We start from the raw sequence: 42015 nt of genomic DNA, 5'->3' as shown, positions 1-42015 counted from the left end.
TGTAAGCGCTGTGAGGCGTTGAGCTAACCAATACTAATTGCCCGTGAGGCTTGACCATATAACACCCAAGCAATTTGCTTGCTCTAACGAGCACCAGATTGCGGTGTGTGAAGACGAAATGAACCGAAAGTTCGACGCTTGCAAACACCGAAAGCTATCACATACCCAATTTGCTGAAGCGAGGCCAGCTGGCCACGACTCAGTACCCGAATTTCTTGACGACCATAGAGCATTGGAACCACCTGATCCCATCCCGAACTCAGCAGTGAAACGATGCATCGCCGATGGTAGTGTGGGGTTTCCCCATGTGAGAGTAGGTCATCGTCAAGATTAAATTCCGAAACCCCTATCTGCGTATGCAGGTAGGGGTTTTGTTTTTGTCCGCGAGAAAATTCCCGCATCAACACCGGGCCGCTCCCGGCTGCCACAGTCTGCCGACAATGCTAAGGTTCGCCCTGGCGTTTGTATTTTTCCAAGGAAGCCTTTATGCCGGACGCGACGTCCCTCAGTGCTGGTTTTATGGTGGTTCACGGCAACCGCCTGGACGAGTTGCGCAGCCTGGTAGTCAGCTGGATGCGGCGGTACCCGCTGGCCCCCCTGGAAAACGAAATCGCCCTGGTCCAGAGCAACGGCATTGCCCAATGGCTCAAGCTGGCACTGGCAGAAGACCCTGAAGAGGACGATACGGGCGGCTGCGGAATTGCCGCTGCCATAGACGTGCAGCTGCCCGGCAGTTTCATGTGGCAGCTGTATCGCATGGTCCTTGGTCGCGAGGAAATTCCGGTCAAATCCTTGCTCGATAAAGCGCCCTTGACCTGGCGCCTGATGCGCCTGCTGCCGCAGGTGATCGATCAGCCTCACTTCGAGCCCCTGCAACGCTTCCTCACCAACGACACCGACTTGCGCAAGCGTTATCAGCTGTCCGAACGCCTGGCCGACCTGTTTGACCAATACCAGGTCTACCGCGCCGACTGGCTTGAAGACTGGGCGGAAGGTCGACACCAGTTACGCAATGGACGCGGCGAAGCCAAGCCGCTGACGCCGGCCAACGCCTGGCAAGCGGAGTTGTGGCGCGCACTGTTGCTGGATGTGGGTGAGCAGGGCATGGCGCAAAGCCGTGCGGGCGTGCACCAACGGTTTATCGAGCGCATCAATAGCCTGGACGAAGCGCCTGCGGGGCTGCCTTCGCGGGTGATCGTATTCGGGATTTCCTCGCTGCCTGCCCAGGCCCTGGAAGCGCTGGCCGGGTTGGCCCGTTTCAGCCAGGTCCTGCTGTGCGTGCACAACCCATGTCGTCACCATTGGGCAGACATCGTCGCCGATAAAGACCTGTTACGGCACCAATACAAGCGCCAGGCGCGCAAGAACGGAATGCCCGTTGTACTCGACCCGCATACCCTCCATCAGCATGCGCATCCATTGCTGGCGGCATGGGGTAAGCAAGGTCGTGACTACATCAACCTGCTCGACAGCTACGACGATCCCAACAGCTATCGCTCGGCGTTTCGCGACGGTCGCATCGACCTGTTCAGCGACAGCACGCCGCTGAACATGCTCAATCAACTGCAGGACGACATCCTCGAACTGCGCCCCCTGGGTGAAACCCGCGAGCTCTGGCCGGCTGTTGATCTTGAGCATGATCAGTCGATCCGTTTTCACATCGCCCACAGCGCCCAGCGGGAAGTGGAAATTCTCCACGACCAGTTGCTCGCGCGCTTCAGTGCTAATCCTGATCTGAGACCCCGTGACGTCATCGTCATGGTGCCGGACATCGACAGCTATGCCCCGCATATTCGCGCAGTATTCGGCCAGCTGGAGCACAGGGACCAGCGCTTCATACCGTTCACACTCGCCGATCAGGGGCAACGCGGTCGCGATCCATTGCTGATCGCCGTCGAGCATTTGCTGAAACTGCCTGACAGTCGTTTCCCCGTCAGCGAGATCCTCGATCTGCTGGACGTTCCTGCATTGCGGTCGCGATTCGGAGTTGAGGAGCGGGACCTGCCGACCCTGCATCGCTGGATCGAAGGTGCGGGCATCCGCTGGGGCATGGATGCCGAGCAGCGCGCCAGTCTCGGCTTGCCCGCCGAGCTTGAGCAAAACAGCTGGCGTTTCGGCCTGCGCAGGATGTTACTCGGTTACGCGGTAGGCAGCTCTGGTGCCTACGGCGGCATCGAGCCCTATGACGAGATCGGCGGCCTGGATGCCGCGCTGATCGGGCCGCTGGTAGCGCTGCTCGATGCGCTGGACATTGCTCACCATGAACTGGCCTCTCCTGCAGCTCCCGGGCAATGGGGCATGCGCCTGCAAGCGTTGATCCAGTTGTTTTTCCAGGCCAGCAACGAACACGACGACTACTTGCTCGCCCAGCTGGAAGAGTTGCGCGAAACCTGGCTGGAAACCTGTGAGTCGGTTGGGCTGCATGACCAGTTGCCCCTGACCGTGGTTCGCGAAGCCTGGCTCGCGGGCCTCGATCAGGGGCGTTTATCCCAGCGGTTCCTGGCCGGGGCAGTCAACTTCTGCACCTTGATGCCCATGCGGGCTATCCCGTTCAAACTGGTGTGCCTGCTGGGCATGAACGACGGCGACTACCCTCGCGCGCAACCGCCGCTGGACTTCGACTTGATGGGCAGCGATTACCGCCCCGGCGATCGATCCCGGCGCGAAGACGACCGTTATCTCCTGCTCGAAGCCCTGCTCTCGGCCCGTGATCAGCTTTATATCAGCTGGGTAGGCCGCAGCATTCGCGACAACAGCGAACGTCCGGCCTCGGTACTGATCGGCCAGCTTCGCGATCACCTGGCCAGCGGTTGGCACTCGGCCGATGAGTCCCAGGACCTGCTTGAAGCCATGACCCAGGAACACCCGCTACAGCCTTTCAGCGCCCGCTATTTCCATGAGGGCGATGGGCTGTTCAGCTATGCCAGCGAATGGCAGACCCTCCATCAAGCCAGTGCCGTGGATGCCGCGTTCGAGACCCTTGAACCCTACGTCCAGGAAGAGCCATTGAGCCTGGGGCAACTTCAGGATTTCCTGCGCAATCCGGTGCGCCACTTCTTCAGCCAACGCTTGAAGATATTCTTTGAAGCGGCCGAAGCCCCCCTGGCCAATGAAGAGCCTTTTGTCCTCGATGCCCTGCAACGCTACAGCCTCAGCGACAGTTTGCTGGAGGCGGCACTGGGGCAACCCGATTTCGTGGATCAGACACTGGCTGCACACGCCATCCGCCTGCAGAACAGTGGCCTGCTGCCCATGGCCGGCTTTGGCGAATACCTGCAACGGGAACTGATCGAACCGCTGCCGGACCTGCTGCAGCGTTATCAACAACTGCTGACGTTGTGGCCGACCCCGCTCGCCAGCGCGTTGCCGTTGAACCTGGAGTCCCAAGGCCTGCGCCTGGAGGGCTGGCTAAGCGGCCTGCATCAGCGTGCCGATGGCGGCTTGTTGTCGGTGACAACTATCCCCAACAGCATTGGTGCGATCAAGGCGCGTAAATGGCATCGGCTCACGCGCCCCTGGGTCAACCATCTGGTGGCTTGCGCCAGCGGTTGGCCAATGACCACCGCGCTGGTGGCCAGTGACGACAGTCTGCTGCTGGCCCCAATGGAGCAGGCACAGGCTTTGGGCATTCTGGGCGATCTGCTGCTGGCCTGGAAAACCGGCATGTGCCAGCCGCTGCCGATTGCCGTGAAAACGGCCTTTGCCTGGCTGGGTCAGACCGACCCGCTGAAGGCCGAAGCCGCCGCTCGCAAAGCCTATGAAGGCGATGGCCTGACCACTGACGGCGAACGGCGTGAAAGTGCTGCGCTGGCCCGGCAGTTCAAGGACTACGACGCGCTCACGGCGGATGAATCATTCCCCGGGTGGTGCGATGCATTGTATCGACCGCTGCTGCAAGCTCCCTGGCGTTCGTTGAACAGCGAGGACTCGCGCGCATGACCGACAAGACGCCACTGGCCCTGGCTTTTCCGCTTCGCGGCAGCCAGCTGATCGAAGCCAGCGCCGGCACCGGCAAGACTTTTACCATCTCCGCATTGTATGTGCGCCTGGTCCTGGGCCACGGTGGCGAGTCCACCGGTTTCGGCCGTGAACTGCTGCCGCCGCAGATCCTCGTCGTGACCTTCACCGACGCGGCGACCAAGGAGCTGCGCGAACGCATCCGCACGCGCCTGGCTGAAGCGGCGCGCTTTTTCCGCGATGAAATAACTGCACCAGACGCCCTGATTGCCGACCTGCGTGATCAATACCCGGGGGAACAGTGGGCCGGATGTGCCAACCGCCTGGACATCGCGGCGCAGTGGATGGACGAAGCCGCTGTCTCGACCATCCACAGCTGGTGCCAGCGCATGTTGCGCGAGCACGCGTTCGACAGTGGCAGCCTGTTTACCCAGAGCCTGGAAACTGACCACAGCGACTTGCTGGGTGAAGTCCTGCGCGATTACTGGCGGTTGTTCTGCTACCCCATGCAAGGCGATGCACTGAGCTGGGTGCGTGGAAACTGGGGGGGGCCGGCGGCGTTGTTGCCGCGTGTGCGTGGGCTGTTCGCCAGTGAGCGTGGCACCACTGCCGGCAAAGAGCCTGCGCAACTGATTACCGAATGCCTGCAGGAACGGCGGGCGGCATTGCTTGAGCTGAAGATGCCCTGGACTCAATGGGCACAGGAGCTGCTCGCCATCTGCCACCAGGGCGTCGCAAGCAAGAGCGTCGACGGGCGCAAGATGCAGGCGCGTTATTTCGAACCCTGGTTTGAAAAGATCCAGGCCTGGGCCGCGGACGAATCGCTGGAGCAACTGGACATCGGCACCGGCTTCACCCGCCTGACCCCGGACGGCATGGCCGAAGCCTGGAAGGGCGAAGTGCCAAGTCACCCGGGGCTGGATGCGATGCCGGGGCTGAAGGCCAGTCTGGATAACCTGCCGACTCCCGATGCGGCCGTACTGCAACACGCGGCCCAATGGGTGGGTACCCGGTTCGAAGAAGAGAAGCGGCGCCGTGCGGAGATGGGCTTCGATGACATGCTGCTGCGCCTCGATGCCGCCCTGCAAGCCGAAGGTGGCGAGCGCCTCGCCACGCTGATTCGCGAACAGTTTCCGGTGGCATTGATCGATGAGTTCCAGGACACCGACCCGGTGCAGTACCGGATTTTCGAAACCATCTATCGCATCGAAGACAACAACCCCGACTGCGGCCTGTTCCTGATCGGCGACCCCAAGCAGGCCATCTACGCCTTCCGTGGCGCCGATATTCATACTTATCTGCGGGCGCGCCAGGCCACCACTGGCCGGCTGCATACCCTGGGGACCAACTTCCGTTCCAGCCATGGCATGGTCGAGGCGGTCAATCATGTGTTCGAACGTGCCGAGAGGCGTGAACTGGGGCGCGGGGCGTTCCTGTTCCGTGAACGCAACGGCGTAAATCCCGTGCCATTCCTGCCGGTCCAATCCCAGGGCCGCAAGGAAGTGCTGCAGATAGAGGGCAGCACGGTGCCTGCACTGAACATCTGGCACCTGCCTGGCGAGCAACCGCTGTCGGGCGCGGTCTACCGCAAACAATTGGCCGCCGCCTGCGCCAGTGAAATCACCGCCCTGCTCAACAGCGGGCAACAGCGACAGTCGGGATTCCATCAGGACGGCAAGGATTTCAGAGGCCTGCTGCCGGCGGATATCGCCATCCTGGTGCGCGACGGCAAGGAAGCCCAGGCCGTACGCGCCGAGCTGTCGGCCCGTGGCGTGCGCAGTGTCTACCTGTCAGACAAGGACTCAGTGTTCGCCGCGCAGGAGGCCCATGACCTGCTGTCCTGGCTCAAGGCCTGCGCCGAGCCGGATGTCGAGCGGCCGTTGCGCGCTGCATTGGCCTGCATCACGTTGAACCTGTCTCTGGCCGAACTTGAACGGCTCAATCAGGATGAGCTGGCATGGGAAGCGCGGGTCATGCAGTTCCGCAGCTACCGTGAGCTCTGGCGCAAGCAGGGCGTATTGCCGATGCTGCGACGCCTGCTGCACGACTTCAAGTTGCCGCAGACATTGATCGCCCGCAGCGATGGCGAACGAATTCTCACCAATCTTTTGCACCTGTCCGAACTGCTGCAGCAGGCTGCCGCCGAACTCGATGGCGAGCAGGCGCTGATTCGGCACCTGTCCGAGCACCTGGCGCTATCCGGCCAGGCGGGGGAAGAGCAGATACTGCGTCTGGAGAGCGACGAGCAACTGGTCAAGGTCGTGACCATTCACAAGTCCAAGGGCCTGGAATATCCCCTGGTGTTCCTGCCGTTCATTTGCTCGGCCAAGCCGGTGGACGGCAGTCGGCTGCCGTTGCACTACCACGATGCCAACGGCAAGGCGCAGATGAGCCTGAAGCCGACGGCCGAATTGATCGCACTGGCCGATCACGAGCGCCTGGCCGAGGACTTGCGCTTGCTGTATGTCGCCCTGACCCGGGCGCAGCACGCCTGCTGGCTCGGTGTCACGGATCTCAAGCGAGGCAATCACAACAGCTCGGTGCTGCATCTGTCGGCACTGGGTTATCTATTGGGTGGCGGTGCCATGCTGGCGGAATCTGCCGGTTTAAAACGCTGGCTGGAAGACCTTCAGCAAGATTGCCCGGCCCTGCGTTATTGCGAAGTCCCGCCCGCTAACGCCGAGCACTACCAGCCACCGCAGAACGACGCGCGCCTGCTCGCGCCGCTGATGCCCAAACGCCGTGCCAGTGAAAACTGGTGGATCGCCTCCTACAGCGCCTTGCGTATCGGCGACAGCTTGAGTATCGGCAGCGACGAAGCACCGGAAAACCCTCAGGCACAGAAACTGTTCGACGACGAACGCCTCGACCCCAATGCTCCGCGTGAAGTGGCGGCCGGCGGCGCGGACATCCATCGATTCCCTCGCGGCCCAGGCCCCGGCACCTTTCTCCATGGGCTGCTGGAATGGGCCGGTGGTGAAGGCTTTTGCGCCAACCCACAAGCGGTTGAAGACGCCATTGCGCGTCGCTGTAATCGGCGCGGCTGGGAAGGCTGGATTACCACCTTGAGTGACTGGCTGCAGCACTTGCTCAAATCGCCGCTGCACCTGGGGGCAGGGCCGGCCCCGGTCGTGTTCGAGCACCTGACCCAGTACCGGGTCGAGATGGAATTCTGGTTCGCCAGCCACAAGGTGGACGTGCTGAAACTCGATGAGCTGGTGCGCCAATACACCCACAAAGGCGTCGCGCGGGTTGCGGCAGAACCGGTATTGCTTAACGGCATGTTCAAGGGCTTCATCGACCTGACGTTCGAACACGAAGGTCGGTATTACGTGGCGGATTACAAATCCAACTGGCTGGGTGTCGATGACTCGGCGTATACCGGGCAAGCGATGGAGCAATCGATCCTCGACAACCGCTATGACCTGCAGTACGTGCTGTACCTGCTGGCCCTGCATCGCCAGCTAAAAGCACGTTTGGCCGATTACGACTATGACCGTCACGTGGGCGGTGCGTTGTACCTGTTCCTGCGCGGCACCCGTGCAGCCAGCCAGGGGGTTTATTTCGCCCGTCCGCCAAGGGAGTTGATCGAACAGCTTGATCGCCTGTTCCAGGGCAAGCCGCAGCCCAAGGCCGAACCCGCCTGGGAACAGGGAGAACTGCTATGAGTCGCACCTTCGCCGATTTGCTGCCCACCTCACTGGCGGCTGAAAGCCTGGCCGACCTCGCACCCTTGAGCCGCGCCGAAGACTTGCTGCTGTTGCTCACACGCTGGGTTGAGCGCGGCTGGTTGCGTGCATTGGACAAGGCGTTCGTGGCCTTCCTGCATGAGCTGGCGCCCGATGACGATCCCCTGGTATTGCTGGCGGCCGCGCTGACCAGCCACCAGCTGGGTCACGGGCATGTGTGCCTGGATCTGTACGAGACTCTCAAGGAACCGGACTTTGCCCTGTCCCTGCCACCCGAAGGCGATGTGCAAGGCGGCTCAATGGTGTTGCCCTCGCAATTGCTTGAGGCCCTCGACGGCGCTCACTGGTGCAAGGCGCTGGCGGTCAGCCCCTTGGTCGCATTGGCAGCCGACGGACGCGAGAATGCGCAGCAAAGGCCTTTGGTGCTGTCGGGTAAACGCCTGTATCTGCGGCGCTACTGGGCGTACGAACGACGCATCGACCTGTCATTGCGCCAGCGCCTGGCTGAGCACGAAGTGACCCCTGCGGATTTGAGCCAGCGCCTCACCGGCCTGTTCGGTCCCGCCAGGCCGGGTGAAGTGATCGACTGGCAAAAACTCGCCTGCGCCCTGGCGACCCGCAGTGCATTCAGTATCGTCACCGGTGGTCCCGGGACCGGCAAGACCACCACCGTCGTGCGTTTGCTGGCGTTGCTCCAGGCGCCCGCAGTGGAGGCTGGCCAGCCGCTGCGCATCCGTCTTGCCGCACCCACGGGCAAGGCGGCGGCGCGCTTGACCGAGTCCATCAGCCAGCAGGTCAGGACGCTGGAAGTCAGCGAAGCGGTCCGGGCGAAAATTCCTTCGGACGTCACCACGGTTCACCGCCTGCTCGGCAGCCGGCCCGGGACGCGGCACTTCCGGCATCACGCGGGCAATCGCCTGCCACTGGATGTGCTGGTGGTGGATGAAGCGTCGATGATCGACCTGGAGATGATGGCCAATCTGCTCGATGCCCTGCCAGCCCATGCGCGACTGGTGCTGCTGGGTGACAAGGATCAGCTGGCGTCGGTTGAAGCGGGCGCCGTGCTGGGCGATCTGTGCCGTGACGCGGAAGCCGGCTGGTACAGCCCGCAGACTCGCCAGTGGCTGGAGCAGGTCAGTGGCGAAAGCCTGGCAAACAGCGACCTGCACGAGGATACCCAAGGCGTTCACCCGCTGGCGCAACAAGTGGTGATGCTGCGCCATTCTCGCCGCTTCGGGGAGGGCAGCGGCATTGGTCAGCTGGCTCGCCGGGTCAATCAGCAGCAGCCTGAAGAGGCGCGCAAACTGCTGGCCACCCGCAGCCACGACGACGTGTTCAGCCTGTCGCTCAAGGGCGAACAGGACCGGGCGCTGGAGCGTTTGCTGCTTGAAGGTCACGGCGATGGGCCGCAGGGTTATCGGCATTACCTCGGCCTGCTGCGCCAGCAGCGCCCGGCGCCTGGCCGAGCCCTTGAGGATCCTTGCTGGGCCGACTGGGCTCGCCAGGTGCTGCAGGCGTTCGACGCCTTCCAGTTGCTCTGCGCCGTACGCAAGGGCCCCTGGGGCGTGGAAGGCCTGAATCAGCGAGTGACCGCCGCGCTGCTCAAGGCCCGATTGATCGATAACGATCAGCAGTGGTACGAAGGACGCCCGGTATTGATGACGCGTAACGACTACGGTCTGGGGCTGATGAACGGTGACATCGGCATCGCGCTCAAGCTACCGGAACGCGAGGGGCCTGAAGCCGGAAAGCAGGTGTTGCGCGTGGCATTCCCGCGCAACGATGGTCAAGGTGGTGTGCGTTTTGTACTGCCGAGCCGGCTCAATGACGTCGAAACCGTGTACGCGATGACGGTGCACAAATCCCAGGGCTCAGAGTTTGCCCACACCGCACTGATCCTCCCGGACGCCCTCAACCCGGTCCTCACCAAGGAGCTGATCTACACCGGAATCACCCGGGCAAAAAACTGGTTCACCCTGATAGAACCCCGGGCCGGCGTCTTCGAAGAGGCCGTGCGGCGCAAGGTCAAGCGCCTGAGTGGGCTGATGCTTGAACTGGATGAGGCCCCCGGCCAGTAACGCAAACTGGCCGACTTGCCGGCCGCACCGAGAACCGCCGTGTGTCGATGTGGTATCCGCCGGCTAATCGGCGAACAGCATCTCGCGGCTCTCACCCATCAACAGGGCCTGATTCTGCTCGGTCACCCCGCGGACGTAGTCCCACAACAGGGTGATCCGCTTGAGCTTCCTCAAATCCTCCCGGCAGTACATCCAGAACTGCCGGGTGATGTTGATCTCGCTCGGCAGCACCGGCAGCAGCCGTGGATCCTGGGCCGCCAGGAAGCACGGCAGGATGGCGAGCGACCGGCCCTGTTGCGCGGCGACGAACTGCGCGATGACGCTGGTGCTGCGCAGGTTGGCGCTGGCGCCGGGCAGTACGTTGGCCAGGTACAGCAGCTCCGAGCTGAACGCCAGGTCATCCACATAACTGATGAACGCATGTTTGGCCAGGTCGCTGGGGCGACGGATGGGCGGGTGCTGGTCGAGGTAGTCCTGGGTCGCGTACAGCTGCAAGCGGTAGTCGCACAATTTGCAGCACACGTACGGGCCATGCTCCGGGCGCTCCAGGGCGATGACGATGTCGGCCTCGCGCTTGGACAGGCTGATGAAGTGCGGCAGCGGCAGGATATCCACCGAGATCGCCGGGTAGGCGTCGACGAAATGGCTCAGCTGCGGGGTGATGAAAAAGCTGCCGAACCCTTCGGTGCAGCCCATGCGCACATGCCCGGATAACGCCACCCCGGAGCCAGACACCTGCTCGCAGGCCATGTGCAGGGTGCTCTCGATCGATTCGGCATAACCCAGCAGTCGTTGGCCTTCGGCCGTCAGCACAAAACCGCTGGTGCGGGATTTTTCGAACAACAGTGTGCCCAGCGCCGTTTCCAGCGAACTGATGCGCCGCGACACCGTGGTGTAGTCCACTGCCAGGCGCTTGGCGGCGGTGCTGGCCTTGCGGGTGCGGGCGACTTCGAGGAAAAACTTGAGGTCATCCCAGTTCAGCGAGCCTAGAGACGTGATGTTTTTTTGCATGATGGACCGGCTTTTATGTGCGTTCTTATTAGAAGTTTGCACATCTATACTCCAAAAACCGTCCGACAACCAATTCGCGACACACGCCTCATCTCAAGGCGACTTTCTCGCCTTGGCTCCCTGATAACAACAAGTCCAGGAGACCCAACATGAACGCATCGCTCACGCCCAACGAAACCACCGTGCAGAAGGTCAAGCTGTTGATCGACGGCGAGTGGGTCGAGTCGCAATCCACCGAGTGGCACGACATCGTCAACCCGGCGACTCAGCAAGTGCTCGCCAAGGTTCCGTTTGCCACCGCCTCGGAAGTCGACGCAGCCATTGCCGCTGCCCATCGCGCCTTCCAGACCTGGAAGCTGACGCCGATCGGCGCGCGCATGCGCATCATGCTCAAGCTCCAGGCGTTGATTCGCGAGCACTCCAAGCGCATTGCCGTGGTGCTGAGCAACGAGCAGGGCAAAACCATTGCCGATGCTGAAGGCGATATTTTCCGTGGCCTGGAAGTGGTCGAGCATGCCTGTTCCATCGGCACCCTGCAGATGGGCGAGTTCGCCGAGAACGTCGCCAGCGGCGTCGACACCTACACCCTGCGCCAGCCGATCGGCGTGTGCGCCGGTATCACTCCGTTCAACTTCCCGGCGATGATTCCGCTGTGGATGTTCCCGATGGCCATTGCCTGCGGCAATACCTTCGTGTTGAAACCTTCCGAACAGGATCCGCTGTCGACCCTGCTGCTGGTGGAGCTGGCGATCGAAGCGGGCGTTCCGGCGGGCGTGCTCAACGTGGTGCACGGCGGCAAGGATGTGGTGGATGCGCTCTGCACCCACAAGGACATCAAGGCGGTGTCCTTCGTCGGGTCGACTGCGGTCGGCACTCACGTGTACGACCTGGCGGGCAAACATGGCAAGCGCGTGCAATCGATGATGGGCGCGAAAAACCATGCCGTGGTGCTGCCGGACGCCAACCGCGAACAGGCGCTGAATGCGCTGGTCGGTGCCGGTTTTGGCGCAGCGGGTCAACGCTGCATGGCCACGTCTGTGGTGGTGCTGGTGGGCGCGGCCAAGCAATGGCTGCCTGATTTGAAAGCACTGGCGCAGAAACTCAAGGTCAATGCCGGCAGTGAGCCGGGTACCGACGTTGGGCCGGTGATTTCGAAGCGCGCCAAGGCGCGCATCCTCGACCTGATCGAAAGCGGCATCAAGGAAGGTGCGAAGCTGGAGCTGGACGGGCGCGACATCAGTGTGGCCGGCTACGAGCAGGGCAACTTCGTTGGCCCAACCCTGTTTTCCGGGGTGACCACCGACATGCAGATCTACACCCAGGAAATCTTCGGCCCGGTGCTGGTGGTGCTGGAGGTCAATACGCTGGACGAGGCCATCACCCTGGTCAACGCCAACCCCTTTGGCAACGGCACTGGCCTGTTCACCCAGAGCGGTGCGGCGGCACGTAAATTCCAGAATGAAATCGACGTCGGCCAGGTCGGCATCAACATCCCGATCCCGGTGCCGGTCCCGTTCTTCAGCTTTACCGGCTCGCGCGGTTCCAAGCTTGGCGATCTCGGCCCGTATGGCAAGCAAGTGGTGCAGTTCTACACTCAGACCAAGACGGTCACCAGTCGCTGGTTCGATGACAACAGCGTCAACGACGGTGTGAACACCACCATCAACTTGCGCTAAGGAGTGGTCCATGAAAATCGCATTTATCGGTCTGGGCAACATGGGCGCGCCGATGGCGCGCAACCTGATCAAGGCTGGTCATGACCTCAAGCTGGTCGACCTGAATACCACCGTGCTGGCGGAGCTGGAGCAACTGGGCGGCAGCATCAGCGCCTCCGCCCGTGAGGCGGCCCAAGGTGCGGAGCTGGTGATTACCATGCTGCCGGCCGCCGTGCATGTGCGCAGTGTGTGGCTGGGTGAAAACGGCGTGCTCGCGGGGATTGGCGAAGGCGTTCCGGCAGTGGATTGCAGCACCATTGACCCACAGACGGCGCGTGAAGTAGCAAGCGCTGCTGCCAAACAAGGCGTGGCCATGGCCGATGCGCCGGTGTCTGGCGGCACGGGCGGCGCAGCTGCCGGCACCCTGACATTCATGGTCGGTGCCACGCCCGAGCTGTTTGCCACGCTGCAACCGGTGCTGGCGCAGATGGGCCGCAATATCGTGCATTGCGGCGAAGTCGGCACCGGGCAGATCGCCAAGATCTGCAACAACCTGCTGCTGGGAATTTCCATGGTCGGCGTCAGCGAAGCCATGGCCCTGGGTGATGCCCTGGGCATCGACACCGGAGTGCTGGCCGGGATCATCAACAGCTCCACCGGGCGCTGCTGGAGTTCGGAGATGTACAACCCGTGGCCGGGCATCGTCGAGACCGCTCCGGCGTCGCGCGGCTATACCGGCGGCTTCGGTGCCGAACTGATGCTCAAGGACTTGGGGCTGGCGACTGAGGCGGCCCGTCAGGCGCACCAGCCTGTGGTGCTGGGCGCCGTGGCGCAGCAGTTGTATCAGGCAATGAGCCTGCGCGGGGAGGGTGGCCAAGACTTCTCGGCGATCATCAACAGCTATCGCAAACCCCAGTAAAAGCGGGTAATTCGCAAAAGCAAAAGATCGCAGCCTGCGGCAGCTCCTACACGGGAATGCCGCAGGCTGCGATCTTTTCTATGCATCAGGCAAACACAAAGTACTTGCGCACAGTCTCGACCACTTCCCACGTGCCTTTCATCCCTGGCTCAACGACAAAGATATCCCCTGCCCGCAGATGGATCGGCGCCATGCCTTCCGGCGTGATCACGCAGTAGCCTTCCTGGAAATGGCAGTACTCCCACTTCACGTATTCCACATACCATTTGCCCGGCGTGCAGATCCAGGTGCCCATGATCTTGCTGCCGTCTTCGCTGGTGTAGGCGTTGAGATTGACGGTGTGCGGATCGCCTTCGAGTTTTTCCCATTTGCAGGCGTCGAGTACCGGCAGGGGATGGGTGTCGCGAAGAACGGTAATAGGTGCGGTCATGTGGACTCCGGGCAGTGGATGCAAGAACGAAGTCGCACCCTATAGCGCCCGCCCGCTGGCGAGTTGTCTGTGCTCGACATCGGGGTGTCCAGAAACGCGCAGGCGCCTAAAGCGTCTCCAGCGGACAAGCGGCCCGGGCCTGTTCGAGACCCAGTTCAAACTCCACCAGTTGGGCGTGTTGCCGCGCCAGGGCAGCCATCCGCTCGCTGATCTCCTGCTTCTTCGCCGCGATGGCCTGATGGGCCAATGCCCAGGGCACCTGGGTTCCCTGATGGCCGGCGAAAATCGCCTGCAGCTCTTTGAGGCGGAACCCCAGTTGCTGAGCACATTTGATGAAGGCCAGCAGTTCGACGCTCTGCTGGTCGTACACGCGATATTTACCCTGACGCTCGGCCACCGGCAGCAGCCCGATCGCCTCGTAATGGCGGATGCTTTTGATCGTGGTTCCGGAGCGCTGCGCAGCCTGGCCGATGTACATCAATAATTCCCTTTAATGAGTCCCGGGCATTATCGGCGCACTCAGCGACTGGCGATAGCTTCGGCTTGCTGCAACCACCGCTCTCGCTGCGCGTGACTGGAGTCGAGAATCGGGCCGAAGGTCAGCGTCCGGGTGGGCTTGATGCCGCAGAACTGCAGCATGGTCCTGCGCATTTGATGCAAGCCGGGCATGCGGTAGAACCAGCGGTAGTACCAGGGCGGCGTATCCATGGTCACCAGCAGGTGCGCGCTGCGACCGTGCAGGAGTTTGTCGGGGAAGGCTTTGCCTTTGCGGTACTTGAAGGCGAAACCGGGGAGGAACACCCGGTCGAAAAAGCCCTTGAGCAAGGCTGGAATCCCGCCCCACCAGATCGGGAACACCAGCGTCAGTTGCTCGGCCCACAAGACATCCGCCTGGGCTTGCAGCAGGTCGGCTTCCAGTGGTTGAACCTGTTGGTAGCCTTCACGCAATACGGGGTCGAACGCCAGCTGGCCGAGGAACAGTTGGCGCACTTCATGCCCGGCACGCAGGGCTGACTGGGTGTAGCGCTCGGCCACGGCGGCGCAAAAACTGCTGCTCGAGGGGTGACCGAGAATCACCAGAATCCGTTTGCCCATCGTGGCTGTCCTTGAAGAGGAAAACCCAAGGGTAAAGTCTGCCCCTCAGGGGAGAGTCAAGGCATGCAGCAAGGCCTTGGCGTAACCGGGCAGTTGCGCGAAGTCGCGGGCACACAACAGCAGTTGGCGCTGCGCCCAGTCTTCGGCCAGCGCGATGCTGTGCAACGCTGGCGCGCCGGGCCAGCGTGCCACTGCCGCCTGCGGCACGATGGCCAGCCCGGCCCCGCGGGCGACCATGCGCATGGCGCCATCGAAGCCATCGGCCCTGATGCGAATCTGCAGGCGGGAACCGATATGCAGCGCCTGTTCTTCCAGGTAAATCGCCAGGGCGCTGTTGCTGTTCAGGCCAACGTAGTCGTGCGCCAGGGTGTCGCTGAAGCTCAGGGCGCCGAGCCTGGCCAGGGGGTGGTCGGGCGGCATGATCAATACCAGCGGGTCGTCGCGAAACGGGCGGGTTTGCAGGTCGCTGCTGTCCACGGCATCCGAGACAATGCCCAGATCCGCCGCGCCCTGGCGTAGCGCATGGGTGATGCGCGCACTGGGCAATTCCTGCAGGTCGATGTCCAGGTTGGGATGGCTGAGCAGAAAGTCGGCGAGCAGTTCGGGCAGGTATTCACTCATCGCCGTGGTGTTGCACAGCAACCGGACTTGTCCTTTGACGCCCTGGGCATATTCGGCCAGGTCCTGTTGCAGGCGGTCGGCCTGTTGCAGCAGCAACCGGGCGTGTTGCGCCAAGGCTTTGCCGGCAGCGGTGGGGGTGACTCCGCGTCTGCCGCGCACCAGGAAATCCACTCCCAGGGACGATTCCATCGCCCGGATGCGTGCGCTCGCTGCCGCCAGGGATAAATGACTGCGGATTGCGCCGGCGGTGATGTTGCCGCTGTCGAGGATGTTCAAGTAGAGGCGCAGGTCGGTGAGGTCGAAGTGCATGGTGGGTCCATAGAGGTGTGTTGTTCGGGTTGCCCCCTTCGCGGGCAAGCCCGCTCCCACAGTGATTGAGGTGCTGCGCAATCTTGAGCACGACACCCGCACCCTGTGGGAGCGGGCTTGCCCGCGAAAGCGCCGGCTGGCACAACTAGGAACCTAGCCTCAGGCACAGCAAGAGGCACCCTCAGTATAAGCCAGCTTTTCAAACCCCCCTGCCCAGCACCACGATAGACCCATGAATACTCTGACTGCGTTCTATCAAAACCTCGGCCTCGCCCTGTCAATACTGGTGATCGCCACCTTCCTGCTGGCCGGCATGATCAAGGGCGTGATCGGCCTTGGCCTGCCAACTATCGCCATGGGTCTGCTTGGCTTGGCTATGGCGCCAGCGCAGGCTGCCGCGCTGCTGATCATTCCCGCGACGTTGACCAACCTCTGGCAGCTGGCATTCGGCGGGCATTTGCGGCAGTTGGTCAAACGTTTGTGGCCGATGCTCCTGGCCATTTTCCTCGGCACAGGAGCGGGCACGCTGTGGATTGGTATGGCCGGCGGGCACTGGGTCGTGCGGGGGTTGGGCGCGGCATTGCTGCTTTACGCCTTGAGCGGGTTGTTCCTGCCTACCCTGCAGGTCGGCAGCCGTGCTGAACGCTGGCTCGCCCCATTGTGCGGCATGCTGACCGGCGTCATCACCTCGGCCACGGGCGTGTTCGTGATTCCGGCAGTGCCCTATCTGCAGGCGCTGGGCTTGAACAGGGACCAGCTGGTGCAGGCACTGGGCCTGTCATTCACCGTCTCGACCCTGGCCCTGGCCGCCGGCCTGTTCTGGCGTGGCGCTCTGGGCGGGGGCGAGCTGGGCGCATCGTTGCTGGCGCTGATCCCGGCGGTGGCGGGCATGTTGCTGGGGCAATGGCTGCGCCAGCGCATCAGCGCCACCTTGTTCAAACGGGTATTTTTCATTGGCCTTGGCGTGCTGGGCGGCCACTTGCTGATCAGCGGCTAGCGGAGGAGGGCCTGAGCATATCGGATCGCAGTCTAAGGCAACAATAGGTGCTGGATTCGTGCTTGTGGGTCAAATGAGTTTTGTCACATCAGGGCTTATTCCGCGCGAGGCGGGCCGATACCCTGCCGCCATCGAATTCAGACCTTCCGAGACCTTTCATGAAAAAAGTCCTGTTGCTCAATGGCGGTAAAAAGTTTGCCCACTCCGAGGGTCGCTACAACACCACTCTGCACGAAACTGCACTGAGCGTTCTGGACCGAGGCGGCATGGACGTGAAAACCACGTTCATCGACGAGGGTTATGACGTCGCTGAAGAAGTGGCCAAATTTCTCTGGGCCGATGTGATCATTTACCAAATGCCCGGCTGGTGGATGGGCGCCCCCTGGACCGTCAAGAAGTACATCGACGAAGTGTTCACTGAAGGCCACGGCAGCCTCTACGCCAGCGACGGCCGCACCCGCTCCGATGCCTCGCAGAAGTACGGCAGCGGCGGCCTGGTGCAGGGCAAGCAATACATGTTGTCGCTGACCTGGAATGCTCCGCAGCAGGCATTCGATGATCCGACGGACTTCTTTGAAGCCAAGGGCGTAGACGCGGTGTACTTCCCGTTCCACAAGGCCAACGAGTTCCTCGGCATGACCAGCCTGCCCACCTTCCTGTGCGTTGACGTCATGAAGCGCCCGAACATTGAAGCCGACATTGCCCGTTATGAGCAGCATCTGAGCGAGGTGTTTGGCCTGTCTGCATAAGGTTTCAGGCTACTATCGGATGCGACGGCCTGAAAGATCGCAGCCTGCGCCAGCTCCTACAGTGGACTGCGAGCGTCGCAGGCTGTGATCCTGGCGACAGATGCCACGGCGATTGTGAAAAGAGGACACCCTTGAAAGCCAGATCCGATGAACTGCAGATTTTCGTCTGCGTGATTGAATGCGGATCGATCTCCGCTGCGGCCGAGCAGGTGGGGCAAACGCCTTCGGCGGTCAGTCGCACGTTGTCGCGGCTGGAGGCCAAGCTCGAGACCACGTTGATCAACCGCACCACCCGGCGCATGGACCTGACAGAAGAGGGCAAGTATTTCTTCGAGCAGGCCAAGCTGATCCTCGACCAGATGGATCAACTCGAAGAGCGCCTGAGCTCCCGCCAGCAGACGCCGTCCGGGCGCCTGCGGATCAACGCGGCAGCGCCTTTCATGCTGCACGCCATCGTGCCGTATATCGACGAGTTCCGCCGGCTCTACCCGGACATCCAGCTGGAGCTCAACAGCAACGACCTGCTCATCGACCTGCTCGAACAAAGCACTGACATCGCCATCCGCATTGGTACCCTCGCCGACTCGACCCTGCACGCGCGTTCCCTGGGGTGCAGCCCGTTGCACATCGTCGCCAGCCCGGCGTATCTGGAGCGGCACGGGACGCCCACGGCCGTGGCGGACCTGAGCGCCCACAGCTTGCTCGGTTTCACCCAGAACGAGGGCCTCAACCAGTGGCCTTTGCGCTATGAACACGGCGACCGCTGGCCGATCCAGGCCAGCATCAGCGCCTCCAGTGGCGAGACGATTCGCCATCTGGCGCTGGAGGGGCAGGGCATCGCCTGCCTGTCGCACTTCATGACCATCGAGGACATCCGCGCCGGTCGCCTGCAGGTGCTGCTGGAGGATTCAAACAGCGGTTATCGCCAGCCGATCAATGCGGTGTACTACCGCAACTCGCAGCTTGCCCTGCGCATTCAATGCTTCCTCGACTTCATCCAGGGCAAACTGGCAGCGTATGCCAACGCGCAGTTCAACGGCTGATTCGTGACTCCAGCGCAAAAGTGATTTGGGCGCTGCGGCCTGTTTCCCGAGGGCGGGGTGCTCAATACTGGACCCATCACTTATTCACGCAGGGAGTTTCTCCATGAACGTATTCGTCACCGGCGCTGCAGGTTTCATCGGCGGTTCGATCGCCACGGGTCTGGTCCGGGCTGGCCACCAGGTCACCGGCCTGGTTCGCAGCGCAGAGCAGGCCAACGAGCTGAGCGCCCTGGGCATCTCCCCGGTCATCGGTACGCTGGACGACAGCGCCTTGCTTGCCGCCCAGGCCCGGGCTGCCGACGCCGTGATCAACGCCGCCAGCAGCGACCACCGCGGCGCGGTGGAGGCCTTGCTTGACGCACTGCGCGGTTCCAACAAGGTGTTTTTGCACACCAGCGGGTCGAGCATCGTCGGCGATGCGTCCGGCGGCAAGGCCAGCGACGTGATCTACTTCGAAGACAACCTGCCAGAGCCGACGGTGGACAAGGCCGCCCGGGTTGCCATCGATGACCTGATCCTGGCAGCGGCGCAGGACGGCGTGAACTCGGCCGTGATCTGCAACACACTGATTTACGGCCACAGCCTGGGCGTCAAGCGCGACAGCGTGCAATTGCCACGCTTGCTCAAACAGGCCCGCAAGAGCGGGGTGGTGCGCCATGTTGGCAGCGGCCGGAACATCTGGTCCAACGTGCATATCGAGGATGTGGTTGCCCTGTACCTGCTGGCGCTGACCCGCAACGTGCCCGGTACTTTCTACTTCGTCGAAAGTGGCGAGGCCTCGTTCATCGACATGACCACGGCCATGGCGGCAGCCTTGAAGCTGGGTGAGCCACAGGACTGGCCGCTGAAGGATGCCGAAGCCGAGTGGGGTTATGAGATGGCCAACTATGGCCTGGGCTCCAACAGCCGGGTGCGCGGCCAGCATGCGCGGCAACTGCTGGGCTGGGCACCGCAGCGGACTTCGGTGGTTGACTGGATTCGTGACGAGATGGTGTGAGTTTGCGCTAGACCGAGTCATCGTTCATCGCGGGCTTGCCCGCGATGGCGTTTCCGAGTTCCCCAAAGTAGCCTGATCTCCCCCGATTCCGTAACATCCTCACCCTCTTTCCCGGCCACGCCCCAGCGGCCCGTAATTTTGGGTACCCCATGAAAACACAACGTCTGCGCGCCGATGTCCTGGCCGGACTCACCACCTCGTTCGCCCTGCTCCCTGAATGCATCGCCTTTGCCCTGGTCGCCCATCTCAACCCGCTGATGGGGCTCTACGGTGCGTTCATCATCTGCACCCTCACCGCGCTGTTTGGCGGTCGCCCAGGCATGGTCTCGGGAGCTGCGGGCTCGATGGCGGTGGTGATCGTCGCACTGGTGGTGCAGCACGGTGTGCAGTACCTGCTGGCCACCGTGCTATTGGGCGGGCTGATCATGCTGGCGTTCGGGCTGCTCAAGCTGGGCAAGCTGGTACGCATGGTGCCGCACCCGGTGATGCTCGGTTTCGTCAACGGCCTGGCGATCATCATCGCCCTGGCACAACTCGAACACTTCAAGAGCGGTGACGCCTGGCTCAGTGGTGCGCCGCTGTACATCATGCTCGGTCTGGTGGCCGTCACCATGGCCATCGTCTACCTGCTGCCACGCCTGACCCGTACCGTGCCGCCAGCGCTGGTCGCGATTCTCGGCGTGGGGCTGGCGGTGTTCCTGCTGGGCCTGCCGACCCGCACCCTCGGCGACATGGCGCACATCGCCGGTGGCCTGCCGACTTTTGCCCTGCCCGACATCCCGTGGAACCTGGAGACCCTGCGCATCGTCGCCCCCTACGCGATCCTGATGGCGCTGGTCGGCCTGCTGGAAACCCTGCTGACCCTCAACCTCACCGACGAAATCACCGAGAGCCGTGGCTATCCGGATCGCGAGTGTGTGGCCCTGGGTGCGGCCAACATGGTCTCCGGGGTGTTCGGCGGCATGGGTGGCTGCGCGATGATCGGTCAGACCGTGATCAACCTCAGCTCCGGCGGCCGTGGTCGACTGTCCGGCGTGGTGGCCGGGGTGCTGATCCTGCTGTTCGTGCTGTTCCTGTCGCCGCTGATCGAGCGCATCCCGCTGGCGGCGCTGGTTGGGGTGATGTTCGTGGTGTCACAGCAGACCTTCGCCTGGGCGTCGCTGCGAGTGCTCAACAAGGTGCCGCTTAACGACGTGCTGGTCATTGTCGCGGTCACCGTGATCACGGTGTTCACCGACCTGGCAACGGCCGTGCTCTGCGGGATCGTCATTGCGGCGCTCAACTTCGCCTGGCAACAGGCGCGCGAGCTGTATGCCGATGCGCATATCGAGCCCGATGGCAGCAAGCTGTATCACCTGCACGGCACGCTGTTCTTCGCCTCGACCACGCCGTTTCTCAACCAGTTCGATCCCGCCAGCGACCCCGACCTGGTGACCATCGACTGCCGCCACCTGAGCTTCGTCGACTACTCGGCCATTGCCGCGCTCATGACCCTGCGCGAGCGTTACGCCAAGGCCGGTAAACACCTGCGGGTGCTGCACCTGTCCGAACGCTGCAAAAAACTGCTCAAGCGCGCCCGGGTGACTCACGACTGACTGGGTCATTTGCGCCAGTCGCCAATCCCGCAGACACCCGATTCCCTGTGGGAGCCTGGCTTGCCAGCGATGACGGCCTGACATTCACCAGCGCCATCGCCGGCAAGCCGGGCTCCCACAGGTTCGCGTCAGCTTGGCTCCGCACTTCGATGAACCTGGCGAAACTCCCCTGGCGGCATTCCCCGCCGGCTCTTGAACGAGCGATGAAACGACCGGGCCTCGGTAAACCCCAGGTACTGCGCGATATCCTGAATCGGCAGGGTGCTGTTGAGCAGGTAATGCTCCGCCAGCTCCTGGCGCAGGTCATCGAGGATCTGTTGATAAGAAGTACCCGCCTGATGCAGCTGGCGTTGCAGGGTGCGCACCGACATGGCGAACTGTTCGGCCACTTGTTCCTTGCGCGGCAACCCCTCCTTGAGCAGCTGGCGCAGAATGCCCTTGACCCGCTCCTGCAGCGACGCATCCTCCAGGGTCGCCATCAACCCCAGCGCATGCTCTTCCAGGGTGCGCAGCAGTTGCGCATCGGCCTGGCGCAAGGGCAGCTGCAGGTAGGGCAGCGGCACAATCAGCGCCGAGTAGGGCTGCTCAAACAGCACCGGGCAGTCGAAAAACGCCTCGTAGTGCGCCAGCGTGGTTTCGTCCGGCTGCGCGTGCTCAAACCACACTGCGGCCGGCGCCAGCTGGGTGTCGGCAATCCAGCGGGCGTACTGCAGCCAGGAGCCGAGGACATTTTCCACCAGGTGCCGGCGAATGCGCGGGCGTTGGTGACGGCAGGTCCAGATCAGGTGCACCTGCGCGTCCTGTACCTCGGCCCGGCTGACGCCCATATCACCGACCAGTTTTTCGAACGGCATGATGCGGCTCATGGCATCGCCCAGAGTCGCGCAGTTCATGGTGATGTAACCCAACACACTCCAGGAATTGGGTAGCACGAAACGCGCCGAGTTGAGGCCGAACAGCGGGTCTGCCGAGTGGTCGCAGAAGTAGTCGAGCAACCGCTCATGAACCTCGCCCGGCAACCGCAGGCTGTTGTCGCTCAACTGTTGCGCCTGTAATCCGGCCGCCGCCAGCGCCGGCTCGGTGGCGATACCCAGTTGTTCGGCATAACGCAGGTATTTGAGCAGTGGCGGAACAGAAGTGAAGCCCAGCGATTGCATGATCGTGTTCCTTTGATCAAGGCCCGCATGTGCGGATGAATACCCTGAAAGGTAGTGTGAAACTACCGCTAAAGTAAATGGCCAGTCCTGGCGCGGTGTTTGACTCAATTGGCTACTCGAAGTGGCCGGATGCGACCGTGACACTTTCGGCGGGCTGGCTAGTATGGGTGTCTGAAACATCACTTATAAGAACCGCAAAAGGACACACGCATGCGACGCTGGAACGGCTGGGGAGAGGCAACCACGGTGGTCGAATTACCGGCCCAGGGCGCGGGATTTCTCGCCGAGCGGCTGGGTGTCGGTCGTGTATTGCCCGATGCAACGCTCGAAGAGGCGCTGGCCAAGGTACCGGCTTCGCGGCTGGCGGCGCATGGTCTGTACAGTATCGAGCCGCATGATCGCCTGCTGCATGCCCGGGGCCAGAGCCTGCCAGACTGGCTGGCGCTGCGCGAAGGGGCACCCGGCCTCTACCCCGACGCCGTGGCCTTTCCCGACAGCGCCGGGCAGATCCGCCAGTTGCTGGCGCTTGCCCAGACCCAGGACCTTTGCCTGATTCCCTACGGCGGCGGCACTTCCGTGGCCGGGCACATCAACCCGCCAGACTCGGTGCGGCCAGTGGTGACGGTGTCCCTGGCTCGCATGAATCGCTTGCTGGACCTGGACGAGCAAAGCCTGCTGGCCACCTTCGGCCCCGGTGCCAGCGGCCCGCAGGTGGAGAGTCAGCTACGCGCCCGTGGTTACACCCTGGGGCATTTTCCGCAGTCGTGGGAGTTGTCGACCCTGGGCGGTTGGGTCGCCAGCCGCTCCAGCGGCCAGCAGTCGCTGCGTTATGGGCGAATCGAGCAGTTGTTCGCCGGCGGCACGCTGGAAACCTTTGCCGGCCCCTTGGAAATCGCCACCTTTCCGGCCTCGGCCGCAGGCCCCGATTTGCGCGAAGTGGTGCTCGGCTGTGAGGGGCGCTTCGGCATCATTTCCCAGGTCAAGGTGCGAATCAGTGCGCTGCCGGCCGATGAGCGTTTCTACAGTGTTTTCCTGCCCGACTGGTCACAGGCGCTGCAGGCGATCCGGCAGTTGGCCCAGGCGCGGGTGCCGTTGTCGATGCTGCGCCTGTCCAATGCCCTGGAAACCGAAACCCAGCTCGCCTTGGCCGGTCACCCGCAGCAGATTGCCTGGCTGGAAAAATACCTCGCCCTGCGCGGAGCCGGCGTCGGCAAATGCATGTTGACGTTCGGCGTCACCGGCAACCGCCGGCAGAACGCGCTGTCGCTCAGCCAGGCTCGCCAGCATTTGAAGGCCTTCGGTGGAGTCTTCACCGGTACCTTGCTCGGCAAGAAATGGGCGCAGAACCGCTTCCGTTTTCCCTACCTGCGGGAAAACCTGTGGAACGCCGGTTATGTGGTCGACACCCTGGAAACCGCTACCGACTGGAGCAATGTCGACAACCTGCTCGAGCGCATCGAGCAAAGCCTGCGTGCTGCACTTGCGGCCCAGGGTGAGCAGGTGCACGTGTTCACCCACCTGTCCCATGTGTATGGCGAAGGTTCGAGCATCTACACCACCTACGTCTTTCGTCCGGCGGCGGATTACCCGGCGACCCTGGCACGCTGGCAGGCGCTCAAGCACGCCGCCAGTCAAACCATCGTCGACAACGGCGGCACCATCAGTCACCAGCATGGCGTGGGCAAGGACCACGCGGCGTATCTGCTGCGGGAGAAGGGGGCGCTGGCGATGGACACCTTGCAGGCGTTGAGTCGGCATTTCGATCCGGCCGGGCGGCTCAACCCTGGCACGTTGCTGCAGGAGTGACGACGATGAACCCGGACTGGAATGGCGCGTGGCGAGAGGCCGCGCTGCCGACCCTGGCGGATGAGGCCTGGGACCTGATCGTCATCGGTGGCGGTATCAGCGGTGCCGGCATCGTGCGTGAGGCCGCGCGCCGTGGCTGGCGCTGCCTGTTGTTGGAGCAGCGCGACTTCGCCTGGGGCACCTCCAGTCGTTCTTCGAAAATGGTCCATGGCGGCTTGCGTTACATCGCCAAGGGCCAGTGGCGTCTTACTCGCGACTCAGTGCGCGAGCGCCAGCGCCTGCTGGATGAAGCTCCAGGGTTGGTGGAGCCCATGAGTTTCATGATGCCGCATTACCGCGGCGGCTTTCCTGGCCCCCGCGTCATGGGTGGTTTGTTGGCCGTGTATGACGCGTTGGCCGGGAGGCGTAATCATCGTTTTCATGACGCGCAGCAACTGCGGTACATGGCACCGGGAGTGAAGGAAGACGATTTGCTGGGCGGCTCCGGTTTTGTCGATGCGCTGACCGACGACGCCCGCCTGGTGATGCGTGTATTGGCCGAGGCACGTGCTGACGGCGCGGTCGTGCTCAATGGCCTGCGAGTCGTCCAATTGCTGCGCGAAGGCGGGCGGGTGTGCGGGGTGCAGGTCGAGGACTGCGAAGGCGGGGCAGGGCTGCAACTGCGCTGTGGCGTTTTGGCGGTGGCGACCGGTGCCTGGGCTGAACGTCTGCGACCGCCTGAACATCCCCGTCAATTGCGACCGTTGCGTGGCAGTCATCTGTTGCTGCCAGGGTGGCGTTTGCCGGTGGCCCAGGCCTTCACTTTTCTGCATCACGGCGACCGCCGCCCGGTGTTTGTTTTTCCGTGGGAAGGCGCCACCGTCGTCGGCACCACGGACCTGGATCATCACGACGACCTGGACCTGAGCGCCAGCATCAGTGCTGAGGAGCTCGACTACCTGCTGGCAGCCTGCGCCCAGCAGTTCCCCCAGGCCGGGGTGGTGGCTGGCGATGTGCTGTCGACCTGGTCCGGCGTGCGCCCGGTGGTGGGCAGCGCTGCAGGCCAGCAGCAGGGTAAACCGTCAAACGAAACCCGCGAGCATGTGCTGTGGCATGAGCCCGGTTGTGTGACGCTGGCGGGGGGCAAGCTGACCACATTCCGCCCGCAGGCCATTGAAGTGCTCAAGGCCTGTGCGCCGATGCTCGGGCGTACGTTGAACGATGACGGCGCGCCAGTGTTTGCCGCCGTGCCACCTTTGGTGATCCCGGGGCTCAGCAGCTACCAGTGGCGGCGGTTGGCCGGGCGTCACGGTCGAGCCCTGCCGCGACTGGCGCAATTGCTCGAAGAGTTGGGCCATGACACCGTCGGCGCCACTGATACCTTGTGGGCGGAACTGGCGCTGGCCTGCGACACTGAAATGGTCCTGCACCTGGATGACCTGCTGTTGCGCCGCACCCGCCTGGGGCTGTTGCTGCGCGCCGGCGGCGAGGCGTTTTTGCCCGCCATTCGCCAACTGTGCCAGCCCCGGCTGGGCTGGGATGATGCCCGTTGGCAGCAGGAGGAGCAGCTGTACCGGGCCTTGTGGCAGCGGCAGCACGGCTTGCCATGAACCGGCCGCCACGAACCGTAAAAAACCGCAGATATGCAGGCCCTCATGCCCATTGAAGAGAGCTCCATGGACAACCCGAACAAGCGTTACCTGCTGGCCATCGACAATGGAACCCAAAGCGTGCGGGCGTTGCTGTTCGATCTTCAGGGCAATCTGCTGGGCAAAGGCAAGGTCGAACTGCAAGCCTACTACTCCACCCAGCCTGGGTGGGCCGAGCAGGACCCGGATTACTACTGGGCCAAACTGGGTGAAGCCTGCCAGTTGCTGTGGGCGCAGACCGGGATTGATCGAGCACAGATTGCCGGCGTTTCCCTGACCACCCAGCGCGGCACCCTGATCAACGTCGACGCCCAGGGCAACCCGCTGCGCCCGGCGATCCTCTGGCTCGACCAGCGCCAGACCGAGGTCGAAGGCGGCATCAAGGGACCCTGGGGCTGGCTGTTCAAACTGGTGGGTGCCCAGGCCACCGTGGACTATTTTCGCGCCCAGGCCGAAGCCAACTGGGTCGCTCGTCATCAGCCTGAAGTGTGGGCGGCGACCGACAAGTTTTTGCTGCTCTCAGGCTTTCTCACCCATCGCCTGTGCGGGCGCTTTGTCGATTCGGTCGGCGGCTGCGTCGGTTATCTGCCCTTCGACTTCAAGCGCCTGCGCTGGGCGGCGCCCTCCGACTGGAAATGGCAGGCCCTGGCGGTGCGTCCCGAGCAACTGCCCAGCCTGCTCAAGCCCGGCGAAACCCTGGGCTACATCAGCGCCACTGCCAGCCGCCACACCGGCATTCCCGAAGGGCTGCCGCTGATTGCCGCCGGTGCCGACAAGGCTTGCGAGGTGGTGGGCGCCGGGGTGGTCGATTCCAGCACGGTGTGCCTGTCCTATGGCACCACGGCGACCATCACCAGCACCCGTTCGCGCTACCTGGAAATCGTCCCGCTGATCCCGCCCTATCCGGCGGCCGTTCCAGACCACTACAACTGCGAGGTGATGATCTACCGCGGTTACTGGATGGTCAGCTGGTTTAAGAACGAGTTCGGCCTGCGGGAAATGCAACAGGCCAGGGAGCAGGGGGTGGAGCCGGAGCAACTGTTCGACGCCCTGGTCAATGCCGTGCCTGCGGGGTCCATGGGGTTGATGCTGCAACCCTACTGGTCACCCGGCATTCGCGAGCCGGGAGTCGAAGCCAAAGGCGCGATGATCGGCTTCGGCGACGTGCACACCCGCGCGCATATCTATCGGGCGATCCTCGAAGGCCTGGCTTACGCCTTGCGCCAGGGCATGGAGAGTATCGAGAAGCGCTCGAAGGTCTCCATCAAGCGCTTGCGCATCGCCGGCGGAGGTTCCCAGAGCGATGCGGCGATGCAGCTCACGGCGGACATTTTCGGCCTGCCTGCCGAGCGGCCGCATGTGTACGAGGCCTCTGGTCTGGGCGCGGCCATTTGCTGCGCCGTCGGGCTGGGACTGCACGCGGACTTTGCCACGGCAACGGCGGCGATGACCCGGGTCGGCGCGGTATTCATGCCCCAGGCCGAGGCGCATCAGACCTACGAGCGCCTGTACAAGGAGGTGTACCTGCGCATGTATCGTCAGTTGAAACCGTTGTACCAAAGCATTCGCGAGATCACGGGTTACCCGGCTTGATGCGTTGAGCAACCCATGGCGCTATCGGAGAACTTTTTCGGCCGGATCGGACAGTGTCACGGCCAGGTGTGGTTGTTAGGCTCATCCCTACTGCACATCCAATAAGAAATCCGAGCAATGAAGCTGCCATTTATCCTGCTGGTGTTGTGTGTCACGGCCCCGTCAGCCTGGGGCTGGTCCAATCACACAGTGGGCAGCTACCTGGCATTGCAAGCGTTGCCCGCCCTGCGCGAAGCGCCCCAGGTGGAAGTCGAGCCCCTGGAGCAGTTCCTCGCCCAGCAGTACCCGGCAGTGGCCCAATTGCTCGATGAGCAGGAGCAGTTTGCCCGCCAGCATTTCGCCCAATACCCGCCACGTCCCGACGACCTGAAACTACCCGCCGAACCCGGGGACAATCTGCAACACGCCTTCCTTACCGCGTTGCGCATCAACCCGCAGATTCATCTGGCGATGGTCATCCAGCCACTGCCGGGACGCGACCTGCCCGAACGCGAACACTTGAAGGCCAACCAGGTGATGGTTGAGCAGACCCTCTCGCCCTGGAATCGCCAGCGCTTTATCCACGTGCTGACCGGCGAAAAACTGCCGCCCCTGGCGGTGCTGGCCAGCGCCGCCGACGAACCGGATTATGGCCACGACATCAATCTGTTCAGCGACAACCCTGGCGAGGTCGGCGGGCGCTACGGCTTCGGCCCGCAGCCTTTTGGCGACTCACGTTTTCAATACAGCTCCCAGGCTCCCTTCCACATGGGCTTCTTCCATGAGAGCCCAGTGGTGTACGCCGCTGCCGGTTTTCTGCAGCGCAGTTGGCCGCACTGGCGCGCTTACCAATACATGGGACTGGCGCGCCTGGCCTTCGCGACGGGGCATTCGTATTGGGGTTACCGCTTCCTTGGCTGGGGCCTGCACCACATACAGGACCTGACCCAGCCCTATCACGCCAAGCCACTGCCCGGCGCCGGGCTGGCGAGTCTTCTGCTCATGGAAGGCAAGGCCCTGGCGGGTTTCGACAGCGACAAACACGCCGCCATCCAGCGCGTCGCGACCCGGCACATGGAGGTCGAGAAGTATCAAGCCGCCTGGCTGCGGCGGCTACTGAAAGCCGGAGAACCGCACCCGATGATCGCGGCATACGCCAGGCTCGCTGAAGACGCCGATTACCCGCCGTACTCGGTGGACTACCTGCGTGAAGTGGTCAGTGCCCAGGCCGTCGCCGAGTCCGCAGCCTTTGATGAAGCCATCGAACAATGGCTGGCAACCGCCCCGGCCACCACCGATTTCAGCGCCAGCAATCAGGTCTCGCGCGAAGACTACGACCACCCGCAACTCAACCGGCAGCTGTTGCAGTTGCTGGGGCATTTCGGCGCGCACAGCCGGATTTATGTCAGGGCGGGGTTGGCGCCCTGACCATCGCGGCGAAGTTGCCCGCACACCCCAACAATAAAATCAGGGAAGGAGAAACTGACCATGAGGATGCGCTTACAACTGTCTGGCGCCGGCATCACCGGAGCAGGCCTGGCAGGGCTGATGCAACTGTGCGCGGTGGACGCGGTACAGGCCGTGGAATTCAGTGTGCTCGACCAGCAGGTCACCGGCTCGTTTGACAGCACCTTGTCTTATGGCCGCATGTGGCGGGTGCAGGGACGGGACAAAACCAACGATGACGTCAATACCAACGACGGCAACCGCAACTTCGATACCGGGCTGGTTTCCGAGGTGTACAAGATCACTTCCGAGCTTGAGGCCAACTACCAGAACTACGGGTTGTTCGTGCGCGGCACCGCGTTCTATGACACCCAGCTGATGGACAAGCGCAACGATTACTACCGCAACAACAGTCCCTCGCAGCCGAGCCAGAGTTATCCCCAGGACGACCACTTCACCGACCAGACCCGCGATATTGCCGGCAACCGGGTGGAGATGCTCGACGCCTACGTGTATGGCAACTGGGACGTGGCATCGATGCCGGTGACGGGCCGCCTCGGGCGCCAGGTGTTCAACTGGGGCGAGGGCATTTTCTATCGGGGCGGGATCAACACCACCAACCCGGTGGACGCCGCCAAGTACCGTTTGCCCGGTGCCGAGGTCAAGGAAGTGCTGATTCCGGTCGAGGCGCTCAGCTTCAACATCGGCCTGACCGACACCCTGACCATGGAGAGTTTCTACCAGACCAACTGGAAGGAAACCCGCATCGATCCGGTCGGCACCTTCTACGCCCAGACCGACCTGTTCGCCGATGGCGGCAACACCGCCTACAACAATTTTACCGGCACTGCGCTGGATACACCGGTGCCAGGTTTCGGCAATGTAATCGACCTGTACAGCGCGCTGGGCAATAACCCGTTGCTCAACCAGGCGCTGGGTACCACCGGCCTGTATGCAAACGGCGTGACCCCGGCGTTCGGCAATACGCTGAAGGTGGCGTCGGTGGGCAAGGACTACAACGCCCGCAACGACGGGCAGTTTGGCTTCGCCTTGCGCTACATTGCCGAGCAGCTCAACAGCACCGAGTTCGGGCTGTACATGGTCAACTATCACGCCAAGGAGCCGACCATCTCCGCCAACCTTGGTGGTTACCAGGGCATCGACATGGACGCCCTGACCAATCTGCTCGCCGGGGTTGCCGGCAGCCAGGCCGGGCAACTGGCCAACGGCCTGGCGACCGCCGACGTCCTGGGTAATATCCAGGCGCATCGGCGCTATGCCGAAGACATTCGCATGTATGGCTTCAGCTTCAACACTACCCTGGGCCAGGCGTCGGTATTCGGTGAAGTGGCTTATCGGCCGAACCTGCCGATCGGCGTCGCCGCAACCAACGACCTGATCGGCGACCTGGCCAACGGCGCTGCTGCGGCGGCTGCCGGGCAGACGATCAATATCGGCGGGCAGATGGTCCAGCTCGACAGCCAGATCAACAACGGCGAGCGGGTCGAAGCGTTCAACACCTCCCTGGGGACGATCTACAACTTCGGCCCGAGCCTGTCGTTCGACTCGATGTTCGGCGTGTTCGAACTGGCGTCCGAGCACTTGCGTGGCAGCAACCTGCAATACACCGCCTACGACGGCAGCACCCGTTATTACGCCGGCACCGGCAACTATTCCTACGTGTCCGGCGGCGATCGCGGCGACCAGGTCAACCGCAACTCCTACAGCTACACCGCCATGGTCAACGGCACCTGGAACGATGTGTATGCCGGGGTCAACGTCTCGCCCTATGTCGTCTACAAGGATGATTTCAAGGGCAACAGCTACCAGGCGGGCAACACCATCGAAGGGCGTAAGGCCTACACCCTGGGCATCAAGGCCAACTACCAGAACAGGTTCGAGGCCGAGTTGCAGTACACCGAGTTCTACGGCGGAGGCCAGAACAACGGTATCCGCGACCGCGACAACGTTGGGTTCAACCTCAAGTACTTCCTGTGATGGCCCGGTTCAGGTAAGCGCACTCAATGGTGGGAGCGCGCCTCTGTAGGAGCAAAGCTTGCTCGCGATGCAGGCGACCGGGTCAACGGCGTCATCGTTGATCGCGGGCAAGCCTTGCTCCCACAGGATTTCTATTTTGGAGAATGTCCATGTTGCATACGTCACGACTGATCAACACTACGCTGGCCGTGGTTCTGAGCCTGGCTGCCGGCAGCGCGCTGGCAGCCATCACGCCCCAGCAAGCGCAGCAACTCAAGACCACACTGACCCCTCTGGGCGCCGAGCGTGCCGGCAACGCTGCCGGCACCATTCCGGCCTGGGACGGCGGCATCACCCAGCCGCCCGCGGGCTACAAACCGGGCCAGCATCACCCCGACCCGTACGCAACAGACAAGCCACTGTTCACCATCACCAAGGCCAACCTTGACCAGTACAAGGCGCACCTCAGTGCAGGCCAGATCGCGCTGTTCAACAGCTACCCCGACACCTTCCAGATGCCGGTGTACACCAGTCGTCGCTCGGGCTCGGCGCCGCAGTGGCTGTACGACAACACGTTCAAGAACGCCACCAGCGCGAAGCTGCTCGATGGCGGTACCGGCTTTGCCGATGCCTATGGCGGCGTACCCTTCCCGGTGCCCAAGGATGGCGTAGAAGCGTTGTGGAACCACATCACCCGCTATCGCGGGATCTACGTAGTCCGACGCGCCTCCGAAGCGCCGGTGCAGCGTAATGGCAGCTTCGCCCTGGTGACCTCGCAACAGGAAGGGCTGTTCAACTACTACCGCCCGGGCGGCCAGTTCGCCGACCTGAAAAACATCCTGTTCTACTACCTGGCCTTCGTCAAAAGCCCGGCCCGGCTGGCCGGTGGTGCGGCGCTGATCCACGAGACCCTGGACCAGCTCAAGGACCCACGCCAGGCCTGGATCTACGACGCCGGCCAGCGCCGCGTGCGGCGGGCACCGAACCTGGCTTACGACACGCCGATCGCCTCGTCGGACGGCCTGCGCACAGCCGACGACACCGACCTGTTCAACGGCTCCCCGGACCGCTACGACTGGAAGCTCAAGGGCAAGCAGGAGGTCTACATTCCCTACAACAGCTACAAGGTAGGCAGCCCCCAGGTGAAGTACTCAGACCTGCTCACCCCCGGCCACCTCAACCCGCAATACACCCGCTACGAACTGCACCGGGTGTGGGTCGTGGAAGGCACGCTCAAACCCGGCTCGCGGCACATCTATTCCAAACGAGTGCTGTTCCTCGATGAAGACAGCTGGGGCGCCGCGCTGGTGGATCAGTACGACGGGCGAGGGGAGTTGTGGCGGGTGTCGATGGGCTACCTGAAGAACTTCTACGACCTGCCCACCACCTGGAGCGCCCTGGACGTGTTCCACGACCTGCAGGCGCGCCGTTACTACGTGCAGAACCTGGATAACGAAGAACCGCAGACCGTGGACTTCTCCCAGCCGATCCCCGAAGACGCCTATTTCATGCCATCGGCGTTGCGCCAGCGTGGGACGCGGTGAGGTAGGCGCCAAGCCTGCACGGGTTACCGGGCTGACTGGCACGCCCTGCAAATAAAACGTGCTACGCTGCAATCAATGATTTCATTGATTGCAGGAGTGCGTCATGGCGAGCATCACAATTCGAAACCTTGACGATCAGATAAAGGAGCAACTGCGCATTGCTGCAGCTCATCATGGTCATTCCATGGAAGAGGAGGCTCGTCTGATCCTGGGGCGGGCGTTGTCACCCGTGCAGCGTGCTGGTGGCTTGGGGAGTCGTATTCACCAGCGATTTTCCGGTGACGCTGGAGCAGAGCTAAACCTTCCATCACGGCATGAAAAAGCGACTGCGGTGGACTTTTCTGAATGATCTTGCTCGACACGAATGTTCTCTCGGAGTTTATGCGCGTCGAACCTGATTCAAAGGTTCTGGATTGGGTCGATTCGCAGCCGGCGATGGAGCTGGCTATCAGCGCGATTACTGTCGCGGAAATTCTGCACGGCATCGCTCGACTTCCGGTCGGTAAGCGCAAACAGAAACTGGAATCCCATGCGATGGCGATGTTCGAAGAGGATTTCGCCGGACGCATTCTGCCGTTTGATGCTCACGCTGCGGTGGAGTATGCGGCGCTGGTAGCAGGCGCAGAGGCAAGTGGTCGAACGGTTTCGATGGCTGATGCGCAAATCGCCGCCATTTGCCGAAGCCATGGGGCGGCGATTGCCACGCGAAACGTGCGGGACTTCGAGTTTTGCGTAGTTGAAGTGATCAACCCGTGGGATGCCTGAACTTCACAGGCCGTCAGACCATTTCTTCGCAACGCCGCCTGGCACAACTCCGTTCCCACAGGGATATGTGTCGTTCGATGAACTCGTGAACGACGTAAACCTTATGGGAGCGGCGGTGCTTGGCGAAACGATCTGCCATTCACCGCAACCGCGTGATCAAACGCGGAAGTGGCTCACCATCATCTGTAACTGACCACCCAGGCGCGCCAGTTCGACACTGGACTTGGCCGTCTCGTCGCTCGCTGCCGCGGTCTGTTCCGACACGTCGCGCACGTTGATGATGCTGCGGCTGATCTCTTCGGCCACGGCGCTTTGCTGTTCGGCCGCGGCGGCGATCTGCTGGTTCATCGACTGGATGTTCGACACCGTGCGGGTGATGGACTCCAGGGACAGGCCAGCCTTGCGGGTCAGGGCGACACTGCTGTCGGTCAGGGTGCGGCTGTTGTTCATCACCGTCGATACCTGCTGGGTGCCGTTCTGCAAACCGGCCACCAGGCCTTCGATCTCCTCGGTGGATTTCTGCGTGCGCTGGGCCAGCCCGCGAACCTCATCGGCAACCACGGCAAAGCCACGGCCGGCTTCACCGGCGCGAGCCGCTTCGATGGCAGCGTTGAGGGCAAGCAGATTGGTCTGCTCGGCGACGGCTTTGATCACGTCCATGACGCTGCCGATCTTGTCGCTTTCCTGTTGCAGCACATTCATGGCTTCGGTGGAACGCGCCACTTCGCTGGCCAGGCGTTCGATCTGCGCAATGGCTTCGTTGACCACCTTGTCACCTGCACGCGCTTCGCCATCAGCGGCGGCGGCCGCTTGCGAGGCCTGTTCGGCATTGCGCGCCACTTCCTGCACAGTCGCGGTCATCTCGTGCATGGCGGTGGCCACCTGATCGGTCTCGACCTTCTGGCTGTTGACGCCGGCGCTGGTTTGCTCGGTGACGGCGGACAGCTCTTCAGCGGCACTGGCAATCTGTGCGACGCCGTCGCGGATGCCGCTGATCAGTTCACGCAGGGTCACGCCCATGCGCGCGATGCCTTGTTGCAACACGCCCAGTTCATCGCGGCGAGTGACCTTGATGTCCTGCGAAAGGTCGCCTCCGGCAATACGCTCGACCACCGCCAGGGTTTCCCGCAGCGGGCCGGTGATCTGTCGGGTAATGAGCACAGCGGCAATGATGCCCACCAGCAGCGCCAGCAGGGTGCTGATCAATTGCAGGGTGCGCGCCTGTGCGCTTTCGACGTCGCGGCGGTCGAGCTGGATTTGATACAGCTGATCGCTCAGGGACACGATGGCCGCGCCTTCGTCGGTCATTTCCTTGCGCGCCTGAACCGCCTCACTGCTGGCATTCTTGTAAGCCTGCAATGCACTGCGGTAGTTGCCCAGCGACGTTTCCAGCTGACGCAGTGCGTCGAGCTGAGTATCAGCGAAATGCACGTTGAGCGGTTTCAGGCTGGCAATCGCGGCGTCCAGTTGGCCGAGCGCTTTTTGCTCGGTCTCGCCGTTGGTGGTGGCGGTGTAGCCGCGTACTTCGTAGCGGGCCAGCAGGAAGGCTTCCTTGGCCGCAGTGATGGCCTGGAACTGTTCAAAGCGCTGGTCGCCGGGCGGCATTTGCTGCACGCGAGTGTTGATGGCATTGATCAGCGAATTGGCGATTTCGGCGTTGGCGCCCATGGCGTCGCGCGCGCTGTTGCCGGAGCGGTAGGCACTGCGCATCTTGTTCAGGGACGTTTTGTAGGCGTCGATCTGAGCGCCTTGCTCGCGCAGCAGCTTGAGGTTTTCCGGGCTCTTGAATTTCACCAGCAACGCTTGTTGCTGGGCGGAAAACGCGTCGAGGGTGGTCTGTACATTCTGCGCGGCGGTTTCGTCGCCGTTGGTCAGCATGTATTGCAGGCGCACCACTCGCAGCTTGGTCAGGCCAGCGTTGAGCTGGGTGATGTCGCTCATCCAGTTGCTGCGGTCAATCAACCCGCCCAGGCTCGTCCAGCCGGTCAGGGCGAGGACGCAGGTCAGTGCCAGGACCAGGCCAAATCCCAGGCCCAGTTTCAGGTTTACGCTGATGTTGCCGAACCAGCTATTCATCACAATTCCTCCAGGAACGTTGTGTTTCTTGATCGTCGTTAGGCTGGAAGATTGTTGTTTTTGAGAGCCAGCAAAAAATGGGTAGCAGGGGGGTATCGGCAGCTGGCCTGGTAACTGAAGGTCAAAAGATCGCAGCCTCGTTTCACTTGGCAGCTACTACGAGGGAGCCCGCCGCGGGCCTGCTGTAGGAGCTGCCAAGTGAGACGAGGCTGCGATCTTTTCTTAAGCTTTTTTTCACATTCGTTTCACCCCCTGCCAACGCCCCACTCTCTAACTTCGCGGCATCAAATGAAGATGATGCATGCCGGCGAGGCGGCCAGATGTGGAATTAAGACTGAGTCTGTTGGGCATAAAGCGCTCTATTGATCTGAGCTGGCTGACCCGTTATCGAAATACGGTCGTGGTCCTGGCGTCTGCCCTGCTGGTGATTCCGTTGACCCTCTGGCTGTTGGCACCCGCCGCCGTACCCGACCTGGCCCATGGCAATACTGCTGGCGCCCGGGCATTGCTCGATGGCTGGGCCAAGGGCGACATGATCGTCCTGGTGCGCCACGTTGAGCGTTGCGATCACTCCAGCGCCGCGTGCCTGAGTGGCGAGGACGGCATCACCTCGCGCTCGCGCAGTGTCGCGGTGGGCGTCGGCGCGCAGTTCGAGCAGTTGGGGCTCGACAAGGCGGACGTCTACAACAGCCCGATACTGCGTACTGCGCAGACGGCCGGGTACATGTTCAACAAAGTGGGCGCCGGTGAAGAGTGGTTGATCAATTGCCGGGGCACCATGCTGAAGGATGCACTGATGCATAAAGTACCGGGCCGCAACCTGATTCTGGTCACGCACAGCGAGTGCATGGCGCAACTGGAAAAAGACCTCAAGCTGCCCGTCTCTACCCTCGGTTACGGGGCGTCGCTGTTCATCTCTGCCCAAGCCTTTACCGTGCCGCGCATGCTGGGCTTCGTAGAAGCTTCCGACTGGCGCTCGGTGACCACCCAATGAGCCGATCCATGCGCTTCTATGCCTTCAATTTCGGTATCCCGCTGGCCCTCGCCGTCGCGGTGTTCCTGCTGTTCGACCTGACCCGAATCGACATCGCCTTCAATGATCTTTTTTATGACCCGGTCAGCCAGACTTTCCCGCTGGACCACGTGCACCTGTTCGAAAAAATCACCCATAAATGGGCGCGCATCATCCCCAACTGGACCGGTGAAATCGCAATCGTCGGCGCCTTGCTGTCCTTTTTATGGCCGCGTCTGAAGGCTGAAAAGCATGCGAAGCTCATCCGCTTCCTGGAGCGAATCAAGCTGGCCCCGGTGCTGCGATTTGCCACCAGGCACCGTCGGGATTTCCTGTACGTGGTGTTCGCGTTTTCCATCAGCACCGGCGTCATCCACTACCTCAAGGGCCACACCAGCGTGTACTGCCCGATTGAAACCACCCAGTACGGCGGCAAGATCGAGCACAAGGAGTGGTACCAGAACTTCGACCTGCTCAAAGTCGCGGGTGAAGGGCGCTGCTGGCCAGGCGGGCATGCCTCGGGTGGTTTCACCATGCTGGCGCTGTACTTCGTGGCGCGTCGTTATCGCTGGCGCTATTCCAAGGCGCTGATGTACGGCTCGCTGGCGCTGGGTTTCGTGTACGGCACCACCCGAGTCCTGCAAGGGTGGCACTACATGTCCCACACCTTCTGGGCCGGGATCTTCGTGTGGCTGGCCTGCCTGCTGACGGCGCTGGCGTTCTACGGTCGCGCGCGGCTGGAAGCGCCCGTGAAGCTGGCGCCATCGCGAGCAACTGATGGGGCACTATCGCGAGCAGGCTCGCTCCCACACTGATCTTCAGGCGACGATGCACCCTTGTGGGAGCCGGCTTGCCGGCGATGGCGTCCAGCCTGGCAAACCGCGTCGCGATGATCGCCAGCAAGCCGTCTCCTACACGTCTGGCGGAAGAACCGTCAGCACCAGGCGCGAGGCAAAGTCCTTGCTCATATGTACGGTATTGGTGGCGATTTGCTTGTGATGGGCCTGGCCTTCGGGTTCGCCGCTGTTGGGGTTGACGTCGAAGTGCGGGAAGTTGCTGCTGGCAATGTCCAGACGCAGTTGATGGCCGCGCTTGAACAGGTTGCAGGTCGCGAACGGTTCGATGACCACCTTGACCCGCTTGCCCGGTGTCAGTGGTTGCGGGGTTTCCCACGAGTCCCGATAACGGCAGCGGCGGATGCCGTCGGTGATATTCATCGCGTAGCCCTGTGGGAAGTCGGCGCTGGGTGGATAGACGTCTACCAGTTTGGCGGTGAAGTCAGTGTCGGGCGCGTCGCTGTCGATCCACAGTTCTATCTGCAGAGGCCCCGCGACGATCAGGTCTTCGGTCAATGGCGGGGTTTGAAAGCTCAGCACGTCCGCCCGCTCTGCCAGGGGCTGATTGTTGCCACGGGTGCCAAAAAAATCCGCCCGCTCCCGTTGATCGAACGCGCCACCGACAAACACCGGGGCGCCGGAGGTGAGCGCGCCGCCGACGGTGGGGACGGGGTGGTCAGGGTCGGCGCGATAGCTCAGCTTCGCCTCATCCACGCGTGGTGGCGTGGCACTCAGGCACCGGTCGTGGTGCAGATATAAATTCATTGTCTCACTGCCAGGCAGCGGCCACTGTTGCCCATGCAGCCAGCGCCCGCCATGTTGCAGGCGGCCGGTTGCATCAGCCGTACCGTCGCCGCCACCCATCAGGAACACTTTCACCGGGGCCGACGCTGGCGCTAGCGTTGGAGTGTCCTTCAGCCAGCGCTCGAACCATTGCAGCCGCCACGTCAGCCAGTCCTCGGCCACCTGCCCGTCGAAGTTCGCCGCCGTACCAAACTCGACATCGCCGCTGTGACTGATGTTGCGGTCACCATGCAGCCAGGGCCCCATGATCAAATGCTGTGGCGCACTAGTGTGGCGTTGGAATGCGCTGTAGTTGGCGAGCGTCGAACTGACATAGGCGTCATACCAGCTCGACATGAACAGCACCGGGATATCCGGCAAGTCAGCGTAATGCCCTTCGGCGTAAATCCCCGGCTTGCGCCAGTAATCGCTGAAGCTGCCTTGGGCCCATTGCTCAAGCAGGTACGCCTCGTATTCCGGCACGTGGCGGATCGGCGACTCGCCTGGCTGCCACGGCATGCGGGCAAACCATTGATGGATATCTTCCTGCTCCAGGGCTTCGCGAATCTGCGGATCGGCGAGTGCTGCCGGGCTCTCCTTGGCCTGGCGCCAGGCCCAGGTGGCCTGCTTGAGTTCGAACGCACCCCCCTGACGGATGCCGCACTGGAAGGCGTTGGAAAACCCCCCCGAGTCCAGGACCATGCTGCTCAGCCCCGGCGGATGCAGGCAGGCCATCGCCAGCTGCGTATGGGCCGCATACGACAACCCCATGCTGCCGACTTTACCGTTGCACCAGGGTTGCTTGACGATCCAGGCGAGCGTGTCGAAACCGTCTTCGCCTTCTGCCGTGTACTTGGTGAACACCCCTTCAGAGGCATAACGCCCGCGACAATCCTGAAAGATCGCCACAAACCCTTGCTCGGTAAACCGTGCAGCCATGGCCTCGCGGGAGATGTGCTGGCCGTCGAGCTGCTTCTCCGAGCGCGAGGGTTTGCTTTTGTCATAAGGCGTGCGTTCGATAACGACCGGCAATGGACCTGCGGCGTTTATCGGCAGATAGACGTCGGTGGCCAGGTGCACGCCATCGCGCATTGGGACTGACTGGTCGCGCAGGATGTGCATGGCCGGTTGAGCTTTTTCAGAAAGGGAATTCATATCAGAACCTTGTCGACGCTGGCGCCTGCGGCATCACCGCAAGCGCCGTGAACAGTCAGTAACCGGTGGTCACTGCGATGGCCAGGAGCATCATCGCCAGCACCATGTAGATGAGAAACAGCGGCAGGATGTAGCGAGCCCATTGGCCCCAACCGACTTGCGCGGTCGCCAGCAATACCAGCAGGCCACTGGAGGTCGGGGTGATCATGTTGGTCAAGCCATTGCCCAGCAGGAACGCATACACGGTGGTTTGCGGGCTGACGCCGGAAAGCTGGCCAAGCGGGCCGAAAATCGGCATGGTCACGGCGGCCTGGCCGGACGTCGAAGGGATCAACACATCCAGCCCCAGTTGCGAAAAGAACATGGCATAGGCCGAAACGACCGGGCCATGATCGCTCACCACACTCGCCAGGCCATTGACGATGGTGTCCAGTACCTGCCCGGTGGTGAGGATGATTTCAACCGCCGTTGCCAGGCCGATCAGCACGCCGGCAATCAACACCTTCTTCATGCCGTCGACGAACGCACTCGCCGTAGCACTCGCACCCAACCCGGCGATGCCGGCGAAGGCGATGCTCAGCGCCAGATAGAACGCGGACAGTTCGTGGTATTTCCACTGCCACCGGGTGGAGGCAAAGACCATGAAAGCGATGCCGCAGCCCAATACCAGGAGGTTCAGCAAATGACGCATCGGCAGCGGTTTGTGTTCGAAGCTGATTTTCGCACTGGCGTCGAAGCCCTGCTTGTGGATGCTCCACAACACGAACGCAATCCCCACGCTGAGGAACAGGGCATAAGCCGCGATCCGCATGCTCATGCCACTGAAGATCGGCAAGCCGACCATCGGCTGGGCGACCGAGAGCGCTACAGGGTTGGTGATGGAGGCCAGGTAGCCGATCTTCACCGAGATGCAGACGATCGCCAGCCCGATCAGGTTCGGCAAGCCGAGCCGATTGGCCATCGCGACCATCAGCGGAACGATCAGGATAAACTCCTTGGCCAGCCCCATGAAGGTACTGCCGGCCGAGAACACCAGCATCAGCATCGGCACCAGCACGTAGATGTTGCCGCGGGTCAATCCGAGCAAGCGTTCGAGCCCGGCATCGATCACGCCGGCCTTGTTCAGCACACCGAACATGCCGCCGATGAACAGCACCATGAAAATCAGCGCTGCACGCTTCTCGATGCCCTGCGGAATCGCCATGAAACCTTCGACCAGCGACACCGGCCGGGCCACGCTGTCGGTGGCCTTGCGCGGTTCGATGGAAAACAGCTGGGTCAGCGAGTGGCTCTTCTCCAGAACCTGATAAGAGCCCGGCACTACCAGCGAGTTCTGGCGCTGGAAGGTCCCTGAGTTGACGACATAGGTGAAGGCGACCGCGAGCAACACGATGCTCAGCAGGATGATTGCCGGGTTGACGGGTTTGCGCTTGCTCGCATTGCCGGCATCCACTTTCGTGGGCGCGGCGGTCGGCTGGGTGATGGTGATTTGTGGTTCGCTCATGATTCTTGCCCTGGCTGGCAGGGACGCCCTCGCGGTTATTGTTTTTGGTGTCGGCTGTTGTTGGAGCGGACACTAGGCCAAAGATCCAAGGCCCACAACGTTATGCGTGAAGCGGGTTGAGCTATGCGTTTTGTCCTTATTTGCCCGCGATGGACGACTCGCTCAGGCGCTGTTTGAGGTGTTCGGCGAAGGCACTGACGACACTCGGTCGTGGCTCGTCGCGACGGAAGGCGAGGCCGAATGCATAGGGCAGGGCAGGCCGAAACGGTCGGGTGACAATCGGCAAATGAGCGAAGTGACTGGCCAGCAATCCGTTGACGATGGACACCCCCAGGCCTTCGGCGACGAAGCTGCATGCGGCCCCGACGGAGTGCACTTCGATCCGCACCTGGGGCGTCAGGTTGACCGCGCGAAACACCTGGTTGAGCTCTGCGCGCAGTGCCCGTTGGCGGCCCAGCATGACCAGCGGCACATCGCGCAGATGCCGGACCTCGATCACCGCGTGGCGGGTCAGTGGATGGTCGGCCGGCATCACGCACACCCCTTCGGTTTCCAGCACCGGCTCGATGTCAAAATCCGCCAGTTCCGTGGGCAAGCGGACGAATCCAAGATCGGCCGAACGATCCAGCACAGCCCGTTCGATCATGTCGTAGGAGCCGGTCAGTAACTCGACCACGATGTCTTCGTGCCCCTTCAGGAACTCGGCAACAATTTTCGGCAGCAGCTCCTGGGTCATGCTGGTCGGCACGCCCACCTTGAGCAGGCGCTTGCGCGAATGCCCGACCCTAAGCTCGTCGGCCAGCCGCTGGATACGCTGCATGCCATCCACCAGGTCGGCCACTTCAGCCAGCAGTTCATCGGCTTCCGGGGTCGCCATCAAACGACCCTTTTTGCGCAGGAACAAAGCAAAGCCCAAGGTCTCTTCCAGCTGCGTGAGCAGGCGACTGACAGCCGATTGGGACAGGCCCATCCGCGTCGCGGCACCGATGGTCGAGCCGGTGGACATGATGGCCTTGAAGGCTTCGAGTTGCTTGAGATTCACGCGGGGATCCCCTTGGTTTTAACCGCCGTGAGCTGGCGAAAAACGAGCTTGTGCATAGCCTGATGCGCTTCTCGCATAACGTTGTGCAGGCGCGGATGAGTCGTTAGTGTCCGCCCCAATGCTCCGCTGAGTCCAGCGCGACACCACAAAGATTATCGACACATATCCCGTCAGCGGGACCTTTGCTACTGCCCATAAAATCGACAATACGGCACCGAGGAAATGGTTATGCGTGAGCTGTTCACGAGAGGCGCAATTGTGCCCGTCGCACTACTGACGAGCTGGTCACCGCAGCTGCTGGCTCAGGGGTTTCTGGAGGATTCGCAAGGCAAACTGACCCTGCGCAATTACTACTTCAACGATGACTATCGTGATGGTGGAAACGACCGCCGGGAGTGGGCCCAGGGCTTTCTTCTCAACTTGCAGTCAGGCTATACCGAGGGCGCCGTGGGCTTTGGCCTGGACGCGCTGGGGCTGGCCGGCCTCAAGCTCGACTCGAGCCCCACCCATGCCGGTACCGGCTTGTTGCCGGTGCATGACGACGGGCATGCGGCTGACGGATTTTCC

The 42015-nt window shown here is 62.3% G+C and carries 31 protein-coding genes, 1 rRNA gene and 1 pseudogene (1 of these 33 cut by a window edge); 22 read left to right on the top strand and 11 right to left on the bottom strand.

All coding sequences use genetic code 11. From position 1 onward, the window contains the following. Window positions 1–214 precede the first annotated feature (214 nt). The 4 genes from rrf (at window position 215) to recD (ending at window position 9724) form a co-directional block, all read left to right on the top strand. Window positions 215–330 (top strand): 5S ribosomal RNA (rrf, locus tag AAEZ05_RS09170). A 156-nt stretch (window positions 331–486) separates the two neighbouring features. After that, entirely contained in the window at window positions 487–3939 is a 3453-nt protein-coding gene (gene recC / locus AAEZ05_RS09165) for an exodeoxyribonuclease V subunit gamma (RefSeq protein WP_350646974.1), read from the top strand. After that, the gene (gene recB / locus AAEZ05_RS09160) at window positions 3936–7625 is read left to right on the top strand and encodes an exodeoxyribonuclease V subunit beta (protein WP_350646972.1); all 3690 of its coding nucleotides are present in this window, start codon (window positions 3936–3938) and stop codon (window positions 7623–7625) included. Before recC ends, recB begins: the two co-directional genes overlap by 4 nt. After that, entirely contained in the window at window positions 7622–9724 is a 2103-nt protein-coding gene (recD, locus tag AAEZ05_RS09155; protein WP_045060092.1) for an exodeoxyribonuclease V subunit alpha, read from the top strand. The genes recB and recD overlap by 4 nt, the downstream gene beginning before the upstream one ends. Window positions 9725–9787: 63 nt before the next feature. Here recD and AAEZ05_RS09150 read toward each other — a convergent pair whose 3' ends face one another. Then, a complete protein-coding gene (locus tag AAEZ05_RS09150) occupies window positions 9788–10735 on the bottom strand; it encodes a LysR family transcriptional regulator (protein ID WP_350646969.1) in 948 nt (315 codons plus the stop codon). Between the two features lie 149 nt (window positions 10736–10884). Here AAEZ05_RS09150 and AAEZ05_RS09145 point away from each other — a divergent pair, with 149 nt between their 5' ends. After that, window positions 10885–12411, top strand: coding sequence for a CoA-acylating methylmalonate-semialdehyde dehydrogenase (locus AAEZ05_RS09145; protein WP_350646967.1), 1527 nt, complete (start codon window positions 10885–10887; stop codon window positions 12409–12411). A 10-nt stretch (window positions 12412–12421) separates the two neighbouring features. Then, window positions 12422–13309: a 3-hydroxyisobutyrate dehydrogenase gene (gene mmsB, locus AAEZ05_RS09140; protein WP_205894128.1), complete on the top strand. Its 888-nt coding sequence runs from the start codon at window positions 12422–12424 to the stop codon at window positions 13307–13309. Window positions 13310–13394: 85 nt separating this feature from the next. Here mmsB and AAEZ05_RS09135 read toward each other — a convergent pair whose 3' ends face one another. The 4 genes from AAEZ05_RS09135 to AAEZ05_RS09120 all read right to left on the bottom strand — a co-directional run bounded on the left by AAEZ05_RS09135 (window position 13395) and on the right by AAEZ05_RS09120 (window position 15764). Beyond that, complete coding sequence (locus AAEZ05_RS09135; protein WP_028624747.1) at window positions 13395–13739, bottom strand: cupin domain-containing protein; 345 nt, start codon at window positions 13737–13739, stop codon at window positions 13395–13397. A gap of 106 nt (window positions 13740–13845) precedes the next feature. After that, window positions 13846–14217: a MerR family transcriptional regulator gene (locus AAEZ05_RS09130; protein WP_350646965.1), complete on the bottom strand. Its 372-nt coding sequence runs from the start codon at window positions 14215–14217 to the stop codon at window positions 13846–13848. Window positions 14218–14258: 41 nt separating this feature from the next. After that, entirely contained in the window at window positions 14259–14834 is a 576-nt protein-coding gene (locus AAEZ05_RS09125) for an NAD(P)H-dependent oxidoreductase (RefSeq protein WP_350646963.1), read from the bottom strand. 45 nt (window positions 14835–14879) lie between these two features. Further along, a complete protein-coding gene (locus tag AAEZ05_RS09120) occupies window positions 14880–15764 on the bottom strand; it encodes a LysR family transcriptional regulator (RefSeq protein WP_350646961.1) in 885 nt (294 codons plus the stop codon). Window positions 15765–15996: 232 nt separating this feature from the next. On the opposite strand from AAEZ05_RS09120, the gene AAEZ05_RS09115 reads away from it, so the two are divergent. From AAEZ05_RS09115 to AAEZ05_RS09095, 5 genes are all read left to right on the top strand, one after another. Then, window positions 15997–16761: a sulfite exporter TauE/SafE family protein gene (locus AAEZ05_RS09115; RefSeq protein WP_350646959.1), complete on the top strand. Its 765-nt coding sequence runs from the start codon at window positions 15997–15999 to the stop codon at window positions 16759–16761. Window positions 16762–16919: 158 nt separating this feature from the next. Next, complete coding sequence (gene mdaB, locus AAEZ05_RS09110) at window positions 16920–17510, top strand: NADPH:quinone oxidoreductase MdaB (protein WP_350646957.1); 591 nt, start codon at window positions 16920–16922, stop codon at window positions 17508–17510. 131 nt (window positions 17511–17641) lie between these two features. After that, window positions 17642–18553 (top strand): LysR family transcriptional regulator, encoded by a 912-nt coding sequence (locus AAEZ05_RS09105; protein WP_045060083.1) that lies wholly within the window; start codon window positions 17642–17644, stop codon window positions 18551–18553. 103 nt (window positions 18554–18656) lie between these two features. Further along, window positions 18657–19550 carry an NAD-dependent epimerase/dehydratase family protein gene (locus tag AAEZ05_RS09100; protein ID WP_350646954.1) on the top strand — a complete coding sequence of 298 codons (894 nt, stop codon included), beginning with the start codon at window positions 18657–18659 and terminating at the stop codon, window positions 19548–19550. Between the two features lie 149 nt (window positions 19551–19699). Beyond that, window positions 19700–21145, top strand: a complete 1446-nt coding sequence (locus tag AAEZ05_RS09095; protein WP_350646952.1) for a SulP family inorganic anion transporter — start codon at window positions 19700–19702, stop codon at window positions 21143–21145. Between the two features lie 128 nt (window positions 21146–21273). On the opposite strand, the gene gliR is transcribed toward AAEZ05_RS09095, so the two are convergent. Continuing rightward, on the bottom strand, window positions 21274–22302 hold the full coding sequence (gene gliR, locus AAEZ05_RS09090) for an AraC family transcriptional regulator GliR (RefSeq protein WP_350646950.1): 1029 nt from the start codon (window positions 22300–22302) through the stop codon (window positions 21274–21276). A gap of 210 nt (window positions 22303–22512) precedes the next feature. Here gliR and AAEZ05_RS09085 point away from each other — a divergent pair, with 210 nt between their 5' ends. The 8 genes from AAEZ05_RS09085 (at window position 22513) to AAEZ05_RS09050 (ending at window position 33040) form a co-directional block, all read left to right on the top strand. Beyond that, window positions 22513–24108: an FAD-binding oxidoreductase gene (locus AAEZ05_RS09085; protein WP_350646948.1), complete on the top strand. Its 1596-nt coding sequence runs from the start codon at window positions 22513–22515 to the stop codon at window positions 24106–24108. 5 nt (window positions 24109–24113) lie between these two features. Then, window positions 24114–25697: a glycerol-3-phosphate dehydrogenase/oxidase gene (locus AAEZ05_RS09080; RefSeq protein ID WP_350646946.1), complete on the top strand. Its 1584-nt coding sequence runs from the start codon at window positions 24114–24116 to the stop codon at window positions 25695–25697. A 66-nt stretch (window positions 25698–25763) separates the two neighbouring features. Continuing rightward, the gene (locus AAEZ05_RS09075; RefSeq protein ID WP_045060098.1) at window positions 25764–27329 is read left to right on the top strand and encodes an FGGY-family carbohydrate kinase; all 1566 of its coding nucleotides are present in this window, start codon (window positions 25764–25766) and stop codon (window positions 27327–27329) included. A 117-nt stretch (window positions 27330–27446) separates the two neighbouring features. Beyond that, a complete protein-coding gene (locus tag AAEZ05_RS09070) occupies window positions 27447–28736 on the top strand; it encodes a phospholipase C/P1 nuclease family protein (protein ID WP_350646944.1) in 1290 nt (429 codons plus the stop codon). A 60-nt stretch (window positions 28737–28796) separates the two neighbouring features. Beyond that, window positions 28797–30752 (top strand): DUF1302 domain-containing protein, encoded by a 1956-nt coding sequence (locus AAEZ05_RS09065; RefSeq protein WP_350646942.1) that lies wholly within the window; start codon window positions 28797–28799, stop codon window positions 30750–30752. A 149-nt stretch (window positions 30753–30901) separates the two neighbouring features. Further along, entirely contained in the window at window positions 30902–32275 is a 1374-nt protein-coding gene (locus tag AAEZ05_RS09060; protein WP_205894143.1) for a DUF1329 domain-containing protein, read from the top strand. A 103-nt stretch (window positions 32276–32378) separates the two neighbouring features. After that, complete coding sequence (locus AAEZ05_RS09055; protein WP_350646940.1) at window positions 32379–32624, top strand: FitA-like ribbon-helix-helix domain-containing protein; 246 nt, start codon at window positions 32379–32381, stop codon at window positions 32622–32624. Beyond that, complete coding sequence (locus AAEZ05_RS09050) at window positions 32621–33040, top strand: type II toxin-antitoxin system VapC family toxin (protein WP_350646938.1); 420 nt, start codon at window positions 32621–32623, stop codon at window positions 33038–33040. The genes AAEZ05_RS09055 and AAEZ05_RS09050 overlap by 4 nt, the downstream gene beginning before the upstream one ends. A 156-nt stretch (window positions 33041–33196) precedes the next feature. Here AAEZ05_RS09050 and AAEZ05_RS30690 read toward each other — a convergent pair whose 3' ends face one another. Together AAEZ05_RS30690 and AAEZ05_RS30685 are read right to left on the bottom strand one after the other, a co-directional pair. Beyond that, window positions 33197–33901: a methyl-accepting chemotaxis protein gene (locus tag AAEZ05_RS30690; protein ID WP_502947760.1), complete on the bottom strand. Its 705-nt coding sequence runs from the start codon at window positions 33899–33901 to the stop codon at window positions 33197–33199. A gap of 201 nt (window positions 33902–34102) precedes the next feature. Beyond that, window positions 34103–34981 (bottom strand): annotated as a pseudogene (locus AAEZ05_RS30685) (methyl-accepting chemotaxis protein); the annotation flags it as partial. A gap of 457 nt (window positions 34982–35438) precedes the next feature. Between AAEZ05_RS30685 and pmrG the strand changes: the two are divergent. Beyond that, on the top strand, window positions 35439–36110 hold the full coding sequence (gene pmrG / locus AAEZ05_RS09040; protein WP_205894139.1) for a lipopolysaccharide core heptose(II)-phosphate phosphatase PmrG: 672 nt from the start codon (window positions 35439–35441) through the stop codon (window positions 36108–36110). Then, window positions 36107–36943 (top strand): phosphatase PAP2 family protein, encoded by an 837-nt coding sequence (locus AAEZ05_RS09035; protein ID WP_350646936.1) that lies wholly within the window; start codon window positions 36107–36109, stop codon window positions 36941–36943. Before pmrG ends, AAEZ05_RS09035 begins: the two co-directional genes overlap by 4 nt. Window positions 36944–37039: 96 nt before the next feature. On the opposite strand, the gene AAEZ05_RS09030 is transcribed toward AAEZ05_RS09035, so the two are convergent. The 3 genes from AAEZ05_RS09030 to AAEZ05_RS09020 form a co-directional block, all read right to left on the bottom strand. Further along, the gene (locus tag AAEZ05_RS09030) at window positions 37040–38869 is read right to left on the bottom strand and encodes a CocE/NonD family hydrolase (RefSeq protein ID WP_350646978.1); all 1830 of its coding nucleotides are present in this window, start codon (window positions 38867–38869) and stop codon (window positions 37040–37042) included. A gap of 88 nt (window positions 38870–38957) precedes the next feature. Then, on the bottom strand, window positions 38958–40406 hold the full coding sequence (locus tag AAEZ05_RS09025; protein WP_350646935.1) for a YfcC family protein: 1449 nt from the start codon (window positions 40404–40406) through the stop codon (window positions 38958–38960). Between the two features lie 136 nt (window positions 40407–40542). After that, window positions 40543–41448, bottom strand: a complete 906-nt coding sequence (locus AAEZ05_RS09020; protein WP_350599217.1) for a LysR family transcriptional regulator — start codon at window positions 41446–41448, stop codon at window positions 40543–40545. A 228-nt stretch (window positions 41449–41676) separates the two neighbouring features. On the opposite strand from AAEZ05_RS09020, the gene AAEZ05_RS09015 reads away from it, so the two are divergent. Next, window positions 41677–42015, top strand: the 5' portion of a protein-coding gene (locus tag AAEZ05_RS09015) for an OprD family porin (RefSeq protein WP_350646934.1). The gene runs 885 nt beyond the window's last position; the window shows 339 of its 1224 coding nt (coding positions 1–339); its start codon is at window positions 41677–41679; the stop codon falls past the right edge of the window.

The sequence above is a fragment of the Pseudomonas sp. HY13-MNA-CIBAN-0226 genome, assembly GCF_040310305.1.
Taxonomy (GTDB): domain Bacteria; phylum Pseudomonadota; class Gammaproteobacteria; order Pseudomonadales; family Pseudomonadaceae; genus Aquipseudomonas; species Aquipseudomonas gregormendelii.
This window is presented reverse-complemented; position numbering and strand designations above follow the sequence as displayed.

Excerpts from the sequence above, each read along its gene's own strand:
- AAEZ05_RS09130 (WP_350646965.1), bottom strand. The coding sequence starts at position 14,217 with ATGTACATCGGCCAGGCTGCGCAGCGCTCCGGAACCACGATCAAAAGC.
- AAEZ05_RS09030 (WP_350646978.1), bottom strand. The coding sequence starts at position 38,869 with ATGCACATCCTGCGCGACCAGTCAGTCCCAATGCGCGATGGCGTGCAC.
- AAEZ05_RS09050 (WP_350646938.1), top strand. The coding sequence starts at position 32,621 with ATGATCTTGCTCGACACGAATGTTCTCTCGGAGTTTATGCGCGTCGAA.
- AAEZ05_RS09075 (WP_045060098.1), top strand. The coding sequence starts at position 25,764 with ATGGACAACCCGAACAAGCGTTACCTGCTGGCCATCGACAATGGAACC.
- AAEZ05_RS09035 (WP_350646936.1), top strand. The coding sequence starts at position 36,107 with ATGAGCCGATCCATGCGCTTCTATGCCTTCAATTTCGGTATCCCGCTG.
- recD (WP_045060092.1), top strand. The coding sequence starts at position 7,622 with ATGAGTCGCACCTTCGCCGATTTGCTGCCCACCTCACTGGCGGCTGAA.
- AAEZ05_RS09025 (WP_350646935.1), bottom strand. The coding sequence starts at position 40,406 with ATGAGCGAACCACAAATCACCATCACCCAGCCGACCGCCGCGCCCACG.
- AAEZ05_RS09055 (WP_350646940.1), top strand. The coding sequence starts at position 32,379 with ATGGCGAGCATCACAATTCGAAACCTTGACGATCAGATAAAGGAGCAA.
- AAEZ05_RS09125 (WP_350646963.1), bottom strand. The coding sequence starts at position 14,834 with ATGGGCAAACGGATTCTGGTGATTCTCGGTCACCCCTCGAGCAGCAGT.
- AAEZ05_RS09135 (WP_028624747.1), bottom strand. The coding sequence starts at position 13,739 with ATGACCGCACCTATTACCGTTCTTCGCGACACCCATCCCCTGCCGGTA.
- AAEZ05_RS09070 (WP_350646944.1), top strand. The coding sequence starts at position 27,447 with ATGAAGCTGCCATTTATCCTGCTGGTGTTGTGTGTCACGGCCCCGTCA.
- AAEZ05_RS09095 (WP_350646952.1), top strand. The coding sequence starts at position 19,700 with ATGAAAACACAACGTCTGCGCGCCGATGTCCTGGCCGGACTCACCACC.
- mdaB (WP_350646957.1), top strand. The coding sequence starts at position 16,920 with ATGAAAAAAGTCCTGTTGCTCAATGGCGGTAAAAAGTTTGCCCACTCC.
- AAEZ05_RS09060 (WP_205894143.1), top strand. The coding sequence starts at position 30,902 with ATGTTGCATACGTCACGACTGATCAACACTACGCTGGCCGTGGTTCTG.
- recC (WP_350646974.1), top strand. The coding sequence starts at position 487 with ATGCCGGACGCGACGTCCCTCAGTGCTGGTTTTATGGTGGTTCACGGC.
- AAEZ05_RS09150 (WP_350646969.1), bottom strand. The coding sequence starts at position 10,735 with ATGCAAAAAAACATCACGTCTCTAGGCTCGCTGAACTGGGATGACCTC.
- mmsB (WP_205894128.1), top strand. The coding sequence starts at position 12,422 with ATGAAAATCGCATTTATCGGTCTGGGCAACATGGGCGCGCCGATGGCG.
- AAEZ05_RS09065 (WP_350646942.1), top strand. The coding sequence starts at position 28,797 with ATGAGGATGCGCTTACAACTGTCTGGCGCCGGCATCACCGGAGCAGGC.
- AAEZ05_RS09080 (WP_350646946.1), top strand. The coding sequence starts at position 24,114 with ATGAACCCGGACTGGAATGGCGCGTGGCGAGAGGCCGCGCTGCCGACC.
- AAEZ05_RS09120 (WP_350646961.1), bottom strand. The coding sequence starts at position 15,764 with ATGCACTTCGACCTCACCGACCTGCGCCTCTACTTGAACATCCTCGAC.
- AAEZ05_RS09145 (WP_350646967.1), top strand. The coding sequence starts at position 10,885 with ATGAACGCATCGCTCACGCCCAACGAAACCACCGTGCAGAAGGTCAAG.
- AAEZ05_RS09115 (WP_350646959.1), top strand. The coding sequence starts at position 15,997 with ATGAATACTCTGACTGCGTTCTATCAAAACCTCGGCCTCGCCCTGTCA.
- gliR (WP_350646950.1), bottom strand. The coding sequence starts at position 22,302 with ATGCAATCGCTGGGCTTCACTTCTGTTCCGCCACTGCTCAAATACCTG.
- AAEZ05_RS09100 (WP_350646954.1), top strand. The coding sequence starts at position 18,657 with ATGAACGTATTCGTCACCGGCGCTGCAGGTTTCATCGGCGGTTCGATC.
- recB (WP_350646972.1), top strand. The coding sequence starts at position 3,936 with ATGACCGACAAGACGCCACTGGCCCTGGCTTTTCCGCTTCGCGGCAGC.
- AAEZ05_RS30690 (WP_502947760.1), bottom strand. The coding sequence starts at position 33,901 with ATGACCGCGACTGTGCAGGAAGTGGCGCGCAATGCCGAACAGGCCTCG.
- AAEZ05_RS09085 (WP_350646948.1), top strand. The coding sequence starts at position 22,513 with ATGCGACGCTGGAACGGCTGGGGAGAGGCAACCACGGTGGTCGAATTA.